We start from the raw sequence: 57,671 nt of genomic DNA, 5'->3' as shown, positions 1-57,671 counted from the left end.
CCAAACTTGTAAGCTGAGGTCAACTTCATCGAGATCCACGTCAGGAAGGGCATCATGTTCCATGAAAAATTGTTCAAACCCTGTGGTGATGCCTTTACCTGTCACATCTTTTTCTAGAACAATGTTGATATGATCCGCTTTTCTGTTTTCGATTAAAGTAGGAGATTCGTTAACAGGGTGAGACATGGGTTAAAGTAGGGTAGATCGGGTTCTTAGGTTATCTTAGCAAAAAAGAGCTATTGAGTAGAGATTGAAAATGTTTGATGATTTACAAAAGTCTTTTCCTCAATATTGGACGGGAATTTTTCTGAGATTTTTGTCTATTTATTTAGTTTATGGTGCCTTGGTACATTGTAGCAACATTTTAAGTAATGGTGATGTTTCTTGGTGGGAAACACCGCTTCATTGGCGAATAATGGATATTATTTTACTAATTTTTGATGTCATTATTGCCATTAGTCTTTGGTTTTACTCTTTTTCTGGAATCATTGCTTTTTTCGTTGGCATTATTCTTTTACAAATTATTCCTTATACCCTATTTCGTCAGTATTTTATCACTAAACCAGAGGACATAGAAACTTTAAATGGTTTAGTGGGTACTGAAATACTTTTGATGACAGTGTTAATTATTTTAATTGTGACTAGAAAATGAATATTACTGAAATTATTGATAGGTTACGTCAACTAACACAAGTTACTGTACAACATAACTGGTTAGGGACTTCTGAAGAAATAGACATTAATGATATTCGTTTTGATAACTTACAATCAATTACAGCTAATGAGAAAGGATATTTAACCTGGGAAGCAGGAAGTCAGGTTAAATGGTTAGTTCAAAAAATCGTTATTCCTGAACAATTAAACGGTTATCCTTTAGAAAAACTATCTTTAAGATTATCTCTGGTTTGGTGGGCAGAAATAGCACAAATTTTTGTCAATGGTAAGTTGGTACAAGAGGGAGACTTATTTGACTGTTTAGCTAGAGTTTTATTAACCTCTTCTGCTCAGATAGGACAAGAATTTTTAGTATGTTTACGGTTAGTCAGTCCTAGTCATGATATTGGGGCGTTAATGAAGTCACAGTTAATATATGAAAGTGATTATAATGCTATTGATCCTGGATTCATTGCTGATGAGCTTGCTGTTTTATTTAACTATTTATCGACATTTTACCCTGAAAATTTAGAGTTTCTAGAAGAAACAGTTAATAATCTTAATTGGAATTATGTGGATCTTGCTGACAAGTTTAATGAGGAACTAATACAACTCAGGAAACAGTTACAACCTTTCAGTTATCTCATCAAACAACGAAAATTTAATATTGTTGGTCACGCTCATTTAGACATGGCTTGGTTATGGAAAGTAGACGAAACTTGGGAAGTAGCAGAACGAACTTTTAGCTCAGTTATCAACTTACAACAGGAATTTAATTCCCTGACATTTTGCCATACAACCCCTGTTCTTTACGAATGGGTAGAAAAAAATCGTCCAGAGCTTTTTAAACAGATTCAAGACTCATATAAAGTAGGTACATGGGAAATTTTAGGAGGGATGTGGGTAGAACCAGAGGTTAATTTAGTATCAGGAGAATCTTTGGTTAGACAGCTTCTATATGGACAAAAATATATCCAAGAAAAATTTGGCACTATCACAGAAGTTGCTTGGCTACCTGACAGTTTTGGATTTTGTTTACAGTTACCGCAAATTTTCAAACAAAGTGGCATTAACTATTTTGTTACAGGTAAACTACACTGGAACAATACTGTAGAATTTCCCTATGGTGCCTTTTGGTGGCGATCTCTTGATGGCACAGAATTATTAACCGTAATGTCTCCCCCAAATGTAGAGGGTGTGATGACAACCCATCCTATTCCTATGACAAACTATAGTGTGAAATGGGAACAACAAACGGGGTTACAAGAAATATTATGGATACCAGGAGTTGGAGATCATGGTGGTGGTCCCACCCGTGACATGATAGAAGTTAGTCAACGGTGGAAACAGTCTCCTTTTTTCCCTCAAGTTAATTTTACAACTGCTAAAAATTATCTTGATAAGGTTAAACATACTGTTGAAAATGGGTTAAAAATTCCTGTATGGGATGATGAACTCTATTTAGATTTACATCGGGGATGTTATACTACCCACGCTGACCAAAAATATTATAATCGTCGTAGTGAAGACTTATTATATCAAGCAGAGTTATGGTCATGTTTAGCGGCCATGATTGAAAGTAAACCTATGGATGATGAAGTCAAAAGTAACATAGAGTTTGCTTGGAAAAAAGTCTTATTTAATCAATTTCATGACATCTTGCCTGGAACCTCTATTACCGATGTTTTTATACAAGCTAACCAAGACTGGGAAGAAGTGCAAATTATAGGAAATAATATCTTAAAATCTGCTTTTAAAAAAATAATGTCTTGGATTGTAATTCCTTCTATATCTAAACTTAAGGCGAAACCGATTATTATTTTTAACTCTCTTAACTGGGAGCGTTCGGAAATAGTAGAAATTGATTATATGGATAATAATTATGAAATTTATGACTTAGAAGAGAATAAGTTAGTTACTCAAGTGTCCCATGATAATAAGCTTCTATTTGTGGCTGAGAATATCCCTTCTATTGGTTATGGTGTTTTTTATCTAGTCCCTAATGATAAAGAAAGAGAGAAAGAAGAAATATTACAACAAAATGAAACTATTTTAGAGAATGAATATCTGAAAGTAATAATCAATGCTAAGACTGGAAATATTGATAGTATCTATGATAAAAATAATCAATTAGAGATTTTAAAAAGAGAAGGAAATAAATTACAAAGCTTTCAGGATAAAGGACAATATTGGGATGCGTGGAATATTGATCCAAATTATAATAGTTATCCCTTACCATGTCCTAAGTTAATATCTATAGAAACCTTAGAAGTGGGTCCTATACAATGGAAAGTGAGAGTTATCAGAAAAATGGGTGACTCCGAGTTTACTCAAGATTATGTATTGCAGAAAAAATCAGCAATTTTGCAAATAAAAACTAAAGTTGACTGGCAAGAAAAATATGTTTTAGTTAAAGCAGCATTTCCATTTAATTTAACAGCAGAATATAGTAGCTATGAAATTCCTTTTGGAACTATTCAACGGTCAAACTGTCCAAAAACACCATATCAAAAAGCTAAATGGGAAGTACCAGCATTACGATGGGCAGATTTAACCGATAATAGTAAAAACTATGGAGTTAGCTTATTAAATGACTGTAAATATGGCTATGATAGTCAAAGCGATCGCCTAAGACTTACCCTATTAAAAAGTCCCCGATGGCCTGATCCAACTTGTGACATTGGAAAACAGGAATTTACCTATGCTATCTATCCCCATCAAGGAAGTTGGCAAGAAGCAAAAACAGTACAAAAAGCCCGTGAGTTGAATATTCCCTTACAGGTAGTAATTACTGATAATAAAAAAAATAATAAAGGAACATTGCCCCCTGTATTTTCAGGGTTAAATATACCAGCAGAAAACTTAATTATCTCTGCATTGAAACCAGCAGAAGAAGAGGGAAAAGATAACTATATTCTACGCTGTTATGAATGTGAAGGAAAAGCAGCTACAATGGAAATAGAAAGTGATTTAAACCTAAAATTAGGTCAAGGAAGAAACTTATTAGAAGAAGCAACGAATGATGAGCAGAAAATTCAACCCTGGAAAATTGTAACTTTTGACCTAAAAAAAGAATAGCGATCGCTAGTAAAATAAAAACCAAATGAGTCCAACTTATGTTATAATAGTTAGTCTATTTTCCAGTTAATTTAACAAGGCCGATACCACCAAAATATAATCCTAAAACAGCCCCTGCTAATAAAGATTGAGTTAAGGGATCGGTAGAAGGAGTTAAAATTGCACCCAAAATAACCGAGCCTAAAACAATCACACGCCATCCCTTTAACATCTGATTTGAAGAGACAATACCCAACTGTCCTAAAATTAATTGAATCACAGGAATTTGGAAAGCAATACCCGTACTAAACATTAATAATAGAACAAACTCAAAATAGCGATCAATGGACCAAGATTGTTCAACAACATCGCCCCCGTAGGTGATAAAAAAGTTTAACGCAGCCGGAATTAAAGCCCAATAAGAAAAACCAATTCCCGCAAAAAATAAGACACTCGATCCTAAAATCACAGGGCCCAATAGAAGACGTTCCCCACGGGTTAACCCTGGTAAAACAAACTGAATAATCTGATAAAGAATAAAAGGACTCGCCACCAATAAACCGCTATAACCAGCCACTTTAATCGAGACAAAAAAGAACTCACCAGGGGCTAACTGTAAAAACTTGACTCCTTGAGCCGGAACTTCTAACCATCGGACCAAGGGTTTAACCACCAGGAAACAACCAACCATACCCACCGCCACTGCAATTAAAGAGTAAAAAATACGCATCCGCAGTTCTTCGAGATGGTCAAACAAAGACATTTCTACCTCATTGGGTATTTCGTTGAGATAGGCTTCCTTTTCAACATCGGTACGGGGTTGACTATTGGTTTGGGTCATAACTTGGCTAGGGTGGTTTGATCATTACCTATTGTAGAAAAAAATGGTCAGTTTCTGTAACCACTACGAGATTAAATCAAAAGAAATTACGAGATCGCGTCCTTCTTGTTTAGTTTTATATAAAGCTAAGTCAGCATTTTGTAATAATTGTTTAGGTTCTTCTCCATGTAATTATCTCATCAAAGAAAGGTAGTAATACTCAGAATAGTTGCTCTGTTTCTCTTAACTTATTCTTAACAAAAGAGTTAATTAATGGTATAATCTATTTGAATTGTTTTGTATTTATTGAAACCCATTATTAACTTAAACCCCTGTGATTAGCTACTTAAAAGGCATTCCTATCGAAGTTATCAAAAATACCAATAATCGGATAATATTGGTCTTAGAAGTGAATAAAATCGGCTATGAATTGCAAATACCCTCAAAATTAGCGCGAGATATTTCTCAATATGATTTAGAAAATATTCAGGTTTTTACTTATTTACAAATAAAAGAGGATCAGCAAATTTTATACGGGTTTTCTACTACTGCCGAACGGGAATTATTCCGTCAACTGATAAGTGTTAGTGGTATTGGCGCACAATCAGCCATTGCCTTAATAGATACTCTAGGGTTAGAAGAATTAGTACAAGCTATCGTCACTGGAAATATTAGAACATTATCTCAAACCCCAGGAGTGGGTAAAAAAACCGCAGAGAGAATTGCTTTAGAATTGAGAACAAAACTATCACAATGGCGAAAACTGGTAGGGGGAACCGTTGCTTCTTCTTCTGCCATGCCATCTTTGGATATTTTAGAAGATATTGAGATGACCTTGTTAGCTTTAGGGTATACTAATGAAGAGATAAACAAAGCTGTTTCTACCTTAAGTCAAGATAATCTGATGCTCAAAAATACCAGTACAGAAGAATGGATAAAAGAAGTGATCGCTTGGTTAAGTCAGTAAAAAACTATCGATTATAAACCATTATCAACCATGTCATTATCAAAAATACAACAACTAGAAAAGTACACAATTAAACATCCTCAAGAAGTATTATTAATAACAGTTGTTATTGAGGAAGAAAAGGATAAAGTAATGATTTTTAAAGGATTTTCTAGTTCTTTAATGGGTTCGACAGAATTCAATGCCGAGATTCCCCTGATTTCAGAAACAGCAGAAATTATTAGTATTGATCGCCTTCAAAGTCCTTATAACCCGCAAGAGCCTAAATATATTGAAAAAGGATTAACCTGGGAAAAAATGGAAAACTTATTCTAAGCTAACGACTTGGCATCCCCCAGAAATTTTGTGGTACAGAGGCTCTGATAAAAAATATTTACCCATTTTTCTAAGTTTGTGATATTTTGTAAAGAAGGACAAAACAAGTCTTTGCTAATCCCGGATTTCTCACAAATTAATTTGAAAGCCCAATCCAGAGATGAAAAATGATGATTTTTAGGACTAATAGAAATTTTGAATATAGATGAATAAAAAAATTGACTTTGATTATCCAAAAATTGAGTTTAAGAGGGAATAATTAGGGTTTGCTGAATAAAAGCAAAACCCTATTCTTTAAAAGGTTACACCCATATTCGCGATCGCAAAAAAGATCAGCTTTGTCGGCTACAAACCGCTATAATTGGTAGAAACACCTCCCAGTTGTTGGTCAAGAACAAATGTATCGAAAAGAGGAGCAACCTTTACCGCCCCCAGAAAAATTTGAATTACCTTTCGAGGGCAAATTGTCCCCCAATAATCGTTGGGTAATCATGGCAGAGTTGATACCTTGGGATGATTTTGAGGAAGAATATGCTAAACTTTTTCAGCAGAAAAAGGTGCGCCAGCCAAACTATTTAGAATGGCATTAGGGACATTAATTATTAAGGAAAAATTAGGAACAAGTGATAGAGAAACTATAGAACAGATTAGAGAAAATCCCTATCTACAATACTTTATAGGTTTAAATTGTTATCAACAAGAGCCACCACTGGAATCTTCAATGCTAGTTCATTTTAGGAAAAGAATTGATGGAGAATTGATAAACAAAATCAATAAAAAAATAGTAAAAAGAGAAATAGACAAGAGTGATAAAGAAGTAAAAAAAAAGGATTGTCTCCAAGAAAAAGGAGAAAAAATAAAAAATAAAGGTAAACTAATTTTAGATGCGACTTGTGCGCCAGCAGACATCAAATACCCAACGGATTTCGGCATATTAAATCAAGCCAGAATTGAGACAGAAAGAATAATAGATAATCTTTATAAACCATTAAGAGTAAAATTGAGAAAAAAGCCGAGAACTTCTAGAATAATTGCTAGAAAGGAATACTTAAAAGTAGCTAAAAAACGAAAAGTATCTTATCAAGAAAGAAGAAAAGCTATCGGGAAACAGTTAAAATACCTTAAGAAAAATTTAGGAAATATAGAAGACTTAATTCAAGCTGGGGCTTCCCTGGAAAATCTGAGTAAAAGACAGAAAAATTGTCTAGAGACTATCAAAAAAGTTTATGAACAACAACAGTCAATGTGGGAGAATAAGACCCAGAGTGTTCCTCAAAGAATTGTAAGTTTAACTCAACCGCATATTCGTCCAATAGTGAGGGGAAAAGCAGGAAAACCAATAGAGTTTGGAGCTAAACTCTCAGTAAGCTGTGTAGATAACTATGTGTTTCTAGACAAAATAAGTTGGGAAAACTTCAATGAATCTTGTCATTTTAAAGAACAAGTAGAAAAGTATAAAGAAACGTTTGGCTATTATCCCGAATCCGTCCATGTAGATAAAATTTATCGAACTAGGGAAAACAGAAATTGGTGTAAGGAAAGAGGGATAAGAATCAGTGGTCCGAAGTTAGGAAGACCTCCGAAAAATGTCAGTGAAGAAGAAAAGAAACAAGCCCACTCCGATGAATGCTTCCGTAATGCTATTGAGGGAAAGTTTGGACAAGCTAAACGAAGATTTAGCCTAAATCTCGTGATGACAAAACTCCCTGAAACCTCCATTACATCTATTGCTATTACATTTTTAGTTGTCAATCTTTCTAAACTTCTGAGGCAGTTTTTGTCGCTTTTTTTGTCCTTATTTACTAACAATAGAACAGGGGAACTCATCAAACCGCCTTTCATTAATTTTGATTATACTTTAAACAATTTTTATGTACTAAAACTTATTGATTTGTCAGAAAATTCTTGGTCAAAGGTGGCATAAATTTTGGAGAAACTTTTTCAGCAAACCCTAATTAGGCACCGAAAAGATAACAAAAGTGATCAAGGGTTTACTTTACTAGAATTATTAATTTCTGGCATCATTGTTGGCATTTTATCTACCCTTGCTATACCTGCTTATGTGGCAACTGTTGATAAATTTCACTATGCAGAAGCTAAAATACAGATGAGTTGTGTTAAGCGAGAATTAGAGGTTTTTAGAATGGAAAGAGGCTATTTTCCTGACGATGTTAATCCTAATAGAGTACCAGTGGGAATAGAATGTTTTATGAGAAGAGAGACCAACCTAACTCCTTATGATTCCCTGTACGACTATGAAAATTGGTCAACGAATGGAGCTTGTGTCATCAAAATCACTTTTTTTGGCAAAGATAAACGAAGAAACTCCAGTGTAAATGCCACAAGTCTCAGTTTTCACCAACAAGCAGGATTTTACAATGACAGAGAGAGAGATAGAGATAGTGATGATTTGTATTTAAGTTTAGGATTGCAACCCTCAGAGGTTTGTGAACAGTAAGAGTGGTTATAATCAAGTAAAAGATACCAGAACTAAAGACTAGAATGATTCGTTGGATTTTAAGTTTACTGATTATTTTATTAACCTGGACAAGTGTAACAGGCACGGGATTAGCGCAAACTCAAGATAATCCTCCTCTGACAGAAGAACAACTAGAAGAAGGTCAATCCATTGCCAAAAAAGCTATAGCAGCTACAGAAAATGGAAATTTTGCCCAAGCAGAGACTTATTGGACTCAGTTAGTTGAGACATTTCCCAGCAACCCGGCTGCTTGGAGTAACCGAGGCAATGCTCGTGTAAGTCAAAATAAATTAGAAGCCGCCATCGCTGATTTTAACCAAGCCATTGAACTTGCCCCAGAGGCCGCCGATCCTTATCTCAACCGAGGAACTGCCCTGGAAGCTCAAGGAAAATATGATGAGGCGATCGCTGATTATAATCGTGTCTTAGAACTTAACCCTGATGATGCTATGGCATATAATAATCGGGGTAATGCCAAAAGTGGAGAAGGTGAGTGGGAACAAGCTTTAACTGATTATCGCAAAGCCTCAGAAATAGCCCCCAATTTTGCCTTTGCCAGAGCTAATGCGGCCCTAGTTTATTATCAAATTGGAAAAACTGGCGAGGCTGTCAAAGAAATGCGTAATTTAGTGCGTAAATATCCTATGTTTCCCGATGTGAGGGCGGCTTTAACGGCGGTTTTATGGAATATTGGACAACAAGGAGAAGCCGAAAGCCATTGGGTGGCTGCTGTTGGCATGGATAACCGTTATCAGGATCTCGACTGGGTAAAAAATATCCGTCGTTGGCCACCGCAAATGGTTGCCGCTTTGGATAAGTTCCTTAATTTAAAATAAGACCAATTCAGCAATTAACAATTAACAATTATTGATTGTTAATTATTCGGTTATTAAGATAATAGGGTCTAAAACCTAGTTGCCTGAAGCGAACATTTTTTTGAGACTGAGCATAAATCTCCGTCTCAAAAATAACTTCTAACTCCTGACACTTTTTAAATACTTAAAAAATCATGGTTATCAATCGCTCTATCTTTCGCATTTCTCCTTTAATTCGTATCACCTTAGTTAGTTTATATATTTCCTTGACCGTTCCTTTACCGTTTTTAGCTGAGGTAACTAATGCTCCTGTTCCTTCTAATGTATTATGGATAGGGATATTTTTGGGTTTATTGGTTTTGGTGGGGGCGTTGAGCGAACGGGTTATTGTTAACGAAAGTCAAATTAAAGTAGTTTATCCTGTTTGGTTTTCTTCTTTTTTCCGCAAAGGATGGTCATTAAATTGGTCAGAGATTAAGGATTTAAAATTACGAACTACGGGACAAGGAGGTTTAGTTTATTATTTTGTTAGTGAAAATTCTCAGCAAGCTTATTTACTTCCTATGCGTATTGCGGGATTTTCCTATTTAGTCAATATTGTTACTGAAAAAACAGGGATTGATACCACTGATGTTCGCCCTCTTTCCCAACCTTGGATGTATTTAATTTTATTAGTCTGTACTCTATTTTTACTGTTAATGGATAGCTGGACAATTTGGACTGCAATGAATATCTAAACTCAGATTAGCAAGGTGGGCAATGCCCGCCCTACTGTAATTTAGCAAACAATTTTTATTTTTCAACTTTTACTCCCTTCCAAAAAGCCACATAATTTTTAATATTTTGGGCTTTTTCTTTAGGGGTTGGATAGTACCAAGCAGCATCCTTATTTTCTTGTCCATTGACTTCAATTGTGTAGTAAGTTGCTTCTCCTTTCCAGAAACAATTAGTACGGGTACTACTTTCCTTAAAATATTCTTTGTTAATGGAATCAGGAGGAAAATAGTAATTTCCTTCTACCATTTCGCATTGTTGACTGTCTGCTAAAATAACATCATTCCAGATTGCTTTTGCCATGTTTTATCTCTAATACTGTGCCATTATCTATTATGGAGGAAATGGGTTTTGTTGACAAGAATAAAAAATAGAATATTAATGCTACTCAAAAAAATTCCCACTCCATTTATAATTTGCAATAGTATTAGTATTCTGTTATTAATTTTGGTAATAATTTATGCTCAAAAATTTGCTCCACCTGTAGATGGTTTATTTATTCCTCCTGCAACACCTCGTTATCCAACGGCCGGTTTATTAACCCATACGTTTGAGGTATTGTGTTCTATCCCTCCTGTAATATGTGGGTTTACTTTTTTTATTATTAGACGGATCAATCCTAACAATAGTAATAACTTTTTCTTATTAGGTTCTACCATTTTAACCACGGGATTTTTTTTCAACGAAATTTATCGTACTCATATTATTCTACAATATTTTGATATTGCTAAATTAACCACCATTCGTGTTTACGGCGTTATTCTAATTGTTTATTTATCGTTGTTTTGGAAAACTTTGAGAGAGACACCATTAGGAATTATGATAACTGCATTTTCATTGATTATTATAGCAGTATTAATCGATTCTTTTTATTCCTATTTTCCTATGAAGTCTTTGTTAATTGAAGGTGTCCCTAAGCTATTGGGAATGATTAATTTTACTCTTTATTTTTGCCTAGTTTGTTATCAAACGATATTAAATACATGGAAAGAACTTGAATAGACCTGTCCCTTTAAAATTGAGTTTTAATATATAAATTCCAGATTCTAACTATTTTGACTTTTTAACCCGGCAGACTCAGACAGAGAATTATCAACGGGATCAGCTAGAGGAACTTCTTCTACTTCAGATAAGCGTTCTGCCGTTAATTCTTTAGAGGTTTTATTTCCTCCTGAGAGACGTTTGAGCAGTTTTGGACGAGGATCGTGTAAGAGGTAAGTAACTTCGTCTCCAGCTTGCCAAGTTTGAGCAGCTTGAACAACTTGTAAACTGCCTTGTCGCTTAATCAAAAGGGGTAATACCTCTCCTTCACGAATCAAAGCTTGAAAATGGGCTTGTTTAAAAGAGAATCCCTGTTCTTGAAAATTCGTGATACCTAACTTGAATTGATCTTCTGTTAGGTATTGATTCCACATTTTAATTAATTGTTGATCCACAAAGGCCGGACTAATATTAGTTTTATTAGTGTTCCCAGTTTTATTGGCGTTGTTGTCTTGAGGGGCATTACTAGGAAAGATAGCGAAGACTCTGGGGGGTTTAAATTCTTCTGTGGCCCTTTGAGCTAGCACTATGTTAACTTGGCCGTTGCTAGTCAAGGCCATGAAAGTTCCCATAGATTCTATGCCGGCTTCTTCCAGGACATCAGGATCAAGCGCACTACTTTGAAACACCGATAAACCTTGAGCTTCGGCCTGGGAGCAGGCTTCGGGATCTGTGTCGATTAATACCACCGATTCTCCCTGCTGCTCAAATAATCGTCCTAGTAATCGTCCCAGGGCATTACAGCCCACAATTACTGCTCCTGTCGCTTCCACTGCCGTAATTCTTAGTCCTTTGGCCACCCAACGGGCTGATAAACCCTGAATAAATACCGTCATCATAATAGTCAAGAAGACTAGGGCTTTAATAGAGTCACCGCCATTAATGCCTTTTTCAGTTAGTAAGATGGCGAATAGAGAAGCAACCGAAGCAGAAACAATTCCCCGTGGAGCAATCCAGCCTAAAAAAAACTTTTCTCGCCAATTGAGATCGCTATTGATGGTACACAAAGCAATACTAATGGGGCGTACCAGCCACATCAAAGCCAAAACCGCTAAAACGCTACCCCATCCCAAAGCAAAAATACTGTCAATAGAAAGATCCGCCGCCAAGAGAATAAATAGGACTGAGACACATAAAACTGTCAACTGTCCCTTAAAACGTCTTAATAACCGTTCATCGGGTATAGATGAAGCCCTCAGAACAATTCCTGCCACCACAGTAGCCATTAACCCCGATTCACTCAGGGTTAGTTGGGATAAACCAAACAATCCCCAAACCCCGGCCAATACCACTAAATTTCTCAATTCTTCTGAGAGGAAAAGAGTATTTTTCAGCAGAAAACCCAATAAAAATCCACTAATGCCCCCAATAATGGCACCAATGGTGAATCTTAGCAGTAAACCACTAAAAATTTCTACAGGTGTGGCATTACTATTAAGAATTGTATCGAGAACCACTACGGCTAAAATAGCCCCCACAGGGTCAATGAGAACCCCCTCGCTTTCCAAGAGGGTAGCCACTTTCCGTTCGACTTCTACTTGTTTGAGAAGGGGGCCAATAACCGTCGGTCCAGTAACTACTACCAAAGCCGCATAGAGAAAGGCGATGGACCAAGGAAATTCTGCTAACCAGTGGGCAGCCATACCACCACCCACCAGGGTAATTAAAGTTCCAAAAGTAACCAAATTACGAAGACTACCTGAGACTCGTCCTAAATCTTTTAATTCTAGGTTTAAGCCCCCTTCAAACAGAATAATGGCGACAGAAAGAGCCACTAATACCTCCAAACCTATTCCTAACTCCTGGGGGTTAAGAATATTTAGGCCATCGGCTCCGAGTATAATGCCGAATAGAAGCAAGAAGACAATGCTAGGAACCTTAAAAAATTCAGCAATGACTTGTGCGCTGATGCCTGCGAGAACAGCCATCACAATTTGCAGAGTAATTTCAAAGGATGCTTCCATAGGCTTATTGATGGCAAACAACTTTTGGGGTAATGGTTCTCAAAAACTTTTTTCCTTATAGTCTAAATAAAAACGGAGTCAAATATTCCACTTGACATATTATAGTTGATTTTCTGATTTTCCTGGAATCATCGATCTCAATTTCTACGTCTGCTACCATAACATCAATCGTCTAGAATGATGGGTGAGTGTGTCGGAGTGAAAAAAAGTGGTAAGTCAAGAGTCTTTAAGTGGGGTTATTGAGCGTAATCGCTATAGTTATCATCTTTCTGAGGTTATTCGCCAACGGGCTTGGGTAGAAATTGATTTATCGGCATTAAGTCATAATGTTGTTCAAATTAAGCAACTATTGTCTCCAAAAACCGCATTAATGGCTGTGGTAAAAGCAGATGCTTATGGTCATGGGGCGATCGCCGTTGCGCAAACTGTCCTTGAAGCAGGGGCTAATGCTTTGGCGGTGGCGACTTTAGGAGAAGGGATCGAGCTACGAGAGGCCGGTATAACTGCACCGATCTTGATTTTAGGGGCAATCAACACCCCTGAAGAAATTGCAGCGATCGCCCATTGGAATATAGAACCTACTCTCTGTGATCCTCAACAGGCCATAATTTTTTCTCAAACCTTATCCCAGTGGGAAAAACCTTTATCGGTTCATCTAAAATTAGATACGGGAATGTCTCGCTTGGGAATGCCTTGGCATCAGGGAACAGAATTTGCCAGTTTAGTTAAAAAGTTGCCCTACTTAAAGTTAAATAGTGTCTATTCCCATTTAGCTACCGCCGATGATCCCGATCGCACCAATATGTATCTACAACACAAACGGTTCAAAACGGCCATCTCCCAGTTAAAAGCCCAAGGAGTTAAACCCCCTCGTCTTCATTTTGCAAATTCTGCGGCCACTCTCATTGCTCCCCAGTTACACTACGATTTAGTTAGGGTGGGACTAGGTTTATATGGTCTCTATCCTGCTCCTCATTTGCGCTCTATTGTCTCTTTAAAGCCTGTTTTACAAGTTAAGGCCAAAATTACTCAAATCAAGACTATCCCTGCTAATACAGGGGTTAGTTATGGTTATCAATTCGTTAGCGATCGCCCGATGAAAATAGCAGTGGTTGGTATTGGTTATGCCGATGGAGTTCCTCGCCAATTATCTAATCGTTTACAAGTATTAATTAAAGGTCAGCGAGCTTGTCAAATCGGAGCAATTACAATGGATCAGTTAATGTTAGATGTAAGTCACCTTCGTCATCTTAAAGTGGGAGATACTGTGACTTTAATCGGTCAAGATGGAAACCAGGAAATTACCGCCAATCACTGGGCAACCATGCTAGGAACGATTTCTTGGGAGATTCTTTGTGGGTTCAAACATCGACTGCCAAGGATTAAGAAAAAGTCAGCCCAGCTGACATCAGAAGTTAAAATTTAGTGGGAGATTTTGACCTAACACTAATATAGGGTTTGCTGAATAAAAGCAAAACCCTATTCTTTAAAAGGTTACACCCATATTCGCGATCGCAAAAAAGATCAGCTTTGTCGGCTACAAACCGCTATAATTGGTAGAAACACCTCCCAGTTGTTGGTCAAGAACAAATGTATCGAAAAGAGGAGCAACCTTTACCGCCCCCAGAAAAATTTGAATTACCTTTCGAGGGCAAATTGTCCCCCAATAATCGTTGGGTAATCATGGCAGAGTTGATACCTTGGGATGATTTTGAGGAAGAATATGCTAAACTTTTTTCAGCAGAAAAAGGTGCGCCAGCCAAACTATTTAGAATGGCATTAGGGACATTAATTATTAAGGAAAAATTAGGAACAAGTGATAGAGAAACTATAGAACAGATTAGAGAAAATCCCTATCTACAATACTTTATAGGTTTAAATTGTTATCAACAAGAGCCACCACTGGAATCTTCAATGCTAGTTCATTTTAGGAAAAGAATTGATGGAGAATTGATAAACAAAATCAATAAAAAAATAGTAAAAAGAGAAATAGACAAGAGTGATAAAGAAGTAAAAAAAAAGGATTGTCTCCAAGAAAAAGGAGAAAAAATAAAAAATAAAGGTAAACTAATTTTAGATGCGACTTGTGCGCCAGCAGACATCAAATACCCAACGGATTTAGGCATATTAAATCAAGCCAGAATTGAGACAGAAAGAATAATAGATAATCTTTATAAACCATTAAGAGTAAAATTGAGAAAAAAGCCGAGAACTTCTAGAATAATTGCTAGAAAGGAATACTTAAAAGTAGCTAAAAAACGAAAAGTATCTTATCAAGAAAGAAGAAAAGCTATCGGGAAACAGTTAAAATACTTTAAGAAAAATTTAGGAAATATAGAAGACTTAATTCAAGCTGGGGCTTCCCTGGAAAATCTGAGTAAAAGACAGAAAAATTGTCTAGAGACTATCAAAAAAGTTTATGAACAACAACAGCCAATGTGGGAGAATAAGACCCAGAGTGTTCCTCAAAGAATTGTAAGTTTAACTCAACGGCATATTCGTCCAATAGTGAGGGGAAAAGCAGGAAAACCAATAGAGTTTGGAGCTAAACTCTCAGTAAGCTGTGTAGATAACTATGTGTTTCTATACAAAATAAGTTGGGAAAACTTCAATGAATCTTGTCATTTAAAAGAACAAGTAGAAAAGTATAAAGAAACGTTTGGCTATTATCCCGAATCCGTCCATGTAGATAAAATTTATCGAACTAGGGAAAACAGAAATTGGTGTAAGGAAAGAGCGATAAGAATCAGTGGTCCGAAGTTAGGAAGACCTCCGAAAAATGTCAGTAAAGAAGAAAAGAAACAAGCCCACTCCGATGAATGCTTCCGTAATGCTATTGAGGGAAAGTTTGGACAAGCTAAACGAAGATTTAGCCTAAATCTCGTGATAACAAAACTCCCTGAAACCTCCATTACATCTATTGCTATTACATTTTTAGTTGTCAATCTTTCTAAACTTCTGAGGCAGTTTTTGTCGCTTTTTTTGTCCTTATTTACTAATAATAGAACAGGGGAACTCATTGAACCGCCTTTCATTAATTTTGATTATACTTTAAACAATTTTTATGTACTAAAACTTATTGATTTGTCAGAAAATTCTTGGTCAAAAGTGGCATAAATTTTGGAGAAACTTTTTCAGCAAACCCTAAGTAGTTGCCAAGGGTGGCCACTAAAAGAGCAAAATAGGGAATTAGCGATTATTTTTAACCATGCTGATCCTTTAAGTGTTCAGATCGGTCAATATTATCGTCAAAAACGGAATATTCCTGCTAACCATGTAATAGAAGTTATTTTCGACCCCAGTGAAACCAGTTTGTCCCGTGAAGACTTTAAACGTATTAAACAAGAAGTAGATGCTCTAACCCCTCCTGATGTGCAAGGATATGCCTTAACTTGGACAAAACCCTACAGAGTTGATTGTATGTCCATTACCAGTGCTTTTGCTCTAGGATTTGATCCTCGTCACTGCGCCAAGGGATGTAAAGCGATCGCCCCTAACCCTTACTTTAATAGTAATCGTTCTCAACCTTTTATTGATTTCAGAATTCGTCCCACTATGGCCATTACTGGGAGCAGTTTTGAAGAGGCAAAAGCGTTAATTGATCGGGGTATTGCCTCCGATAATAGTCATCCTCAAGGAACTGCATATTTAATGAATACCAAAGACAAAGCCCGTAATGTGCGGTCTAATTTTTACGAAATTATTATTAAAAAATTATCAGATAAAATTCCTATTGAAGTGATTCAAGGTAACGTTTTAAAAGATAAAAACGATGTTTTATTTTACTTTACAGGGGTAACTAAAGTAAGAGAATTAGATACTAATCGGTTTATTCCAGGGGCGATGGCTGATCATTTGACATCTTTTGGCGGAAAACTTACCGATAGTGGACAAATGAGTAGTGTTGAGTGGTTAAAAGCTGGTGCCACGGGTAGTTATGGAACGGTGATTGAACCCTGTAACTTTCCCCAGAAATTTCCTCATCCTGGGGTAGCTATGTATTATTATTTGCAGGGAGATAACCTATTACACGCTTACTGGAAAAGTGTGGCTTGGGTTGGGCAAGGAATCTTTATCGGAGAACCCTTAGCCCGTCCTTTTGCAAAGGATGATCAGGTTGACTAATTTTTCGGGCCATGGCCAGGACAAGGAAGGGGGGAAATGGAACGATCTAACCATCCAGCGGCCTGATTAATGTGAGCTAACGCCTCATCGGGTTGATTGTTGAGTAAAAATACTAAAGCTGTGGCTAGTTGCTGTTGAGCTTGTGCTTGACGATTGCCTTTAAGACGGTGCCAATCACTGGGGGTAATACTTAACTGTTGTGCTAAAACTTGCGCTAATTCTAGGGAAGAAGCGGACTGTAGTGACTCGGCTGGAGAAACTTGGGACATAGGGGACATGGTTAAGTTTAAGATAGAAATAGAGCAACTTGAACACTGCTCTACCTTAAGTTTAGCGAATAACTGTAGCGAGAATGTCTTCTATTGAATCTAATCAGTCCCCAAACCCTGACGAAGAATTTGAAACCGCTTTGATGGAAGTAGAGCGATCGCTGCTCAAACTCAAAGAACGTCATAAACAGGTTCAACAGTCACAAAAGCAAAAATTAGACCTAGAAGACAGATTAAATACTATTGCTAAAGAAGACACCGCAGAAGTAGAGAAAATTAACGAAGAATTGCAACAGTTAACCCTTGAGCTAGAAACTAATTTATTAACCGATCAAGACCTCAATACTCTATTTTGGCAAGGAATTCGTCAAGGATTATTAGGGGAGGTATTTTGGCAAATTGTTCGCTTTGGTGGGTTAGGGGTTGTAATCGGATGGCTATTAAAAACATGGGCAGGTTGACATACTCCCCCGTTTATCTATTATTTTTCTAAGGCTAATTGTATTAATTTATCCACTAATTGTTCAAAACTGATGCCTGTTGCTTGCCACAGTTGAGGATACATACTAAATTTAGTAAACCCTGGTAAGGTATTAATTTCATTGAGATAAATTGCTTGGGTTTCTTCTACATAGAAAAAGTCCACTCTCGCTAAACCAGAAGCGTCGACTGTTTTGAAAGCTTGTATGGCCATTTCTTGAATTTGTTTGATGACTTTTTCTGGTAAACTAGCAGGAATATGTATCTGAGAACGACCTTCTGTATACTTAGTTTCGTAGTCATAAAAATCGCTATCAAAAGTAATTTCTCCTACCACAGAAGCTTTGGGGTTATCATTGCCTAACACAGCACATTCCAACTCTCTGGCCGTAACTCCTGCTTCGATAACAATACGTCGATCATAACTGGCCGCACTATCTAAAGCTGCTTCTAACTCAGAATGCGATCGCGCTTTAGCAATACCCACCGACGATCCCAGATTAGCTGGTTTGACAAAGCAAGGATAGCCTAACCCTGCTTCGATGTCGTCACAAAGTTTAGGAAAAATACAGGGGTTAGACCAGATTTGCGATCGCTCAACGGCCTTATACTTAACTTGGGGGAGTCCGGCTTGAGCAAAGGCCATTTTCATGGCAATTTTGTCCATGCCTACGGCCGATCCTAACACCCCACTGCCCACAAAAGGAACCTGCATTAAGGTTAATAACCCTTGAATGGTGCCATCTTCCCCATTGGGGCCATGTAACACGGGAAACCACACCTCTACCTCTTGAAGTTCTGGAGGAAACTGCCATAATTGATAAGGGTTTGTGTCTTCCGGAGAAAGAGGAGTTTTACTTTCTAGGACTTCATCGGCTGTTTCTCCTGCGATCCAAACGCCATTTTTTTGGATGTACACCGGAATAACATCGTATTTATGGTCATTTTCTCCTGTTTGCAAAGCTTGGGCAATGGCTTGTGCCGAATTAATAGAAACCTCGTGTTCTCCTGATCTTCCACCGAATAACAATCCTATCCGTATTTTAGCCATTGCCACTACTCCCGTGCTTTTGTTGTTAATTATCGTTATAATTGACCCTTGTTATTAGCTTGACGTTCCCTAAAATTAATCTACTCTTTAACTAGGGTAAAGTATTGTAAATTTTGAATCCTTAAAACTCTTATTATGCCATCACCTACAATAGCTCCCTTTGGTTCTTGGAAATCACCGATCACCTCTGATTTAATTGTTGCTCAAAGTATTGGATTAGGAGGTGTAGTTTTTGACAATAATGATATTTATTGGTTGGAAGGAAGACCCCAAGAAAAGGGACGAAGTGTCTTAGTTAAATATAGTCCTGATGGTCAAATAACAGAGATTACTCCTCAACCCTTTAATGTTCGTACTCGTGTTCATGAATATGGGGGAGGTTCTTTTTTAGTTAATGATGGGGTTGTTTATTTTGTTAATTTTCAAGATCAACGTCTTTATCAAAAGTTACCTAATGAAGATCCCAAAGCTTTAACCCCTGAGAATCAACTTCGTTACGCTGATTTTGTCTTGGATGTCGCTAATAATCGCCTAATTAGTGTGTGTGAAGATCATAGTCACGCTGATCAAGAATGTGAAAACAAAATTGTTGCTATTGATATCAATACAGGAGCAATCACACCTCTAATAGAAGGAGATGATTTTTATTCTTCTCCCCGTTTAAGTCCCGATGGAAAACAACTCGCTTGGATTAGTTGGAATCATCCTAATATGCCTTGGGATGGAACAAAATTATGGTTAGGTAATATCGAAAGTAATGGCTCATTAAAGGATATACAATGTATCGCAGGGTATATAGATGAGTCTATTAATGAACCGAAATGGTCACCAGGTGGCCAATTATATTACGTCAGTGATCAATCTGGTTGGGCTAATCTTTACTGTTACCAATCTAATGCTAATAACGCACCTATTTTTCCTCTGACTGCTGAATTCTCTTACCCTCATTGGGTGTTTGGATTATCCACTTATACCTTTACATCAGAGCAAGAAATTCTTTGTACTTATACTCAAGATGGACGTTGGTATTTAGGCACTTTAAATATACCTGATAAACAACTGAGTATTTTAGAACTTCCTTACAGTAATATAGCTTCTCTTCGTAGTCAAGATAAAAACGTTGTATTCCTTGGTTCATCGACAATAGAACCTACATCGGTTGTTTATTTAGATTTGAATTTAAGTCAAACTAAAGTATTAAAGACTTCTAGTAATATTGATGTTGATAGTGGCTATTTCTCAGAACCAGAGTTCATTGAATTTCCCACAGAGAAGGGATTAACAGCTTATGCTTGGTATTATGCTCCGAAGAATAAAGATTATAGTTTTTCTAATGGAGAGTTGCCCCCTTTATTAGTTAAAAGTCATGGGGGTCCCACCGCAGCAGCTACTCCTAGTTTTAGCTTAAAAATTCAATATTGGACCAGTCGAGGTTTTGGTTATCTTGATGTTAACTATGGGGGAAGTACAGGGTTTGGCAAAGCATACCGTCAACGGTTAGATAAAAATTGGGGTGTTGTTGATGTTAATGATTGTATTAATGGGGCAAAATATTTAGCGGCTCAAGGTAAAGTAGACGGAGATCGCTTAGCTATTTCTGGGGGAAGTGCGGGTGGTTATACTACTTTAGCTGCCTTAACTTTTGATGATACTTTTAAAGCAGGAGCCAGTTATTATGGTGTCAGTGACTTAGAATCATTGGCAAAAGATACCCATAAATTTGAATCCCGTTACTTAGATAGGTTAATTGGTAAATATCCCGAAGAAAAAGAAATTTATGAACAGCGATCGCCTATTAATTATACAGATAAATTAAGTTGTCCTGTTATATTTTTCCAAGGTTTAGAGGATAAAGTAGTCCCTCCCAACCAAGCAGAAATGATGCTTTATACTCTTAAAAACAAGGGAATTCCTGTTGCTTATGTTCCCTTTGAAGGGGAACAACATGGGTTTCGACAAGCTGATAACATCAAGTATGCTTTAGATGGCGAGTTCTATTTTTATTCTCGCATTTTCAACTTCACCCCTGCTGAAAGTTTACAACCTATTAGCATTTTAAATTATGATTCCTAGACAAAAAATATCCCTCTCTTTATCTAATTTATTAATCATTGGCAGTGCTGCCTTTTTGCTATTATTATTATGGCAACTTAAAGGATTAATTATTATTTTGATGATTGCCATTGTGATTGCATCTACTTTGAGTCCTTTAGTTAAAAGTGTTGAAAATATTGGAGTTCCTCGTTGGTTTTCTGTTATTTCTGTTTATTTGATGTTGATATTAGTATTAACAGGAATAGGTTTATTATTGGGACCAACTATAGTAGCACAGCTTCAACTTTTGTTAGAAAAACTCCCACTCTATATAGAAACTTTGAATAAACAGATTCAATTGTTTATGACAGAAAAGGGTTTTACAGAACCAGACATACTTGACTTTATTAATCAACAATTCAATTTACAATCAGTTATTTCTTGGACATTCAAATCAAGTCAAAAATTATTAATTGGGGTCAGTGATATAACAAGGGGTATTGTAGGAGGAGTTTTAAACGTCTTTTTGGCTATCCTATTATCGGGCTATATGTTATCAGGTTCCCAAAAATTAATTAATGGGATTGTTAGTTTATTTCCTGTTCGTTGGAATGATCAATTAAAAGCGCAAGTAATACCAGTTAGTCAAAGAATGGGAGGCTATATTCAAGGAAGATTATTAGTTTCTTTTATTCTCGGTTTAGCAGTTAGTTTAGGGTTAAAATTTTTAGGAATAGGTGAGTTTGCTTTAGGGTTAGGAACTATTGCCGGAATTACCAATTTAATCCCTTTCTTTGGTCCCGTCTTAGGTTCAATTCCTGCTTTAATTGTAGCCGTTGCTCAAGGAGGATGGTTATTTCTTTGGGTACTATTACTCTTTCTAATTATCCAAAACTTAGAAACTTATGTCCTTGATCCCTTGTTAGTGGGTTCTTCGGTTAATGTACCTCCCTTATATCAATTATTAGCAGTTTTAAGTGGGGTTCAGCTATTAGGAATTTTAGGTGCTTTAATTCTTCCTCCGTGGGTTGCAGGGGCAGGAGTATTATTACAAAATCTTTATTTAATACCTAAATTAGAAGCAGAAAAAGAAAATAGTTAAAATTTGAATGTTGTTGATCATAAGGGTAAATATTGAATACGATTAGGCAATTCTTCCCCAGATGCGGCTTTGGCAATAATTTCTAAATCTCGAATACAATCACCCATCCTTTAATACTTGATTTCAAATTAGACTTATTAACGTCTTACCCTAAAATTTCTGATAAAGTTTTCCATAATTTACCGGCTGTTTCCGTAAGGTGGGTAATGCCCAGTCTCCCAATCTCCCCATCTCCCAATCTCCCCATCTCCCAGTCTCCCCATCTCCCAGTCACCCAGTCTCCCAGTCACCCAGTCTCCCAGTCTCCCCACTCCCCTGGATGTTATTTTTTCGGAAATTGAGGGAACTCTATAACTGTAACAGTGTGATTACTCACCTTATTCAAGATGTAATGATGACAGCTGCCTATCCTCATCAAACCCCAATTTCCATACCAGAATTTACAGCCTCAAGACAAGCAGGGTTTTTTGATAGCCTCAAACAACCTAGATTTAGTGGTCAACTGGTTTTAACCAATAGTAGACAGGAAACATGGTTCTTTTATTTGTATTTAGGGCGAATTATGTATGCTACCGGGGGAACACATCCCGTGAGACGGTGGCGAAGACATATCGCCCGTTATTTGCCCGAAATAGCTAATCAATTATCCTCTTTACAACTAGACTTAGCCAGTCTAGGCAATCAAGACTTCCGTTTATGTTGGGAATATCAACTGCTGTGTTTGTGGGTGGAACAACAAAAGATTAGTCGAGAACAAGCCGCCAGAATGATTCGTTCGGTAATTAGGGTTTGCTGAATAAAAGCAAAACCCTATTCTTTAAAAGGTTACACCCATATTCGCGATCGCAAAAAAGATCAGCTTTGTCGGCTACAAACCGCTATAATTGGTAGAAACACCTCCCAGTTGTTGGTCAAGAACAAATGTATCGAAAAGAGGAGCAACCTTTACCGCCCCCAGAAAAATTTGAATTACCTTTCGAGGGCAAATTGTCCCCCAATAATCGTTGGGTAATCATGGCAGAGTTGATACCTTGGGATGATTTTGAGGAAGAATATGCTAAACTTTTTTCAGCAAACCCTAAATATTTAGGACGAGCCGGAAGTTCTGCTCATATTGATGCTGTAGAAAAACTCACTAGAAGAAATCTCATTGATGAATTAGAACGAGTCATTCAATCTCTAACTGAAAGCTACTTAGATATCTATATTGGAACCGAAACTGAATGAAGCTATTTAATATTTAAAATCCCCTAAAAAGATGGAAAGAGAGTTTTTAAAATCACCTTAATTCTCTATTTTAGCTCTGGAGATATGTTTAGCGTAAAATTTAAGCTAACAATTGTTTTTTATCCAAAGTCCAATTTTTAGGGGAAATCTCTATTGTGGGATTAACTCTCGATGAAGTGGAAACAAAAGTCGCTTATGAATTGGGACAACGTTTCCTGCAAGAACCCCCAGATCTCATTGCTGTTCTCTCGCAACCTCGCCCGGTACAGTTAACTATTTTGGGGGAAGTCACTCGTCCCGGTTATTACTTTTTTGGACCAGGAATTACCCTAAATAACGTTATTAGGGGGGTAGGAGGCAGCACCCCCCAAGCTGACTTACGCTCTATTATTATTCGTCGCCCCTTGGTGGATGGCACTGTACTCGAAGAAAGGGTTGATTTATATACTCCTTTAATCGAAGGAACTCACTTACCCCAACTGCGCTTACAGGGTGGAGATACGGTGATTGTTTCTAAGTTAGATCCCACACAAAAAGACTACGATCGCAACCTGATTGCTCAAACTAACCTAGCACAACCAACCATTACTGTGCGGGTTCTGATACCAACTGCCCCCATTGGTTTAGCTATTCGTAACTTAACACTGCCTAATGGTAGTGCAGCTTAGCAAAAATAATCCACCAGTCACTTATGATCTTTAAAGCCCTTAAATTTCCAAACGAACGGCTTAGCAAAATGTTGATTAAAGTAATCAATAAAATTGAGAATTTTTTGGGATAGTTCTTCAGTTGAACGGACAGTAATTCTTTTGAGTAAACGCCTGACTAAGATCGAAAACCAACACTCAATTTGATTAAGCCACGATGTATGTTTGGGAATATAAACAAAGCGAATTCGATGAGATTCATCTGATAAAAAATCTGCTCTGCTGTCCATAGATTGCAAAATCCCCTCCTTTCCTTTTCTCCCCAAATCAATAGTAATTTCACAGCTTTCTGCTACTAATTTGACTAAGCTTTCCGATTTATGAGTGTTGAGTTTATCTACAATAAAAATCCATTCTGCTTTTTCATCAATCTTAATCGTTCTCTGGATATGTTCAGAAAAATCTTGTTCTGTTCTTGTCGGTCCAATAGAGGGACTAACAACTTTTCCTCTTGCCACATCCCAGTTCGCAATCAAGCTTAAAGTTCCGTGTCTTTCATATTCAAATTCGATTTTTTCTACTTGTTTAGGCTTGATTCTTTTGTTCGGAAATAATCTCTCAAGAGCTTGAATCCCTGTCATTTCATCTGTACTAATTAAATGAATTCCTTGTTCTAACAAAGTTTTAGCTTCTTGATGAAGTTCACAGATATATTTGACTTGCTTTTTAAATTTTAAGGGATCATCAATTTTGGCATTTAACCAGTAACGAACGAGATGTGGTTGTAATGTCGCTTCTTTTTAAAAAACGCCCCACACTACGGGGGGAAATCTTTTCGACAATTCCTCTTTTTATGGCTTCATCCGCCAACTCTGAAGGTGTCCAATGGCTCACTGGTCTGTCTGATTTTTCACATTCTTCACAAGCGATCTCTACAATCTGGACTACTTGTTCGACCGTAAAGGATTTTGTTGTTCCAGGTCTTGGGCGATCGCTTAAAATTCCTTTGATCAAGACCATTAATGCTTTCTCCGTTACCTGTTGTTCTTCGGCGGCACTCAGTTTTTCTCTCTCCTCAAACCATCGCGATCGCCACTGACGCACTTGTACTCGGTCTAATTCTAATCTTCGACTAATCGAACTATTGCTCTCTCCTGATGCTGCGGCTAAGATTAGCTTGGCTCGTCTAACAAGGCGATAGGGGTTTGTTGTCCCTCTCACTATTTGTTGGAGTACTGTTTTCTGTAGGTTGGAGAGGTTAATTGGCAATGCTTTTATCATGGACATCAACTTCGAGATTCTTCCGTTAGTTTCATTGAAACACATTGTCGTGGCTAGTCACGAAACTTTCTGTAAAAATCTGGTGGATTACTTTCGCCAAGCTGCACTAGGATTTTCTTCTTGCTAGGTTTGATTAATGTTTTGAATCCTATTAGTCTTGATTTTTGTCCCTTATTTGGATTACCACCTGTTTTACCAGAATGATATTTGCCAACAGGGTATGACCGTATATTGAATCCAAGAAAATCGAATCCTGCTTTTTCCATCCTTCCATCAATTTCTACATCCTTTAAGGTGTGGCAAATTCTGGTTTTAGATGATTTGATTTCAAGTCCGATTTTTCTTAACCATTGTGCAATTAGATTTTTACATTGTAGAATAACCTCATAGTCTTCATGTAAGACTACGAAATCATCAGCGTAACGGATGATTTTAGGTTTATAACCTTGCTTTTGACTTCCATCTTCCCTTCTTTTTGTATTTGGGAAGTGGTTTTCTACGTCGTTTATCATTCCGTGTAGTGCAATATTAGCCAGCAAAGGACTTATTACACCACCTTGAGGTGTGCCTGTTTCGGTTTCCTCAAATATGCCATTATCCATAACGCCACATTCCAACCACTGTTTAATGGTTCTTTTAACGACCTGTGGACAATCTACTTTGGACAGTAGGTAATCATGGTTAATCTTGTCAAAGCATTTGGCGATATCGGCATCTAGAACATATTTGGCTTTTCTAATAATGACCGTGTATATTCTACCGATTGCGTCGTGTGCGCTTCTGCCTGGACGAAAACCATAACTGGTTCCTTCAAATTGAGCTTCCCAGTATGGCTCTAAGGCTGATTTAACCAAGGCTTGCATTGCTCTATCTTTTATGGTGGGTATTCCCAGACCACGTTTTTCGTCTCTTCCCGGTTTGGGTATCCAAACTCGTCTGAGTGCCTTTGCTTTGTAACCCTCTAATCTTAGTTCGTCAACTAGCTTTAATCTTTGGTTAGGGCGTAATGCCTTTTTCCCATCAACGCCAGCAGTTTTCTTACCTTGATTGTCTTGGGTCACTTTTCGTGTGGCTAAGAGCTTTGCGTAATGTGACTTTAACAGTAACTTTTGAAGCTTTTTAGCTTTGACTTTATTACCTGACCGTACAGCTTGAAATATTCTTTTTTGGAGCTTGAACACTTTTCTCTGGACTTTTGCCCAATTGATAGTGTTCCATTCTGGCGTAGTCTTGGTTATACTCGCATTCGACATTTAACTACCTCTAGTAGAGACTATTTCTTCTAATTAACCAGCAATACGTCAGCTTATCCGTACTCATTACAAGTAGGCATTAGCAACTTAATTGCTTCTCACATCCATGACCCTTGCGGTTAAGTTTGTCCCTGCTTATCTACCGACCAGTGATAAGAGCAATCATGGACTTAATTCGTTCCGTTGATTTGGGTGTATTGGTTTTAGGTTTCATCTCTCCCCCAGGTTACTTTTAGGAATCTGTGTGGATGTGCAGAATAAAACTCCACTTTTCACCTTGTTCTTTTTGAACGCAGCCTATCAAACAGTTTTGGCTACTTGCAAATTTTGAGGGTTCAAGTCAATGATTCAACGTAATGTTTAACCATGACCAATTGACTTGGGGAACGCCTTATTATGCTGTTTCATAACGATTTCCCCTTTTAACCCTGCTCCCATCCTGGGTTTACTAAGTCCAAAACGGAGGGTTATGTCGTCACTCTTGGGATTTCTCCTTTGATTCCGAGTTTGGCTCCTTTTAGCCAACAAACCAACAGTTATTCAAGAACCTCTTTGGAGGTTCTTGAACGGGCTACACGCTAAATCCTTGTCTGAGACTGGATATTAGCTTTCTAGCTCAACGAATCGCACCTTCTGGTTTAACATAACAGAAGCTAAGATGGATAAGATTCCGTTTCCAAGGATGTGCTTGTATTTCCTTGATCACCGCCTGACCATTCCAAGATAGATCAGGAATATTAAGATCGATCACCGTTTCATTCACTGTTACCCCTCTAAGCATTAAAGCGACTTCCTTTGTATTAACCGCTAATTGCAGAGATTCTGTGCCATCATGGCCATATAAAGTAGCAGGAACTAACCCTTCACGACGTAAAGCGTTAGGTTTGATGTTTTCGGGGCGTTTTTGACATTCAATAGATAAAGACATAACAATTACTCACTTTTTTCGTGTTAATAAGGTTTATTGCTTGTTGCTAAGAGGATCACCATTCTCATCAAGTAGGGCCCGTTTTGGCCCATGAATAGGATCTTCAACAATAATAGTTTGATCCCGACTAGCTCCCAAAGAAACGATCGCAATAGGTACTTCCATCAATTCTGCTAAGAATTTCAGATAATCTCGGGCTTCCTGGGGTAAATCTTCCAAACTGCGGCAGTCTTTTGTGGATTTTTGCCATCCTGGTAAGGTTTCGTAGATGGGAGTACAACGGGCGAACTCACTGGCGTTACCGGGGAAATTATCACAGGTGTGGCCGTCCAACTCGTAAGCGACACAGATTTTAATCTCAGATAACTCATCGAGTACATCCAATTTAGTGATAGCCAAACAGTCCAACCCATTGACTCGTACCGCATAGCGGCCAATCACCCCATCAAACCAACCACAGCGACGACGGCGGCCAGTGGTAGTACCAAATTCTGCCCCGCGATCGCATAACTGTTCTCCGATTTCCCCGTGTAATTCAGTGGGAAATGGGCCCTCTCCCACACGGGTAGTATAAGCTTTGGCCACACCTATCACTCTATCAACCACTGTCGGACCAATGCCCGAGCCTACACAGGCCCCTCCGGCAATGGGATTTGAAGAGGTAACATAAGGATAAGTCCCGTGATCCAAGTCTAATAAAGTTCCTTGGGCCCCTTCAAACAAAATGTTCTTTTTTTGTTTGATAGCTTCATAAATTTTTAGGGAACTATCCACCACATAGGGTTTGAGTTGTTCTGCATAACCTATATATTCTTCAATAACAACTTTTGGATCGAGGGGAGCGAGGTTATATAGCTTTTCTAAAATAACGTTTTTATAGTTAATCGTCCATTCTAATTTTTCTTGGAGTTCTTTGGGGTTGATTAAATCAACCACTCGGATGCCTGTTCTTTCTGATTTATCGGCGTAGGTTGGACCTATGCCACGGCCAGTTGTGCCAATTTTCTTTTCTCCTCGTCGTTGTTCTGAAGCTTGATCCAACAGACGATGATAGGGCATGGTGACATGAGCGGTTTGGGAGATAAACAGGTTATCCGTGGAGACATTGAGGCTGTGAAGTTGTCCTAATTCTTCGAGTAACACCTTGGGATCGATTACTGTTCCCGAACCGATCACACATTCCGTCTCGGGGTATAGGATACCCGAAGGTATCAGGTGTAGTTTAAAAGTTTGTCCTTGCACAACGATTGTGTGACCAGCATTAACCCCCCCTTGGGGTCTTACCACTACATCCGCCGAACGACTCAATAAGTCTGTGATTTTCCCTTTTCCTTCGTCGCCCCATTGAGCGCCGATTACAATTACATTAGCCAAAATTCTAAAAAGTAGCTAGAGTTCACACAAACCGCTATTATATGCAATTAATAGCGGTGTTGTCAATAACGGTAAACAATCCCTGGCCTGAGAATGGCAGGGATTATCAACGGTAATTACTGATTAGCGACACCATCTTGACGAGCAGCTAATTCTACAGCACTGGCCACAGCATGAGAGACACGCTCATCAAACACCGAAGGGACAATATGTTCTGCATTTAACTGATTGGAATGAACCAAAGAAGCGATGGCCTTAGCTGCTTCTAGATACATACGCTCGGTGATATTTTTGGCACGACAGTCTAAGGCCCCTCGGAACACCCCAGGAAAGGCCAAAACGTTGTTAATTTGGTTAGGATAGTCGCTCCGTCCCGTGGCCATGACTGCTACATCATTAGTAACTAACTCTGGTTGAATTTCAGGAATAGGGTTAGCCATAGCAAAAACAATGGGATCTTTATTCATCGATCGCACCATTTCCGGCGTTACCACCCCCGGCGCACTCACTCCTAAAAAGACATCGGCTCCTTGCATAGCATCCGCTAGGGTACCACTGGCACTGACAGCATAAGCTTTTTTTTGGGGGTTGAGATCCTCTCTATTGTGGGAAATTAAACCCTTGGAGTCGCATAACCAAATAGTGGTAGCTCCGGCAGCCCGCAATAGGGAGGCGATCGCAACACCAGCAGCCCCGGCCCCATTTATAACGATTCGTACCCCTTCTAAGGTCTTATGGACTAATTTCAGAGCATTAAATAAGGCTGCTAGGGTGACGATGGCTGTCCCGTGTTGATCGTCGTGAAACACAGGAATATCCAATTCTTGACGCAATCGTTTTTCAATTTCAAAGCAACGGGGGGCAGCAATATCTTCTAAATTAATGCCTCCAAACACCGGGGCGATGCGTTTAACGGTTTCGATAATTTCTTCTGTGTCTTGGGTGGCTAAACAGATGGGAAAGGCATCTACTTTGGCAAATTCCTTAAATAACATGGCTTTTCCCTCCATCACGGGTAAAGCGGCCTCAGGACCGAGGTTTCCTAAGCCTAACACCGCACTACCATCGGTGACCACTGCCACTGTGTTATTTTTGATGGTGAGGTTATACACTTCAGAGGGATCAGTGGCGATCGCCTTACAGATGCGACCAACCCCTGGGGTATAGGCCATAGCCAAGTCTCCTTGGGAATGAAGAGGTAGGCGACTTTCTATGGTAATTTTACCCTTACGATGTAGTTCAAAGGTGCGATCGGAAACTTTTAATATTTTAACGTTGGGAATTTCTCTGACAGCAGAAACTATTTGTTCGGCGTGTTCCTCGCTTGATGCTTCTACTGTAATTTCTCGTTGCGTGATTTTTAGGTTATGCTCAATTAAGGAAATCTGTCCAAAACTCCCTTGGGCCCCTGCAATAGCCTGGGTAACGTTGGCGAGGGTTCCTGCAATATTGGGTAATTCGATGGTCAATGCAAGGCTATAACTTGCGGTTGGGTTGAGGTTTGCCATGTAACTCCTTAAATCATATCAAGAGAGATTGACACTTTCTCCCTTCATGTTGATGTTTATCCTGACACAGATAGTCATTGGTCTAAAATTGATGCGATCGCTTGACTAGGATTTCTCTTGTGTCCCTTTCAGTTTATCCCCTAAATTCGGTTATCCTAATTCTTTGAATAATAGTTTAATTTCTTGCTTGGGTTGGGTATCAGCTATAATATCAAGGGATGTTTTTTAATCTTATAGGTAGTGTTCCAAAAAAAGAACCGTTTCCTATCACTTACCAGAAAATTAATTTTTCAATAAAAAACCTCAGATAGACTGAGGTATTTCTAGAAGAATCATGAGTAAAGTGACATAAAGAAGAGACAGAGTAAGAAAATAAATATTAAATTAAAGGGGTGTTTAAACAGCAAGTCTTTATTTAAACAGTGACTTGTTTTTATCTATACCTAGTCTGCCCAAAAATGAACCGTTTCCTATCACTTACCAGAAAATTAATTTTTTCAATAAAAAAACCTCAGATAGACTGAGGTATTTCTAGAAGAATCATGAGTAAAGTGACACAAAGAAGAGACAGAGTAAGACAATAAATATTAAATTAAAGGGTTTTCAAAACAGCAAATCTTTATTTAAGAGTGACTTGTTTTTATCTATACCTAGTCTGCCCAAAAATGAAACGTTTCCTATCACTTCCTGGAAAATTAATTTTTCAAGTCACGATAAGCGCAACTCCTCTCGTAACTCCGTCAAAATACGGGTAAATTCAGAAGCAGGTAAGGAAGTATTGAGTTTTTCTTCTTTCCCTGTATCGTAAACCACCTGTTGCCATTAATTGCTCGTAAGTGAGAGAATTTTGTTGAAATTTCGCCCTCAATGCTTGTTTAATTAACTCATAGTGTTTGGGCGATCGCCATTTAATTTCTTGTCCCTACCTTAGCAGTTAGCACTGTAAAACAATTCTAAAATCTCAATTATGATTCTTCAGTGACTCAAAACACCGTCGCTATAATAAAGTCCTTAACAGATGAGGATAACAATCATTATGACGACAACCCTCCAAGGAAGAGATATCTTAGGAATTGGTGATCTCAGTGCAGAGGAAATGACCGCAGTGTTAGATTTGGGTGCGAAGCTCAAAAGTGGTCAGCCATCGCCCCGTTGTCAAAAAATATTAGGACTTTTGTTCGATAAAGCGTCTACCCGTACCCGTGTCTCCTTTAGTGCTGCTATTTATCAACTGGGGGGACAGGTATTGGATCTCAACCCTAGTGTAACTCAGGTGGGCAGGGGAGAACCAGCCAAAGATACGGCAAGGGTGTTGGATCGTTATCTGGATATTTTAGCTATACGTACCTTTGAACAATCTAAATTAGAAACCTTTGCAAAATATGCCCAAATTCCTGTTATTAACGCTCTCACAGATTTAGAACATCCTTGTCAAATTATAGCAGATTTTATGACTATTAAAGAATGTTTTGGTAAATTGAAAGGCAGTACAGTAACTTATTTAGGAGATGGTAATAATGTAGCCCACTCTCTGATTTTAGGGGGGGCATTAATGGGTATGAAAATTAGAGTAGCAACCCCAAAAGATTATCAACCTTTACCGATGATTATTGAGCAAGCTCACAAGTTAGCTAAACCTGGTTTTGAGATTATTATAACTGATGATCCAGTTGCTGCTGTTAAAGATTCTAATGTACTTTATACCGATGTTTGGGCAAGTATGGGGCAAGAAGATTTAGCTCAATCAAGAATTCCTATTTTTCAAGATTATCAGATTAACGATGAACTATTAAGTAAAGCCGAGCAAGATGCAATTGTTTTACACTGTTTACCGGCTCATCGTGGAGAAGAAATAACCAATAGTGTGATAGAAGGAAAACAGTCCAAAGTTTGGGACCAAGCTGAAAATAGAATGCACGCTCAAAAAGCTTTAATGGTTAGCTTATTAGGAATTGAAAATTGAGTAAGAATAATATTTGTAACTAAATTTTACAAATAAGTCGCAAAAAAAATAACCTCTGGAAAACCTGATACAATGAAAGTGTAAGTTTAATGGCAAAAATACCTTTAAAAAGGAATAAAAGCCATCATAACAGTTGAAAAATACTGTTAAACAAGCTGCATAAAACTAAACTTAAATGATTAATTAGGAGTCAGGGATGGATTTAACAACTACCTATCTGGGAATGACCTTAAAATCTCCATTAGTCGTAGGTTCTTGCGCCCCATTAACAGAAGACATAGATAACATTAAACGGATGGAAGATGCTGGGGCTGCGGCAGTGGTTTTACACTCGTTTTTTGAAGAACAATTACGACGAGAACAACTGGAATTACACCATCATTTAACCTATGGAACAGAAAGCTTTGCTGAAGCTTTAAGTTATTTCCCAGAACCAGAAATTTTTCACATTGGTTCTGAAGAATATTTAGAGCATATTCGTATCAGCAAAGAAGAGTTAGATATTCCCGTTATTGCCAGTCTTAATGGCTCAACTTTGGGGGGATGGTTAGATTATTCCCAACAAATAGAACAAGCAGGGGCCGATGCTCTAGAACTGAATATTTATTACGTTCCTACAGATTTAGACATTCCTGGGGGAGAAATTGAACAGAATTATTTAGATATTTTGAAAGCGGTTAAATCAGAAATTAATATCCCTGTAGCCATCAAATTAAGTCCCTATTTCAGTAACATAGCAAACATGACCAAACGGTTAGGAGAAGCCGGGGCTGATGGCTTAGTTTTGTTTAATCGTTTCTATCAGCCTGATATCGATTTAAACAACTTAGAAGTATATCCTAACGTCCTGTTGAGTACCCCTCAGTCCCTGCGCCTTCCAATGCGTTGGATTGCTATTTTGTACGGAAAAATTGAGGCTGATCTCGCTTCTACCAGTGGTATTCATCATGCTTCTGATGTGATTAAGATGGTCATGGCTGGAGCAAAAATTACCCAGGTAGTTAGTGCTTTGTTGCGTCATGGTATCCATTATTTAGCCACTCTAGAAGAAGCGATACAAAAATGGATGGAAGAAAACGAGTACGAGTCCATTCAACAAATGCAAGGCAGTCTTTCTCAACTTAATTGTCCCGATCCCACGGCCTTTGAGCGATCGCAGTATATGAAAGCTTTACAAACCTACGCACCTATTTGGCGATCTCGAAAAGAAGCTAGTGCTACATCTCGTAAATGATGGAGAGTGTGGGGTGACTGGGATGAGGAAATAACTGATAACTGATAACTCATAGGAGAGGGGAATATGAGTGGTAAACGTATTGGTATCCTGACGAGTGGGGGAGACTGTCCGGGGTTAAATGCTGTAATTCGTGCAGTGGTTAAAGCTTCGGAACTCAATAACTGGGTGGTTTATGGGCTTCCCTACGGAACCGACGGTTTTCGGGATATTGCTGAGGAAAAATGTTGTCCCGAGGATTTGTTGTTAACAGGAAAATGTTATCAACTGCCCGGAAGAATTAGAGGGTTAGATGTTTTACAGTTTTTCAGTGGCAGTGTCTTAGGATCTATTAGATGCTTTAATCGTTGTTGGCGGAGATGGGAGTCTAGATATTATCTATAATCTTGCTCAAGAAGGTCATTGGAAGATCATTGCTATTCCCAAAACTATCGATAATGATGTTCCCTTTACAGAGTTTTCTGTAGGTTTTTCTACAGCAGTTGAAATTGTTACCCAAGCTTTATACGATCTAACTTTTACTGCAGCTAGTCATAACAGGATTATGATCGTGCAAGTTATGGGGCGAGATGCAGGGCATTTAGCCTTACGAGGAGGGATCGCCGGAGGGGCTGATGTAATCCTTATTCCTGAATTGACACCCTATCTAAGTTTAGATGTGTTGGACGGTTGCTGTCATCAACTATTAAGGTTACAAAAGTTAGGCCGTCATTTTGGTTTGTTGGTTATTGCAGAAGGGGTTAAAACTCAAAACAAAGAAAAAGATCCCCATATTGCTGATTATCTCCTCAGACAGATTAAAGAATACAGTCAAATTCTTTGTCATGAGAAACACGAAGATTTTTGTCTGTTAAAAGATATCGATATGCGTACAACAGTTTTAGGACATCTGCAACGTAGTCATCCCCCGGTTGCTTGGGATCGCCTATTATCGACTGCTTTCGGCATTAAAGCGGTTGAACTGATTCAGGCAGAAAACTACGATCATTTAGTGGTGTGGCAAAAAGGCCAGGTGAGTAGTGAACCTTTATCAACCGTCACTGCTACCATTAAGGAGCGTCATCAGCAAAAAATATGTACCTCTCCTGTGGAAAAATACGATTGTATGGTTAAGACAGCGCGATCGCTAGGAATTTATTTGGGCGATGGTTAAAAAAGTTTATCGATGGTGTATAATGACTAATTGTGACCCCAAAAAGGAGAGGTGGCCGAGTGGTTGAAGGCGCAGCACTGGAAATGCTGTTTAGGCGTAAGTCTAACGAGGGTTCGAATCCCTCCCTCTCCGTTCCCAGAAATCAATCTACCCAAGAGGGAAGTTAAGAAGTTACTGGATGCTTTGCCAACCATAGATGGTTGCAAGCAAGATTATAAAGTTTTCTATCCCAATCATTGGGGGTAAGTGAACTACCCCAACTAACCTATCGGTATAGTTGGGGCTTCTGAATTCACAGGAGAATGCCTCAAGACAGACTTGCGCCCACCTTTTGGTCTGACTTCTCCTCCTTCAGCAGCAGTCCTGGTTCCCAAGACCGATAATTGCCTGATCCCCTCTGCTCTAATGTTCTTGCTGGCGTTCTCATCCCTATCATGGTGTGTACCGCAACTGGGGCAAGTCCATTCTCTAACATCTAATGGCATTTCTGACATTGGATGTAGGCAATTAGAACAAGTTTTACTACTAGGAAACCATCTATCAATCTCAACTAATAAACCACCTTTTTGCTCTAGTTTATAAGCGAGGAAATTGACAAACATTCCCCATCCGACATCAGAGATAGCCTTAGCTAAGTTATGATTACGAACCATACCCTTGACGTTCAAATTCTCAACGACTACTACCTGATTATCATCAACAATTTTTCTTGATAACTTGTGTAGAAAGTCTTGACGGGCATTGCTAATACGTTCGTGAACTCTAGCTAATAGCTTTCGTGCTTTTTCTCTTGATTTACTTCCGCCGACCGACCTGCCGTTGAACGGCAGGTCGGAAGCGGCGGTGCATTCCGCACCCTTCTTCTTACGGGCTAATTTGGCTTGTTTTCTAGCTAAGTTTTTTTCATGTTTTTTTAGATGTCTAGGGTTAGCATACTTAGATGTTTTTACGCCATCATGGGTAATACAGAAGTCTTTAAGTCCTAAATCAACTCCTGTAACTTTGACCCTTGGAACTACTTCAGGAGTCTCTTGTTCAGTGTCAAACAACAATGAAGCATAATATTTCTGAGTTGGTGTTTTAGTAATAGTTACAGTTTTTAATTGGCCGTCAAACAACCTATGAATAGAGGCTTTAATCACACCAATTTGAGGCACTTTAACTCCCTTATCTACCACCTCACAGTTTTGAGGATATTGACAGGATGGCTTGCCATGATAAGACTTGAATCTAGGGTATTGAGCTACTTTGTCAAAAAAATTCTTGAAAGCTTTAGTTAAGTTGAGGGTAGTTGACTGCAAGACCTGGGAATAACATTCCTTTAGCCATTGCAATAGGCATATATTCCTAGCTTTTCTTGAAAAGTAACGTATATTCTGTTGGGAAGGGAATTGGCTATGTTTAGAAACTTTACAAAAATTAACATAATGATGTATTATTATTAAGGAACTAACTAAAGAGCTAAGGAATCATACCTAGACAAAGATGTATTCTCAAATGACTTCCCTGTTGAAAAGACAAAGCTATGATCTTCTAACAAAAATCTAAAGAAACAGCAACCACTATCAAAATTTTGTTATTATAAGCTTTTCCTTTTATATATCACTATTACTTACTCTTCATTATCCGAAACTAAACTACCAGATAAAAAATTTCTTATGAAGCTAACTAAAAGTAATCCTGACCCAGTTCGGGCTTATCTCAAAGAAATTGGTCGTGTTCCCTTGCTAAGCCATGAAGAGGAGATTCTTTATGCCAAGCGAGTTCAACGATTGATCAATTTAGAGAAGCTACGAGAGGAGATAATTCAAGAAACGGGAAAAGAACCCACTAACAGTCAGTGGGCTAAGGCAGCTAAACTCTCAAGAAAAGAATTCTGTTCTGTGGTAGAGGCCGGAGAGGCGGCCAAGCGAAAAATGGTAGAGGCCAACCTTCGCCTAGTGGTATCTGTGGCTAAAAAGTATCTCAAGCGAAACTTGGATCTCTTGGATCTGATCCAAGAAGGAACCATTGGGATGCAGCGGGGAGTAGAAAAATTTGACCCCACCAAAGGTTATCGTTTCTCAACCTACGCTTATTGGTGGATACGTCAGGCTATTACACGGGCGATCGCCGAAAAAAGCCGAACCATTCGCCTTCCCATTCACATCACTGAAAAACTCAATAAAATCAAGAAAGCACAACGGGAACTCTCTCAACAGAAAGGCAGGGCAGCCACCATCAGCGAACTGGCCGAAGAACTAGACTTAACCCCCAAACAAGTCAGAGATTATCTAGAAAGATCTCGTCAGCCCCTTTCCTTAGATTTACGGGTGGGGGATAATCAAGATACAGAATTAGGGGATCTTCTCGAGGATGAGGGACAGTCCCCCGAAGACTTTGCCACCCATTCCTCCTTGCAGTTTGACTTAGAAAAGTTGATGGAAGACTTAACCATTCAACAAAAACAAGTCATTGCCTTGCGTTTTGGACTCATGGATGGACAACCCTTAACCCTAGCTAAGATCGGTTCTCGTCTTAATATTAGTCGGGAGAGGGTTAGACAAATTGAAAGAGAGGCTTTATCTAAACTGAGAAAACGCAAAGCTAATATTCAAGAATATCTAGCTAGTTAAATTCGAGTAGTATTGCTATGGAGTCGGAAGATCGGAATTTGCGGTTCTGTTCTACCGACTCCTATCTTAAGTATGGATAATGGATAATTGTCAATTATCCATTGATAAAAAATGTCCTAACTATAGCACTACAAAAATTGGTTAGGGCATTACTGTAAGCCACCCTACGGTGTTTTGTGATTTTCTCCATGTCCTCATCATAATGGGTAGTGCTAGAGGTGGTATTCGTTACAGATTCATTATGATTAGCTGTTAATTCGTCTTCTTCATTAGATTAGGAGCAGTTATCTTCTATACTGAGCTATACTGAGAATATGAAAGAATAGTCCATAAAAAAACCAATAAACCTGAATAATGAATCATGAACAAATCATCCAGTGATCCTAAACAACGATTCAAATACTACGGTACACCAGGAAAAGACTTTGCGCGATTTGATGTTAATAGTGACTTACCCGAAGAAGTTCAACCAACCCCCAGATATGAAGCTCATCTTGGTTTGCAGGTTTTCCCCACCTTGCCTTTAATTCCCCCCTTAAATTGGGGATTATTTTCAGGGTTAGCCAAACGATTTGGCTTCCGCAGCATGGCGGGGCCAAACTTACAAACGTGGATGCCAGCCAACTTAAGTCGGCTGCACCGCGATAAATTCAGCGATGAATATTTTGTGGAACGGCGTTTGAATGGATTTAATCCAGGAAAATTGAACCGGGTGAAAGATCAAGAATGGCAATATGCCGTTAATTACCAGACTGGACGTTATAAAGCCGAACCAGGGGGTTTGCTCCCGGAGTATAGCGAAGCTCGCTTTGTCCTGGAAGGTAGTACTCTAAAGGTTCATTCCATCAAATATAGCCTGAAAAATCAAACGATTATCTGTTCTTTAAAGACATTTTCGCTGAAACCATGCGACGGGCCCCGGACTCTTTTGGTCAAATGTATTATTACTCTAAGTTGGTCAACTATTTTAAAGCTAAAGATGGGAAACTTAGGTATGTTAAATACCGTTTGATTCCTGAAGATCGGGGGGTAGATTCTGGGTTAGTATCAGGGGAAGATTGGGAAAAACCTTGGCAACAAAAGCGTCGTCCCGAGGAAACAAGACCTATAGATTATCTGTGCCAGGAATATATTGAAAGACTTTCCCAAAAACCCGTTATTTATCATCTTCAATTGCGCTTGCACCAGGATATGGAAGGGGATAAAACCGAGATTTTTACCCAGGAACGAGAGTAGAACAAAGAAACGTCTCCTTGGCTGGATTTAGCAACAGTTACCATTGATCGTGCGCTCTCTTTTGAAGAAACCGAAAAACTGTCTTTTAATATTGGTCGGCAACCGGACTCTTTGGGGGCGGTGGAAGGATATTCTACCCAAGATCCCAATTCGATCAATGCTGCTCGCATTCGCATTTATGGGTTATCTTTAGCAGTCAGAAGTTTTATTTATAAAAAAACTAAATCATGATATTAAGGGGTTCAATAATGGACAATAGAAAATGGATAATGGATAATTGTGAATTATCCATTGATAAAAAATTTCCTAACCAAAATTAAGAAAACTCCAAAAACTCTTAGAAACAATCGGTTCATTTTCTACCACTTCCAACTCCTTAAGTTCAAAACCGTCTACCTCCAATTGATGCGGTTGTACATTGCGGTTAATAACTGCTTTTAAAGCAGGCCAAATATATTCAAAATTGTAAGCATTAGGTCCATCTTTATCCCCTCCAAAGTTCTCCATAAAACCATCTCCATAATAGGTTGTATTCGTCACAGATTGATTATGATCAGCTGTTAGCTTCTCTTCTTTATTAGATAAAGAAAAATATATTTTCTTGTCCGTTGAAATAATATTAAAAAACGCGCCTTTTTCCTGAGAAAAAGGTGGTTTAACCCATTCAGTTGGCTTGACAATTTTATCACTATTTCCATGTAAAATTGCCACTGGAACATTGAGAGATTTTCCTGTCTCTTCAATTTTCAGAGGTTGAGTTGCAAAGGGAAAGCGAAAAATCCCTAAAACCCAGACAGCGATAGTAGGAATTCCCATAATTGTATTAGGAGCAGGATCAGCCGTCATAATCTGTTTGGGATAAAATTTCTCTAGTTTTGGATCTTTATTTTGTTGTAAATAGTAAGGCCAACTTAAGGCTAAAAGTCCTCCTAAAGAATGTCCAAAAACATAGAAATCAACTTCTTTTTTAGATAAGTTTAAATCATCTTTGTCAACTTGCTTACTATATTCGCATAACTTTTCCCATCCTATTTCTGTAGTTTCTACTGACTGTTTAAGCCATTCTATGGGCGCACTTCTTAAACTAGCAATAACAGTGGTAATCATACTAATCAAGTTCTTCCCGTACTCACGATTAAACAAGAAAACAATATTAATAACTACCACAAAAAATAAGGTACCAAGTATAAACCTTAAGGCGACTAATATTCCATCTTCAATTAATTTTTTCAACTCCTTGGTATTAATTTTTTGTCGCAAGATTAATGTAATTAATAAGACACCAACATCAAATAACCAATAGCGAAAGGTTGCCCGAAGAGTTCTATTATCTGAATAAGTTTCTGTATCTTTTGGAAAGTTTGGATAATCACTTTTTTGGTAGTCAGGGAAAAAGATATAATATCCTTGTTTTGCCAATTCTTCTAAATGTCTTTCGTAAAATTTAGGCATACAAAGGGCAAAACCATGCAAGTATGTAATTACTTTAACCTTGCCATTTTCTTCATAGGGTTTTTCAGGAACATAGATTCTCACAAAGTCCCCTTTTTGATGAGTTCCTGTCTGATAAATTGTGTATTCTTCTTCCTCTTTTACGAAGATTTGGTAACCTGAATAATTGGTTTCTTCCCATCCTTCAGGAGCAGTTATAGAGGCAAAAGAACCAGTAAGGTCTTGTAATTGTTCTTCTTTTTCAAATCCTTCAACGTCTTCAAAGTTGTATTGAGTTAATAATAAACTTAAGGCTAAAACAGCTTCAGATGCGCTTCCAGGAAGAGTGCCAAATTGAGAAGAAGGTAAGGCATTACCAATTAAAGCAACTACAGATCCTATAAATAACCATCGCCAATTCTTGGTTATCACCCAAATACCAATACCAACCGCTAACACAAATAAATTAACAATAATTGTCATGATTGGTATTTGAGGTTCTACAGAAACGTAGCGTAAAACATTAGCAAATATTTCAGGTTTTAAAGTTAAACCAATAAAATTCCTGATAACATCAAATGCACTTAATCCAAAAGCTAGTAACCAAGAAAATACTCTAACCCATTTTGTCGCCCACTTTGCCTGGGAACGATAAGCTAACTCAATAGCAACAACAATAAATAAGGGGATCACTAAATAGTGAAGTAAATAACGAACTTGTGATTGGACTTTGGACAAAAAAAGTTTGTTGGCGTATATTTTACGCTAAACTAAAATCCCAAAATATCGGCTCTGTATCAGTCAATAAAATTGGCTGACAAATAGGGCTAATCTATAGATTCTGAGGAAAACTAAGGAGCTTTTAAGTTTTTAGTTGATTTTTTGCTCCCTTTCTTGATAACATCATGACGAGTTCGTGGGGCTTTTTTGTAACCTTTAATACGTCCGGAAGAAAAACCTCGACGTTTGGGAAATTTGGCGAAAGTCCCCAAGGTCGTAATTATTCTTGAAAAGTCTCTTTGAACTAGACTAGTGCAGCTTGGCGAAAGTAATCCACCAGATTTTTACAGAAACTTTCGTGACTAGCCACGACAATGTGTTTCAATGAAACTAACGGAAGAATCTCGAAGTTGATGTCCATGATAAAAGCATTGCCAATTAACCTCTCCAACCTACAGAAAACAGTACTCCAACAAATAGTGAGAGGGACAACAAACCCCTATCGCCTTGTTAGACGAGCCAAGCTAATCTTAGCCGCAGCATCAGGAGAGAGCAATAGTTCGATTAGTCGAAGATTAGAATTAGACCGAGTACAAGTGCGTCAGTGGCGATCGCGATGGTTTGAGGAGAGAGAAAAACTGAGTGCCGCCGAAGAACAACAGGTAACGGAGAAAGCATTAATGGTCTTGATCAAAGGAATTTTAAGCGATCGCCCAAGACCTGGAACAACAAAATCCTTTACGGTCGAACAAGTAGTCCAGATTGTAGCGATCTCTTGTGAAGAATGTGAAAAATCAGACAGACCAGTGAGCCATTGGACACCTTCAGAGTTGGCGGATGAAGCCATAAAAAGAGGAATTGTCGAAAAGATTTCCCCCCGTAGTGTGGGGCGTTTTTTAAAAAGAAGCGACATTACAACCACATCTCGTTCGTTACTGGTTAAATGCCAAAATTGATGATCCCTTAAAATTTAAAAAGCAAGTCAAATATATCTGTGAACTTCATCAAGAAGCTAAAACTTTGTTAGAACAAGGAATTCATTTAATTAGTACAGATGAAATGACAGGGATTCAAGCTCTTGAGAGATTATTTCCGAACAAAAGAATCAAGCCTAAACAAGTAGAAAAAATCGAATTTGAATATGAAAGACACGGAACTTTAAGCTTGATTGCGAACTGGGATGTGGCAAGAGGAAAAGTCGTTAGTCCCTCTATTGGACCGACAAGAACAGAACAAGATTTTTCTGAACATATCCAGAGAACGATTAAGATTGATGAAAAAGCAGAATGGATTTTTATTGTAGATCAACTCAACACTCATAAATCGGAAAGCTTAGTCAAATTAGTAGCAGAAAGCTGTAGAATTACTATTGATTTGGGGAGAAAAGGAAAGGAGGGGATTTTGCAATCTATGGACAGCAGAGCAGATTTTTTATCAGATGAATCTCATCGAATTCGCTTTGTTTATATTCCCAAACATACATCGTGGCTTAATCAAATTGAGTGTTGGTTTTCGATCTTAGTCAGGCGTTTACTCAAAAGAATTACTGTCCGTTCAACTGAAGAACTATCCCAAAAAATTCTCAATTTTATTGATTACTTTAATCAACATTTTGCTAAGCCGTTCGTTTGGAAATTTAAGGGCTTTAAAGATCATAAGTGACTGGTGGATTATTTTTGCTAAGCTGCACTAGGGGTGATTTTGATGGATTTATTAGTCTTCAAATACTGTTCCCAATCACGGGGTAAAACCACAGCTAATTTTCTGGCAGCCCACAAATTTACAGAAGAAAGAAGTGTTAGTTTAAACCAATTTTCTTCATGATGTACATCGGGAGTTAAATAAGATGTCATCAATAATCTTTGTTTACCAAATCGAAAAAGATGTTCCATGTCATAACGTTGTCGATAACACTGATAACAATCAACTAAACTTAACTCATCGCGCCGAGAACCAATAACAATAAGCCACATAGGTTTCCAAATACTATTTCTTTCTTGATCTCTGACAACAATCTGGAGTAAAGTAAAGGGGTGATTGTTCATTTTATAGTTTTTAGTTCCTCTCATTAACATCTGTTTCCATCCCGAAATAGTCACTGTTAATTGACGACCTTTTTTCGTTGTAAAGGGAACATGATGAACTTCATCAGGTTCAGTCCAAGTTTGGTCATCTTTAAGGTCAAATTTATCCCCATACCAACGGGGATGTCCCGAAGTTTTGGCTTGATTTGGGTCCCGAATAAATTGACGATAAAAAACTCGGTCACTTCTAACTATTGTAATAGTAACTACGTCTTCATGCTTAACTTGTTCCCCAATAAAATCCTTTTGGCTGTAGTCACTATCAGCCACTAAGACAGATAATTTATCAGAAAATAAAGAACTTTGCCAGATTTTTTTTAGTTGTTGATTGCCTTGATTTACTCCTTTATGTTTAGAGGGGACTCGCTCTCCTGATAAGGGGACAGCCCAAGGGACTTTTCTGTGTCTATTTGGTCAGGTAAAGCGCAGACAACGGAATAACAATGTCCAATATTAATGGGTTTATTTCCCTTAATTGGATTGGGGTAATGAATAAAGGTTTTATCCGCTAACGTTTCGGCAAACGGTCGTGGACAGGGAGTTGTGTCAATACCAAATAAGTTATAATGTTTTGAAGTGGGAGGAATTGTTCTCGATACCGCTGAAAATAAAGTCTCAATTCTCTGTTCATAATTAGGGTCAGTTTGAGTGGGTAAAAACTCTTGAATTCCTCTATATAAACTGTTATAATCTCTTCTAAATAAAGGATTGAGAGACAATTCAACGACTGAGTGAGCTTGTTGGTTACTGGAGAGGGCATCGAGTAATTCTATAATAGTTTCTTTTCTAGCTTTTAGTCCTTGGAAGAGGTTAGACCTCCACACCAGGAATTCCTCGACAGAAGTAGCCGTTTCATTTTTGGTCATTTTTAAAATTTATTACCTTATAAATTAGCGGAATATATACGCTAACATCAAAAGAGGTTGTTTGTTACAGTTAAGGCTAATGTCATCACATTCCGAACTTAAGACCAGTCAAGATGTCCACCTGAGAGCCAAACAAATTAAGAGTCTAATTCGCTCTCTTAAACAGAAAATAAAGAAAATTGAACGGGAAGGGGAAGTAGCACCAGCTAATTGTCATATTATTCGTTATCAGGTTAATGGAAAGGGAACAATCTACTGGTATTATAAACTACAGGCTGCTGAATCAATTTTTCCTATGGCCACTAATAATGAGAAAAAAACCAAATATAAATATTTAGGACGAGCCGGAAGTTCTGCTCATATTGATGCTGTAGAAAAACTCACTAGAAGAAATCTCATTGATGAATTAGAACGAGTCATTCAATCTCTAACGGAAAGCTACTTAGATATCTATATTGGAACCGAAACTGAATGAAGCTATTTAATATTTAAAATCCCCTAAAAAGATGGAAAGAGAGTTTTTAAAATCACCTTAATTCTCTATTTTAGCTCTGGAGATATGTTTAGCGTAAAATTTACGCTAACAATTGTTTTTTATCCAAAGTCCAAATACTGTATCAGCAACATCCTCAAAGTGTAGCTGTTGCCATCGTCTCAAACGGAGTTCTCCTTTAAGGTGCATGGCTGTAATATCCTCATCTGGGGGGATTTCTGGACTGTCCCATCCTGGATGAAGAATCTCCCCATGTTTTCTGGGGCGACCTGGCCCTGGTTGGGATGGACGTGGAGGTGGAGCACAGCGCAGTTTACTATTTATGCGTAAGCGTCCTAACAAAGCATCTTTGTCCTCACGGGGTGACAAGCCCGTTAAAACCCTTATTGAAAGAGGGTTTCAGCCGTGGCGATCGCTCTATAAATTGTCAAAAACTAGAGGGCTTATTGAGAATAAACAATAATGATAATTAGGGTTTGCTGAATAAAAGCAAAACCCTATTCTTTAAAAGGTTACACCCATATTCGCGATCGAAAAAAAGATCAGCTTTGTCGGCTACAAACTGCTATAATTGGTAGAAACACCTCCCAGTTGTTGGTCAAGAACAAATGTATCGAAAAGAGGAGCAACCTTTACCGCCCCCAGAAAAATTTGAATTACCTTTCGAGGGCAAATTGTCCCCCAATAATCGTTGGGTAATCATGGCAGAGTTGATACCTTGGGATGATTTTGAGGAAGAATATGCTAAACTTTTTTCAGCAGAAAAAGGTGCGCCAGCCAAACTATTTAGAATGGCATTAGGGACATTAATTATTAAGGAAAAATTAGGAACAAGTGATAGAGAAACTATAGAACAGATTAGAGAAAATCCCTATCTACAATACTTTATAGGTTTAAATTGTTATCAACAAGAGCCACCACTGGAATCTTCAATGCTAGTTCATTTTAGGAAAAGAATTGATGGAGAATTGATAAACAAAATCAATAAAAAAATAGTAAAAAGAGAAATAGACAAGAGTGATAAAGAAGTAAAAAAAAAGGATTGTCTCCAAGAAAAAGGAGAAAAAATAAAAAATAAAGGTAAACTAATTTTAGATGCGACTTGTGCGCCAGCAGACATCAAATACCCAACGGATTTAGGCATATTAAATCAAGCCAGAATTGAGACAGAAAGAATAATAGATAATCTTTATAAACCATTAAGAGTAAAATTGAGAAAAAAGCCGAGAACTTCTAGAAAAATTGCTAGAAAGGAATACTTAAAAGTAGCTAAAAAACGAAAAGTATCTTATCAAGAAAGAAGAAAAGCTATCGGGAAACAGTTAAAATACCTTAAGAAAAATTTAGGAAATATAGAAGACTTAATTCAAGCTGGGGCTTCCCTGGAAAATCTGAGTAAAAGACAGAAAAATTGTCTAGAGACTATCAAAAAAGTTTATGAACAACAACAGTCAATGTGGGAGAATAAGACCCAGAGTGTTCCTCAAAGAATTGTAAGTTTAACTCAACCGCATATTCGTCCAATAGTGAGGGGAAAAGCAGGAAAACCAATAGAGTTTGGAGCTAAACTCTCAGTAAGCTGTGTAGATAACTATGTGTTTCTAGAAAAAATAAGTTGGGAAAACTTCAATGAATCTTGTCATTTAAAAGAACAAGTAGAAAAGTATAAAGAAACGTTTGGCTATTATCCCGAATCCGTCCATGTAGATAAAATTTATCGAACTAGGGAAAACAGAAATTGGTGTAAGGAAAGAGGGATAAGAATCAGTGGTCCGAAGTTAGGAAGACCTCCGAAAAATGTCAGTGAAGAAGAAAAGAAACAAGCCCACTCCGATGAATGCTTCCGTAATGCTATTGAGGGAAAGTTTGGACAAGCTAAACGAAGATTTAGCCTAAATCTCGTGATGACAAAACTCCCTGAAACCTCCATTACATCTATTGCTATTACATTTTTAGTTGTCAATCTTTCTAAACTTCTGAGGCAGTTTTTGTCGCTTTTTTTGTCCTTATTTACTAATAATAGAACAGGGGAACTCATCAAACCGCTTTTCATTAATTTTGATTATACTTTAAACAATTTTTATGTACTAAAACTTATTGATTTGTCAGAAAATTCTTGGTCAAAAGTGGCATAAATTTTGGAGAAACTTTTTCAGCAAACCCTAATTATTAATTGTTAAATCCGGTTTAGGGATCAACGGCCGTTGACCCCTACATTAACGAACTCAGAAGTTCCTCACTCCCTTAACTAAAGTCATTATTGCGACGACGCAAACTACCAAAGACGAATAATCCAGCTATGGCCATTAAACCAACAGTGGTAGATGATTCGGGAACGGACTCAACAGTGATGGTGACACGGGCAATACCATTGGGATAGAGAGTCTGGTTGTTAAAATTTAGATTAGCAAAATCAGTATCAAAATCTGTTGGTCTGTTTTGGAAATTGGCAAAAGAATCGGTAACACTGGTGATGACTCCGTTTTCATCAGCCCCTTGATTGGGTCCTGTTTGTCCACCTGGTAATCCTGGGAATAAACCGTTACCAGCAGAAGTGTTAAAGTCATTGACTTCGGTTCCTGCATCCCTAAAACTTCCTGGGAGTCCAATTTCAAAAGAAATGGACGTATCTGCACCTGAAAATAAAGTGCTTAAACTATGAGCCAAGGGATCGCCATTGGCAAGAAAGTAATCATTGGAGGGAAGAATCATCGATGTGTAGGAGAAGTAAAGATTAGAAACATCGGGGGTTACTTCAAATGTACTCATAGCCATAGTTCCTGCTGTGATGGGGGCCCCACCAACAGCACCATCAACACGGGTTCCCATTTGGCTTGAGGCGAAAACCCCACTCACACCACCTTGAACATAGGTTCGATTGGCGAGAAAGTCTGCGGAAATCACCATAGGATTGCCATCTTCGGCGATTCGCTCTAACCCCTCTGGAGAAGCCTGTCCCCCGTTATAGACATCAAAGCTACCGTCATGAAATCCCACCCAAACAGGGGTCAAGGCCACACCACCATCGGGGGCCAGACTTTCTACTTCTACTTTTAGGGTTAATGCTTGGGCAGTAGATGCTGTGGTTACAACAGAAGCGACGGTTGCAACCGTTAATAAAGCTTTACTATTTTTCAATAAGTTGATCATGGCAGAATTCACAATTTAGTCGATAATCTTTTGATTACGTTAATAAGACTATCTGAGAATTACCTGAGAAAATCATAAAGTTTTTCTCAGAAAATTTTTATGAACTTTTAATATTTTTTAACCAATTTTTTAAGGTTTCTACGAGGTTTGTCACTTCAATTTCTTGGGACTCTTTTGTTTGTCGAGTAACCACTTCAACTTTACCTGCTTTTAACGATCGCCCTGTCACCACACGGTAAGGAATACCGATTAAGTCAGCATCTTTAAACTTAACCCCTGCTCTTTCATCACGATCATCTAATAGGGTTTCTACCCCGATCTTATTCAATTGATTATATAGATTTTGCGCCACTTCCATTTGATTTTTATCTTTAATATTCGGCACAATAATAATCGCATGATAAGGGGTGATCGCTACTGGCCAAATAATGCCATCTTTATCATAGGATTGTTCTACGGAAGCTTGCGCCAAACGTGAAACTCCCACCCCATAACACCCCATTACAATCGGCTTTTCTGCGCCATTTTCATCGGTAAAGGTTGCCCCCATTGCCTGGGAATATTTCGTTCCTAACTGGAAAATATGTCCTACTTCAATACCTCTCGCACTGGCTAATATTTGACTAGGATCATGAACGGAGCGATCGCCTACCATAGCTGTTCTAATATCAGACACTAATTTAGGTAATTGAAACTCTTGACCCCAGTTAGCTCCTATTACATGATAATTAGTTTCATTGGCTCCTGTAACAAAGTTTTCTAAGTCAACAGCCGTTTGATCCACTATTCTTAAAAACTGACCTTCTATAGATTCTCCAGAAGCAATATAATCATCTTCTAGACTAGGGGAAATATAACCGAGAGGTAAAGGTTTATTAGCCCATTTTTTCTGAGCATTTTCATCGGGAACGCTCAAAGCTAATAGGGTACTTGCTTGATATTGGGGTGCTAGTTTAACTAATTCGTTGTTTAATTTAACTTCATTAACTTCTTGATCCCCTCGAATACTAACTAAAATCAAAACGGTTTTACCATTATCATAAACTGCTTCGTAAAGCACGTTTTTAACAATATTAGTAGGAGAACATTGCAAAGATTGGCACACTTTTTCGATAGTATTAGAATCGGGTGTCTCTTTTTTCTCGTAGGCCGTAAAGGGTGATATTTCTAGATCTTTAGGCAAAGAAACTGCCTTTTCTATATTGGCTGCATACTTACCATCTTCTGTGTATAAAACTTCATCTTCCCCTGCTTCTGCGAGGATCATAAATTCTTGAGAAGCTGAGCCACCAATTGCTCCAGAATCTGCTTCTACGGCTCTATATGCTAACCCACAACGGCTAATAATATTACGGTAAGCTCGATCCATTGCCTCGTAACTTTTTTGTAAACTGGCCTCATCTTCGTTGAAAGAATAAGCATCTTTCATAATAAATTCTCTTCCTCGCATTAAGCCAAAACGAGGGCGGATTTCATCCCTAAATTTTGTTTGAATCTGATACAAATTAACGGGTAATTGTCGATAGGAACGGATCATATCTTTGGCAACAGTTGTAATTACCTCTTCGTGGGTGGGGCCTAACCCTAACTCCCTCTCTTGTCTATCAATTAAGGAAAACATGATCCCTTCTGCTTTGGTATAAGTTTCCCATCTTCCCGACTCTTTCCACAACTCCGAGGGTTGCAACTGGGGTAAAAGACATTCTTGGGCCCCCGCTGCGTTCATTTCTTCTCGTACTATTTGCGAAACCTTTTGTAATACACGCCACATTAGAGGCAAATAAGCATAAATACCGCTACCAATCCGACGGATATAACCCGCTCTCAAAAGCAGTTTATGACTAGGAATTTCTGCTTCGGCGGGATCTTCGCGTAGGGTGACAAAAAGCATCTGAGAGAGTCGCATTCAGGGTTTCCTCGCAATTATCAGATAGTCATTATCGCATTTTTTGGGGGTTTCTACCAACTTGTTAAGAATTATCTCCTATTCGTGGCTAATTATTCAGTAAAAACTCTTATCTTTTATAAATATTTGATGAAGCTGGTTCCTTTTTTTATAAAATATAAATAAAGTTAATTATCTTTAAAAATGTTCGACAATCTTGATAATTTTGCGTATAATTATGGAAAGTGCAGAATCACAAAAAAGCCAGAATCGGTATTTTCTCGCTTTCTTCAAGAGTGCTAAATTTATTATCAGTCTAGTTTTCCATTTAGAAAGATAGCTGGTAGTTCAATATATTTTGTTTTGAGGATTAATGTATGAACTATTCTATAGATAGTGGAGCTAAGGTCCATGTAAACATCATGGAATTATTAGTCCAGAATGAAATTGATAAACAACTGAGACTTTATCCCAAAAAAATCAGAGATTATATCAATAAAGTTGAAGTTGCCACTTATGCCCTGAATCGCTTACCTCCCCTTTATGCCTCTAGTTTAATAGGGAAAGAACATCAAAAACGGACAGGAATGCAAAAATATAAATCACAAATAACTTTAGCTGTTCGTCGATCTTTAGCTGCTATTGAAAGAGATCCAATCAAAAAAACAGTTCCTATCCGTCCAGAGAGTTATGTTGAGCATGACTTGGCAAAAGAATCATTAGACAAATTAGAAACTCTTTTCAAAAGACAGGGGATTCTGGGTGATTATCAGAAGCTTTCTTGGGATAATTTGTATAGGGTTATCTATCCCTTAATTGCTAAATTAAAATATGAAACTATCAAGAGAAATGAGTTAGAATTTGCAGCATTAACCGATGTTTCTAAGCAACTAAGTGAGGAACTATCCCAAAGCTATAACCTAACTCAAAGAGAAAGATAAAAAGATATTAAAACCCTCAATCGTTACCACTGGTAAGGTTAAGAAAAATGAATTTCAATAAGAATCTTATCCTTACCAGAAAACGGTGTAATAAAAACTCTCAAGATTTTCTTAAGCTAATTCTCTATCAAAAAATGTTATTATTTTAGGTGAGAAAAATTAAATAATTTCAATTGTTAATGTTAATAACCTGCTTCATAGATAGGATACAACCTTTAATGGTTCCCCTCTGTTTGATAACAGCCTGGGTATTTATATTAATGTTAGGTAGTAGTGTGATAGCAATGATAGTGGATGTTATTAAGCAAGCAAAAAAAATGCACAATATTCCCTGTAGTGATTGTCAATATTTTACTAATGATTACCGTTTAAAGTGTCCTGTTAATCCGTTTAAAGCTACTACAGAAGCAGCCATTGATTGTAGAGATTATCATATAGGAAAAAATTAAGCATGAAAGTTGGAATCATTGGTTTAGGATTAATTGGCGGTTCATTAGGATTAGATTTGCGTAACTGTGGACATATTATTTATGGTGTTTCTCGTAAAGAAAGCACCTGTAATAGAGCATTAAAGAAAGAAGTTGTAGACTATGCAGATATTAATTTAAAGTCCCTATCAACAGTTGACATTATTTTTATTTGTACACCTATTGGCTTAATTTCTCAAACTTTAAAACAATTAATTCCTCATTTAAGCAAAGAGGTGATTATTACTGATGTGGGATCGGTTAAAACTTGCATCGTTAAAGAATGTGAATCATTGTGGACTAATTTTGTTGGGGGTCATCCTATGGCTGGAACGGCTGAACAAGGAATCGAAGCGGCACAGAAAAACTTATTTAAAAATGCCCCTTACGTCATCACTCCAACAGAAAAGACTCCAGAGAATAGCATGAAAATTTTAGAAGAATTAGCCCAATCTTTAGGATCGCTTGTTTACACTTGTTCTCCCGAAATACACGATCAATCCGTTGCCTGGATTTCCCATTTACCTGTAATGATTAGTGCCAGTTTAATCGCTGCTTGTTCAGAAGAAAAAGATAAAAGTATTTTAAAATTAGCTCAACAATTAGCTAGTTCCGGTTTCAGAGATACCAGTCGCGTTGGAGGAGGAAACCCCGAGTTAGGGGTGATGATGGCTCAATATAATAAAACTGCTTTGTTACACACTTTACAGGGTTATAGTCAGCAACTGGATGAGATTACGGAATACATCAAGACCGAACAATGGGACTCCCTTCAAAAATTACTGATGATCACACAACAGGAGCGATCGCCATTTATAGGAATAGAAAAAAATTCGTAATTTTTCCGCACAAATACTTAATTGCGTATATAATCGTAGAAATCATACATAAACTTTGTACAAGGTTTTAAGGTCAATGGTTACAAATAACACTATTCATCCGTTTCAGAAAGTTTTTCTCAACTTTAGCTTGATTTTTCTAGGAATTGCTGCTAATACAATGTTTTTCAACCTCATGGTAACATTTCTGCTAGGAACCGTAGTTTTAGGATCTTTAAATAGTCAAAATAAAAATTTGCCTTGAAGACCAAATCAATCAACAAAGAGGAAGAAATAGAAAAATTACCCATTCCTTGAGCTTTTTCTAAAAGACAAAAAATCCGAAAATGAGTGTTTTCCTTGGCCTTATTTCTTCTAACCACGGATCAAGTCTAAGTAATAATATTGTTCCCTGCGATACAATACCCATAGGGTTGCGTTGTAGATCATAACCCTATATGTAGTGTATCAATCCCTGTAAAATGACAGATCATCCCCTCGGTGCAGTTGTTCAAGGTTCCCTTTCACAAGGGTTAGAAGTTCGTTTACATTCTGATGTTTCCGTCGAACAAATGCGAGTGGGAAAATTTTTGGTGGTGCAGGGGGTGCGATCGCGGTTTTTCTGTTTGTTGACCGATGTTTCTCTAGGAACCGCTAACCCCCGTATTTTAGCCAACCCTCCCAATTTTCAAGATACGTTTATGAGGGATGTCTTAGCCGGTAGTGCTACTTATGGCAATGTAGAATTAGCACCCATGTTAATGTTTACCCCCACAGAAGGGGAGAAAAATAATAATTCTCAAACGGAAGATACTTCTTTAGGATCGTTTCAAGCGCAAACCAATGCTGATTTAGAATTGCTTCCGGTGAAAACTATTCCCACCCATTTTAGTCAAGTTTATGAAGCTTCTGAGCAAGATTTTAGGGCTGTTTTTGGTTGGGAAGATGACCACACACGGCGAAATTTTGCCATAGGGAAACCCTTAGATATGGAGGTGCCAATCTGTATTGATTTAGATCGTTTTGTTGAGCGTAGTAATGGGGTTTTTGGTAAGTCTGGAACAGGGAAATCTTTTTTAACTCGCCTATTAATTTCTGGGATTATTCGTAAACAAGCTGCGGTTAATTTAATGTTTGATATGCACTCAGAATACGGTTGGGAAGCGATGAAAGAAGGGAAAGAAGTTTCCACTGTGAAAGGGTTACGTCAACTGTTTCCTGGACAAGTAGAAATTTATACTTTAGATCCTGAGTCTACTAAAAGAAGAGGGGTTAATGATGCTCAAGAATTGTATTTAAGTTACGATCAAATTGATATCGAAGATATCCGTTTAGTGGGACATGAATTAGGTATTTCGGAAGCTAGTTTGGATAATGCCAACATTTTAGAAGCAGAATATGGTAAGACATGGATCATGCAGTTAATAAACATGACTAATGAAGATATAAAAATGTTTTGTCAGGAAAAACAAGGTCATGCAGGGTCAATTATGTCCCTACAACGTAAGTTAATGAGATTAGATAATTTAAAATATTTACGCCCCGCTTGTCCCCATAATTATATTAATCAGGTATTAGAATCTTTGGACGCTGGAAAGCACGTTGTTATTGAATTTGGTTCTCAGTCTAATATGCTTTCTTATATGTTAGCAACTAATATGATTACTCGACGGATTCACGGTAGTTATGTCAAGAAAGCTGAGCGATTTCTCCAAACCAAAAGTCCGAGCGATCGCCCCCGACAATTAGTGATTACCATCGAAGAAGCACACCGTTTTTTAGACTCGAAAATTGTCCATCAAACCATCTTTGGAACCATTGCTAGGGAGATGAGAAAATATTTTGTTACACTCTTAGTAGTGGACCAAAGACCATCGGGAATTGATAATGAAGTGATGTCACAAGTTGGTACAAGAATTACTTGTTTACTAAACGATGAAAAGGATATTGAGGCTATTTTTACTGGAGTTTCTGGGGGACAAAATTTAAGGTCGGTGTTAGCAAAGTTAGATTCTAAACAACAAGCTTTAATCTTAGGTCACGCTGTGCCGATGCCAGTTGTTATCAGAACTCGTGCTTATGATCAAGAATTCTATGCAGAAATCGGGGAAACAGACTGGTCACAGTTATCTGATGAAGAGTTATTTGCAGCAGCAGAAAATGCTAGGGCAGAACTAGGTTTTTAAAGTTACTAAACTCATTATTGAGCATCTAGTAAAAAACTAACTTTCACAAATAAATTTTCTCTAAGCTCAGTGTTGGTAATTCACTTATAATCTCTTCAACAGAATAACCTTGTAGATAATATTTTCTGAAAACCCTAGCCTTATTTTAGTTGTTAACATGAATGAACACTCAAGAAGAATTATTGGTTTGACAGGAGGTATCAGCACCGGAAAAACAACAGTTTCCCGTTATTTAACAACTGTTTGTCATATTCGAGTGTTGGATGCTGATATTTATGCTAGGGAAGCAGTTGAGGGAAACTCACCTATTTTACAAACGATTAAACAACGATATGGAACAGAAATTTGCTTAAACAATGGGGAATTAGATCGGAAAAAATTAGGTAATATTATTTTTAATAATTCGAGAGAAAAAACATGGTTAGAAAGCCAAATTCATCCCTACGTAAGACAGAGATTTAAAGAAGATATATTCAAATATGAAGAGACAATTATAGTATTAGATATTCCCTTACTTTTTGAATCAAAATTAACCCATTTAGTCACAGAAATTTGGGTAGTTTATTGTTCTTATGAACAACAACTAGAACGACTAATGAGTAGAAATAATCTAACCAAACAAGAAGCGATCGCCCGTATAAAAAGTCAACTACCCCTTGAAGAGAAAATACAAAAAGCCGACCTTGTTCTAGATAATTCTTCTACAATAGAAGCTTTACATCAGCAAATTGAAAAAGCATTAAACATTCCTGAATATGGCACTACCCTTTATGATTAAGAAGTTCAAGAGATTCCTGCTAATCTCGCTATGACAATTAGCCATTATCAATTATCCATGAATTTACCTAATTCGATCACAATTTCCCGTTTAATAGGACTTCCTTTTCTTTTCTATTTCCTCACTACTCCTACCCCTTCTCATCGTTGGCTCAGCCTCGTTATTTTCCTCCTTGCTGCCTCAACAGACTGGGTAGATGGTTATTTAGCTAGAAAGTTAAATCAAGTGACTGAATTAGGCAAATTTCTCGACCCTTTAGTTGATAAATTATTGGTACTTGCACCCCTCTTAAGTTTGATTTCTCTGCAACAAGTTCCGGCCTGGGGAGTGTTCTTAATATTAGGCCGAGAAATAGCGATCGCCGGATGGCGTATTAACCCAAACTTAACCGGAAACACCACCATTCAAGGAGCAAATATTTGGGGAAAATTAAAAACAGTCAGCCAAATCACGGCGATCGCACTACTGATCGCCCCTTTGCCTCAACCTTGGGAAACTATCTCTATAACAGTTTTTTGGCTATCAGTCTTCTTAACTATACTTTCTGGAGTGATCTACCTACTGCCTAATTTTAGTAGTAACTGATAACTGATAAACTAGAAATGTTAAGAAATTGTAATCAAACATGACTAGGACAGGAACGGCGATCGCAAAACAAGACTACGATGTTATCGTTATCGGTTCGGGAATGGGGGGGTTAGTGACAGCTACCCAACTCGCAGCCAAAGGAGCGAAAGTATTGGTCTTAGAAAAGTATTTAATTCCTGGGGGAAGTGCCGCTTATTTTGAACGGGAAGGTTATCGCTTTGATGTAGGTGCATCGATGATTTTTGGTTTTGGCACAGAAGGAACCACTAACCTTTTAACCCGTGCTTTAGAGGGGGTTAATATGAGTATGGAAACCATCCCCGACCCTGTACAAATACATTACCATTTACCTAACAATTTAGAGCTAAAAGTACACAAAAATTATGGTAAATTTATCGAAGAATTAACGGCTAAGTTTCCTCATGAAAAGATAGGTATTCGTCGCTTTTATGACGAATGCTGGCAAGTTTTTAACTGCCTAAATGCCATGGAATTACTTTCCTTAGAAGAACCTAGATACCTGATGAGAGTATTTTTTCAGCACCCTTTTGCTTGTTTAGGGTTGGTGAAATACTTACCCCAAAATGCAGGAGATATTGCTCGTCGTTATATCAGTGATCCCGAACTACTAAAGTTCATTGATATGGAGTGTTATTGTTGGTCAGTGGTTCCGGCAGGAAAAACACCTATGATCAATGCAGGAATGGTGTTTTCAGATCGACATTATGGGGGTATAAATTATCCGAAAGGGGGTGTGGGAACTATTTCCGAAAAATTAGTCGAAGGTTTAGAAAAATTTGGTGGTGAAATTCAATATAAAGCCCGTGTTACTAATATTTTAATGGAACAGGGTAAAGCAGTGGGAGTTAGATTAGCCGATGGCAAAGAATATAGGGCAAAACGTATTGTTTCTAATGCCACTCGTTGGGATACATTTGAAAAATTATTGACCAACAATCCACTCCCTAAAAAGGAAGAAAAATGGCAACAACGTTATGAAAAATCCCCTAGTTTCTTAAGCTTACATTTAGGGGTTAAATCTGAAGTTTTACCCATAGGAACAGAATGCCATCATGTTCTTTTGGAAGAATGGGAGACTATGGAAGATGAACAAGGAACCATTTTTGTCTCAATTCCCACCCTACTCGATCCTAGTTTAGCCCCTCCTGGTCATCACATTATCCATACATTTACTCCCAGTTATATTAACGAATGGGAAGGACTATCTAAACAAGAATATTCTCAGAAAAAAGAAGCAGCAGCTAGTCATTTAATTAAACGCTTAGAAAAGATATTTCCTGGATTAGTTGATGGTTTAGACTATCAAGAAGTGGGAACACCACGCACTCATCGACGCTTTTTAGGGCGAAATGATGGTACTTATGGGCCTATTCCCAGTCGTAAGTTACCAGGGTTGCTAGGAATGCCTTTTAACCGCACCGTTATTCCTGGATTATACTGTGTAGGAGATAGTACCTTTCCAGGTCAAGGACTCAATGCTGTGGCCTTTTCTGGGTTTGCTTGTAGCCATCGCATCGCCGTTGATCTAGGAATATAAGTCTTAACACTTAATTGTTTATATTTCTTTGCACTTGTTTCCGTATATCCACCGTTGAAGAATACGGCGTTATTACTGATGATAAGTATATGTCGGTAACTTATCATCTTAGAATTAGATTGCGCTTTTTCTAAGTTAAAATGTAGATTGAACCCAAGGAGGAAAATACTGTTTTTTCTTGGAAGTTAGATAAAGGGATTGTAAATTTACATGAAACGATTAAATCATCTATATATCGGATGCTATGAGTACGATGTCAAATTCTTCTACAGATAATAACACAGAAAAATCTTTGATTAAGGCAATTGTTGCTCCCTCGGATTATGGTAGAACTTTAGACAAGATAACCCAGATACTTAGTAAAGAATTATTAGTTGATTTTTGTGCTATTATTATTATTTCTAATCATTCAAAATACTTTTATACCTTGATAAATTCCAAGGGAAAATATGCAACTATTCATGAAAGTAAACTATCAAAAATAATACAAACTCCTTGGGTACAAGAGATAAAAAATAATTCAAAGTTAAAATCAATTAGTGATTTAAGCAACAAAAAATACCAAAAGTTATCACTTTTCTTTGAGGATATTAAAGTTCAGTCCCTGTTGGGAGCAAGAACTGATTTTAAAGGAGAGACAAATGGGATTATTCTCTTAGGCAAATCAAATTCTTATCAGTGGAGTAGCCAAGATAAAACAAAGTTAAAAGAAGTTGTAAATATTGTTGGTATGGCTTGTCATCTAAGTCAAGTAGATGAAATTTTTGATGAAAAAAGTGTTAATAAAGATTCTTCTTTTTCTCTTAGTGATATTCCTCAACTTTTAGAAGAAAATCCAATCCTCAAACTGTGGTGGACAAGTACAAGAAAGCAATTAGAAAAACAGTTAGAATGGAATAGAAAAGTTATTTACAATATGATTACGATTATGAGCGATCAAACTCGTAATCCCTTGGCTATACTTAAGATGGGAATCACTGTTTTACTAACTAGAGAATTATCTCCAGAAGAGTTGGCTAAAAGAATAGCCATGTTAGAAGATGCTTGGCATAAGCTTAACAATATTAATGAAAAAATATTACAACTGAAATATTTAAAATCTCAAGACCTTTGCTATAACTTAGTTCCTCTTAATTTAACTAAACTGCTGATAGATATTACTGACTCTTACCGAGAGAAATGGCAAGAAAATTGTAAAAATAATCTAACATTAAAGACAAACTTTAATATTGAACCTGAGGAACCACTGAGTACAGATGTTCAGCACTTGACCAATATTCTTGAAGAATTATTAACAAATGCCAGTAAATTTTCGATTCCCAACTCTACTGTTACCCTAG

At 37.7% G+C, this 57,671-nt stretch carries 49 protein-coding genes, 1 tRNA gene and 7 pseudogenes (2 of these 57 cut by a window edge); 37 read left to right on the top strand and 20 right to left on the bottom strand.

The window, feature by feature from the left end; genetic code table 11:
* Positions 1 to 186: the 5' end (the start) of a type 2 isopentenyl-diphosphate Delta-isomerase gene (fni, locus tag CWATDRAFT_RS11280; RefSeq protein ID WP_007305129.1), read on the bottom strand. Its footprint begins 885 nt before the window's first position; 186 of the gene's 1,071 nt are visible here — the first part of the coding sequence; it begins with the start codon at positions 184 to 186; its stop codon lies off the left edge, out of view.
* A 70-nt stretch (positions 187 to 256) separates the two neighbouring features.
* Here fni and CWATDRAFT_RS11275 point away from each other — a divergent pair, with 70 nt between their 5' ends.
* Complete coding sequence (locus CWATDRAFT_RS11275) at positions 257 to 652, top strand: hypothetical protein (RefSeq protein WP_007305128.1); 396 nt, start codon at positions 257 to 259, stop codon at positions 650 to 652.
* Positions 649 to 3,732, top strand: coding sequence for an alpha-mannosidase (locus CWATDRAFT_RS11270; RefSeq protein WP_007305127.1), 3,084 nt, complete (start codon positions 649 to 651; stop codon positions 3,730 to 3,732). Before CWATDRAFT_RS11275 ends, CWATDRAFT_RS11270 begins: the two co-directional genes overlap by 4 nt.
* Positions 3,733 to 3,787: 55 nt before the next feature.
* Here the strand turns inward: CWATDRAFT_RS11270 and tatC are convergent, their stop codons facing one another.
* Positions 3,788 to 4,552 (bottom strand): twin-arginine translocase subunit TatC, encoded by a 765-nt coding sequence (gene tatC, locus CWATDRAFT_RS11265; protein ID WP_007305126.1) that lies wholly within the window; start codon positions 4,550 to 4,552, stop codon positions 3,788 to 3,790.
* A 313-nt stretch (positions 4,553 to 4,865) separates the two neighbouring features.
* Between tatC and ruvA the strand changes: the two genes are divergently transcribed.
* The 6 genes from ruvA to CWATDRAFT_RS11225 all read left to right on the top strand — a co-directional run bounded on the left by ruvA (position 4,866) and on the right by CWATDRAFT_RS11225 (position 9,844).
* Entirely contained in the window at positions 4,866 to 5,498 is a 633-nt protein-coding gene (ruvA, locus tag CWATDRAFT_RS11260) for a Holliday junction branch migration protein RuvA (RefSeq protein WP_007305125.1), read from the top strand.
* 30 nt (positions 5,499 to 5,528) lie between these two features.
* Positions 5,529 to 5,813, top strand: a complete 285-nt coding sequence (locus tag CWATDRAFT_RS11255; protein WP_007305124.1) for a DUF7734 family protein — start codon at positions 5,529 to 5,531, stop codon at positions 5,811 to 5,813.
* 398 nt (positions 5,814 to 6,211) lie between these two features.
* Positions 6,212 to 7,737 (top strand): IS5-like element ISCwa2 family transposase gene (locus tag CWATDRAFT_RS33445; RefSeq protein ID WP_085961748.1). Its coding sequence is split into 2 segments (ribosomal slippage): positions 6,212 to 6,353 and positions 6,353 to 7,737, totalling 1,527 coding nucleotides; the frame shifts between segments, so codons are not numbered across the junction.
* A 3-nt stretch (positions 7,738 to 7,740) separates the two neighbouring features.
* Entirely contained in the window at positions 7,741 to 8,271 is a 531-nt protein-coding gene (locus CWATDRAFT_RS11235) for a type II secretion system protein (RefSeq protein ID WP_007305122.1), read from the top strand.
* Positions 8,272 to 8,315: 44 nt separating this feature from the next.
* A complete protein-coding gene (locus tag CWATDRAFT_RS11230; protein ID WP_007305121.1) occupies positions 8,316 to 9,128 on the top strand; it encodes a tetratricopeptide repeat protein in 813 nt (270 codons plus the stop codon).
* A gap of 173 nt (positions 9,129 to 9,301) precedes the next feature.
* Positions 9,302 to 9,844 carry a hypothetical protein gene (locus CWATDRAFT_RS11225; protein WP_007305120.1) on the top strand — a complete coding sequence of 181 codons (543 nt, stop codon included), beginning with the start codon at positions 9,302 to 9,304 and terminating at the stop codon, positions 9,842 to 9,844.
* Positions 9,845 to 9,899: 55 nt separating this feature from the next.
* Here the strand turns inward: CWATDRAFT_RS11225 and CWATDRAFT_RS11220 are convergent, their stop codons facing one another.
* The gene (locus tag CWATDRAFT_RS11220) at positions 9,900 to 10,184 is read right to left on the bottom strand and encodes a DUF427 domain-containing protein (protein WP_007305119.1); all 285 of its coding nucleotides are present in this window, start codon (positions 10,182 to 10,184) and stop codon (positions 9,900 to 9,902) included.
* A gap of 78 nt (positions 10,185 to 10,262) precedes the next feature.
* On the opposite strand from CWATDRAFT_RS11220, the gene CWATDRAFT_RS11215 reads away from it, so the two are divergent.
* Positions 10,263 to 10,883, top strand: a complete 621-nt coding sequence (locus CWATDRAFT_RS11215; RefSeq protein WP_007305118.1) for a hypothetical protein — start codon at positions 10,263 to 10,265, stop codon at positions 10,881 to 10,883.
* Positions 10,884 to 10,927: 44 nt separating this feature from the next.
* On the opposite strand, the gene CWATDRAFT_RS11210 is transcribed toward CWATDRAFT_RS11215, so the two are convergent.
* A complete protein-coding gene (locus CWATDRAFT_RS11210) occupies positions 10,928 to 12,886 on the bottom strand; it encodes a cation:proton antiporter (protein WP_007305117.1) in 1,959 nt (652 codons plus the stop codon).
* 208 nt (positions 12,887 to 13,094) lie between these two features.
* Here CWATDRAFT_RS11210 and alr point away from each other — a divergent pair, with 208 nt between their 5' ends.
* The 3 genes from alr (at position 13,095) to CWATDRAFT_RS11195 (ending at position 17,011) form a co-directional block, all read left to right on the top strand.
* Entirely contained in the window at positions 13,095 to 14,312 is a 1,218-nt protein-coding gene (alr, locus tag CWATDRAFT_RS11205) for an alanine racemase (RefSeq protein ID WP_007305116.1), read from the top strand.
* Between the two features lie 164 nt (positions 14,313 to 14,476).
* Positions 14,477 to 16,003 carry an IS5-like element ISCwa2 family transposase gene (locus tag CWATDRAFT_RS11200; RefSeq protein ID WP_007305115.1) on the top strand — a complete coding sequence of 509 codons (1,527 nt, stop codon included), beginning with the start codon at positions 14,477 to 14,479 and terminating at the stop codon, positions 16,001 to 16,003.
* Positions 16,004 to 16,006: 3 nt separating this feature from the next.
* Positions 16,007 to 17,011, top strand: coding sequence for a TIGR03790 family protein (locus CWATDRAFT_RS11195; RefSeq protein WP_007305114.1), 1,005 nt, complete (start codon positions 16,007 to 16,009; stop codon positions 17,009 to 17,011).
* Here CWATDRAFT_RS11195 and CWATDRAFT_RS11190 read toward each other — a convergent pair.
* Positions 17,008 to 17,289 carry a DUF6439 family protein gene (locus tag CWATDRAFT_RS11190; RefSeq protein WP_007305113.1) on the bottom strand — a complete coding sequence of 94 codons (282 nt, stop codon included), beginning with the start codon at positions 17,287 to 17,289 and terminating at the stop codon, positions 17,008 to 17,010. The genes CWATDRAFT_RS11195 and CWATDRAFT_RS11190 overlap by 4 nt on opposite strands.
* 74 nt (positions 17,290 to 17,363) lie before the next feature.
* Here CWATDRAFT_RS11190 and CWATDRAFT_RS11185 point away from each other — a divergent pair, with 74 nt between their 5' ends.
* Positions 17,364 to 17,741: a sll0565 family protein gene (locus tag CWATDRAFT_RS11185; RefSeq protein ID WP_007305112.1), complete on the top strand. Its 378-nt coding sequence runs from the start codon at positions 17,364 to 17,366 to the stop codon at positions 17,739 to 17,741.
* A 20-nt stretch (positions 17,742 to 17,761) separates the two neighbouring features.
* On the opposite strand, the gene CWATDRAFT_RS11180 is transcribed toward CWATDRAFT_RS11185, so the two are convergent.
* Entirely contained in the window at positions 17,762 to 18,811 is a 1,050-nt protein-coding gene (locus tag CWATDRAFT_RS11180) for a D-alanine--D-alanine ligase family protein (protein WP_007305111.1), read from the bottom strand.
* Between the two features lie 135 nt (positions 18,812 to 18,946).
* Between CWATDRAFT_RS11180 and CWATDRAFT_RS11175 the strand changes: the two genes are divergently transcribed.
* Both CWATDRAFT_RS11175 and CWATDRAFT_RS11170 read left to right on the top strand, forming a co-directional pair.
* Positions 18,947 to 20,884, top strand: a complete 1,938-nt coding sequence (locus tag CWATDRAFT_RS11175) for a S9 family peptidase (protein WP_007305110.1) — start codon at positions 18,947 to 18,949, stop codon at positions 20,882 to 20,884.
* Complete coding sequence (locus CWATDRAFT_RS11170; RefSeq protein WP_007305109.1) at positions 20,874 to 21,947, top strand: AI-2E family transporter; 1,074 nt, start codon at positions 20,874 to 20,876, stop codon at positions 21,945 to 21,947. The genes CWATDRAFT_RS11175 and CWATDRAFT_RS11170 overlap by 11 nt, the downstream gene beginning before the upstream one ends.
* 145 nt (positions 21,948 to 22,092) lie before the next feature.
* Here CWATDRAFT_RS11170 and CWATDRAFT_RS41005 read toward each other — a convergent pair whose 3' ends face one another.
* On the bottom strand, positions 22,093 to 22,221 hold the full coding sequence (locus tag CWATDRAFT_RS41005) for a hypothetical protein (protein ID WP_021833423.1): 129 nt from the start codon (positions 22,219 to 22,221) through the stop codon (positions 22,093 to 22,095).
* Between the two features lie 117 nt (positions 22,222 to 22,338).
* On the opposite strand from CWATDRAFT_RS41005, the pseudogene CWATDRAFT_RS11165 reads away from it, so the two are divergent.
* From CWATDRAFT_RS11165 to CWATDRAFT_RS11155, 3 pseudogenes are all read left to right on the top strand, one after another.
* Positions 22,339 to 22,731 (top strand): annotated as a pseudogene (locus CWATDRAFT_RS11165) (DUF4388 domain-containing protein); the annotation flags it as partial.
* 137 nt (positions 22,732 to 22,868) lie between these two features.
* Positions 22,869 to 23,019 (top strand): annotated as a pseudogene (locus CWATDRAFT_RS41740) (IS5/IS1182 family transposase); the annotation flags it as partial.
* Positions 23,020 to 23,299: 280 nt separating this feature from the next.
* A pseudogene (locus CWATDRAFT_RS11155) lies at positions 23,300 to 23,833 on the top strand (polysaccharide biosynthesis/export family protein); the annotation flags it as partial.
* A 26-nt stretch (positions 23,834 to 23,859) separates the two neighbouring features.
* Here CWATDRAFT_RS11155 and CWATDRAFT_RS11150 read toward each other — a convergent pair.
* From CWATDRAFT_RS11150 to CWATDRAFT_RS11125, 6 genes and pseudogenes are all read right to left on the bottom strand, one after another.
* On the bottom strand, positions 23,860 to 24,501 hold the full coding sequence (locus CWATDRAFT_RS11150) for a transposase (RefSeq protein WP_007304203.1): 642 nt from the start codon (positions 24,499 to 24,501) through the stop codon (positions 23,860 to 23,862).
* Between the two features lie 64 nt (positions 24,502 to 24,565).
* Positions 24,566 to 25,147 carry a helix-turn-helix domain-containing protein gene (locus CWATDRAFT_RS11145; protein ID WP_007303067.1) on the bottom strand — a complete coding sequence of 194 codons (582 nt, stop codon included), beginning with the start codon at positions 25,145 to 25,147 and terminating at the stop codon, positions 24,566 to 24,568.
* A gap of 62 nt (positions 25,148 to 25,209) precedes the next feature.
* Positions 25,210 to 26,355 (bottom strand): annotated as a pseudogene (locus tag CWATDRAFT_RS11140) (reverse transcriptase domain-containing protein); the annotation flags it as partial.
* Between the two features lie 616 nt (positions 26,356 to 26,971).
* The gene (gene rplY / locus CWATDRAFT_RS11135; protein ID WP_007305104.1) at positions 26,972 to 27,283 is read right to left on the bottom strand and encodes a 50S ribosomal protein L25; all 312 of its coding nucleotides are present in this window, start codon (positions 27,281 to 27,283) and stop codon (positions 26,972 to 26,974) included.
* Positions 27,284 to 27,316: 33 nt separating this feature from the next.
* Positions 27,317 to 28,657 carry an adenylosuccinate synthase gene (locus CWATDRAFT_RS11130; protein ID WP_007305103.1) on the bottom strand — a complete coding sequence of 447 codons (1,341 nt, stop codon included), beginning with the start codon at positions 28,655 to 28,657 and terminating at the stop codon, positions 27,317 to 27,319.
* Between the two features lie 116 nt (positions 28,658 to 28,773).
* Complete coding sequence (locus CWATDRAFT_RS11125; RefSeq protein ID WP_007305102.1) at positions 28,774 to 30,165, bottom strand: malic enzyme-like NAD(P)-binding protein; 1,392 nt, start codon at positions 30,163 to 30,165, stop codon at positions 28,774 to 28,776.
* 1,036 nt (positions 30,166 to 31,201) lie between these two features.
* On the opposite strand from CWATDRAFT_RS11125, the gene argF reads away from it, so the two are divergent.
* The 4 genes and pseudogenes from argF to CWATDRAFT_RS11100 all read left to right on the top strand — a co-directional run bounded on the left by argF (position 31,202) and on the right by CWATDRAFT_RS11100 (position 34,647).
* Positions 31,202 to 32,128, top strand: a complete 927-nt coding sequence (gene argF, locus CWATDRAFT_RS11120) for an ornithine carbamoyltransferase (RefSeq protein ID WP_007305101.1) — start codon at positions 31,202 to 31,204, stop codon at positions 32,126 to 32,128.
* A gap of 196 nt (positions 32,129 to 32,324) precedes the next feature.
* Positions 32,325 to 33,362, top strand: a complete 1,038-nt coding sequence (locus tag CWATDRAFT_RS11115; RefSeq protein WP_007305100.1) for a dihydroorotate dehydrogenase-like protein — start codon at positions 32,325 to 32,327, stop codon at positions 33,360 to 33,362.
* 66 nt (positions 33,363 to 33,428) lie between these two features.
* Positions 33,429 to 34,515, top strand: a pseudogene (locus CWATDRAFT_RS33430) (ATP-dependent 6-phosphofructokinase).
* 45 nt (positions 34,516 to 34,560) lie between these two features.
* Positions 34,561 to 34,647, top strand: a tRNA-Ser gene (locus CWATDRAFT_RS11100).
* Positions 34,648 to 34,775: 128 nt separating this feature from the next.
* Here CWATDRAFT_RS11100 and CWATDRAFT_RS11095 read toward each other — a convergent pair.
* Positions 34,776 to 35,888, bottom strand: coding sequence for an RNA-guided endonuclease InsQ/TnpB family protein (locus CWATDRAFT_RS11095; protein ID WP_232287076.1), 1,113 nt, complete (start codon positions 35,886 to 35,888; stop codon positions 34,776 to 34,778).
* Between the two features lie 285 nt (positions 35,889 to 36,173).
* Between CWATDRAFT_RS11095 and CWATDRAFT_RS11090 the strand changes: the two genes are divergently transcribed.
* The 3 genes from CWATDRAFT_RS11090 to CWATDRAFT_RS11080 all read left to right on the top strand — a co-directional run bounded on the left by CWATDRAFT_RS11090 (position 36,174) and on the right by CWATDRAFT_RS11080 (position 38,366).
* Positions 36,174 to 37,130 carry an RNA polymerase sigma factor, RpoD/SigA family gene (locus tag CWATDRAFT_RS11090; protein ID WP_007305096.1) on the top strand — a complete coding sequence of 319 codons (957 nt, stop codon included), beginning with the start codon at positions 36,174 to 36,176 and terminating at the stop codon, positions 37,128 to 37,130.
* 361 nt (positions 37,131 to 37,491) lie between these two features.
* Positions 37,492 to 38,142, top strand: a complete 651-nt coding sequence (locus tag CWATDRAFT_RS11085) for a hypothetical protein (RefSeq protein ID WP_007305095.1) — start codon at positions 37,492 to 37,494, stop codon at positions 38,140 to 38,142.
* Positions 38,139 to 38,366: a catalase family protein gene (locus tag CWATDRAFT_RS11080; protein ID WP_042711430.1), complete on the top strand. Its 228-nt coding sequence runs from the start codon at positions 38,139 to 38,141 to the stop codon at positions 38,364 to 38,366. Before CWATDRAFT_RS11085 ends, CWATDRAFT_RS11080 begins: the two co-directional genes overlap by 4 nt.
* Before the next feature lie 306 nt (positions 38,367 to 38,672).
* Here the strand turns inward: CWATDRAFT_RS11080 and CWATDRAFT_RS11075 are convergent, their stop codons facing one another.
* On the bottom strand, positions 38,673 to 40,535 hold the full coding sequence (locus CWATDRAFT_RS11075) for an alpha/beta fold hydrolase (RefSeq protein ID WP_007305094.1): 1,863 nt from the start codon (positions 40,533 to 40,535) through the stop codon (positions 38,673 to 38,675).
* 113 nt (positions 40,536 to 40,648) lie between these two features.
* Positions 40,649 to 40,828 (bottom strand): annotated as a pseudogene (locus CWATDRAFT_RS11070) (NF041680 family putative transposase); the annotation flags it as partial.
* A gap of 63 nt (positions 40,829 to 40,891) precedes the next feature.
* Between CWATDRAFT_RS11070 and CWATDRAFT_RS11065 the strand changes: the two are divergent.
* Both CWATDRAFT_RS11065 and CWATDRAFT_RS11060 read left to right on the top strand, forming a co-directional pair.
* Positions 40,892 to 41,473 carry a helix-turn-helix domain-containing protein gene (locus CWATDRAFT_RS11065; protein ID WP_007303370.1) on the top strand — a complete coding sequence of 194 codons (582 nt, stop codon included), beginning with the start codon at positions 40,892 to 40,894 and terminating at the stop codon, positions 41,471 to 41,473.
* 64 nt (positions 41,474 to 41,537) lie between these two features.
* Positions 41,538 to 42,179, top strand: a complete 642-nt coding sequence (locus tag CWATDRAFT_RS11060) for a transposase (protein ID WP_007305093.1) — start codon at positions 41,538 to 41,540, stop codon at positions 42,177 to 42,179.
* Between the two features lie 26 nt (positions 42,180 to 42,205).
* On the opposite strand, the pseudogene CWATDRAFT_RS39715 reads toward CWATDRAFT_RS11060, so the two are convergent.
* Positions 42,206 to 43,467: pseudogene (locus CWATDRAFT_RS39715) on the bottom strand (NF041680 family putative transposase); the annotation flags it as partial.
* Positions 43,468 to 43,546: 79 nt separating this feature from the next.
* Here CWATDRAFT_RS39715 and CWATDRAFT_RS11045 point away from each other — a divergent pair.
* On the top strand, positions 43,547 to 43,942 hold the full coding sequence (locus tag CWATDRAFT_RS11045; protein ID WP_007303072.1) for a hypothetical protein: 396 nt from the start codon (positions 43,547 to 43,549) through the stop codon (positions 43,940 to 43,942).
* A 105-nt stretch (positions 43,943 to 44,047) separates the two neighbouring features.
* Here the strand turns inward: CWATDRAFT_RS11045 and CWATDRAFT_RS11040 are convergent, their stop codons facing one another.
* Positions 44,048 to 44,329: a hypothetical protein gene (locus tag CWATDRAFT_RS11040; protein WP_042711429.1), complete on the bottom strand. Its 282-nt coding sequence runs from the start codon at positions 44,327 to 44,329 to the stop codon at positions 44,048 to 44,050.
* Positions 44,330 to 44,568: 239 nt separating this feature from the next.
* On the opposite strand from CWATDRAFT_RS11040, the gene CWATDRAFT_RS11035 reads away from it, so the two are divergent.
* The gene (locus tag CWATDRAFT_RS11035; RefSeq protein WP_007305091.1) at positions 44,569 to 46,095 is read left to right on the top strand and encodes an IS5-like element ISCwa2 family transposase; all 1,527 of its coding nucleotides are present in this window, start codon (positions 44,569 to 44,571) and stop codon (positions 46,093 to 46,095) included.
* A 109-nt stretch (positions 46,096 to 46,204) separates the two neighbouring features.
* On the opposite strand, the gene CWATDRAFT_RS11030 is transcribed toward CWATDRAFT_RS11035, so the two are convergent.
* Positions 46,205 to 47,110, bottom strand: a complete 906-nt coding sequence (locus tag CWATDRAFT_RS11030; RefSeq protein WP_007305090.1) for a spondin domain-containing protein — start codon at positions 47,108 to 47,110, stop codon at positions 46,205 to 46,207.
* Positions 47,111 to 47,207: 97 nt separating this feature from the next.
* Positions 47,208 to 49,016, bottom strand: a complete 1,809-nt coding sequence (gene proS, locus CWATDRAFT_RS11025; RefSeq protein WP_007305089.1) for a proline--tRNA ligase — start codon at positions 49,014 to 49,016, stop codon at positions 47,208 to 47,210.
* Between the two features lie 401 nt (positions 49,017 to 49,417).
* Here proS and CWATDRAFT_RS11020 point away from each other — a divergent pair, with 401 nt between their 5' ends.
* The 8 genes from CWATDRAFT_RS11020 to CWATDRAFT_RS10980 all read left to right on the top strand — a co-directional run.
* Positions 49,418 to 49,936 (top strand): late competence development ComFB family protein, encoded by a 519-nt coding sequence (locus CWATDRAFT_RS11020; RefSeq protein WP_198138972.1) that lies wholly within the window; start codon positions 49,418 to 49,420, stop codon positions 49,934 to 49,936.
* 218 nt (positions 49,937 to 50,154) lie between these two features.
* On the top strand, positions 50,155 to 50,385 hold the full coding sequence (locus CWATDRAFT_RS11015; protein ID WP_085961374.1) for a hypothetical protein: 231 nt from the start codon (positions 50,155 to 50,157) through the stop codon (positions 50,383 to 50,385).
* 2 nt (positions 50,386 to 50,387) lie between these two features.
* Positions 50,388 to 51,242, top strand: coding sequence for a prephenate/arogenate dehydrogenase (locus CWATDRAFT_RS11010; RefSeq protein ID WP_007305087.1), 855 nt, complete (start codon positions 50,388 to 50,390; stop codon positions 51,240 to 51,242).
* 461 nt (positions 51,243 to 51,703) lie between these two features.
* Positions 51,704 to 53,407 carry a helicase HerA domain-containing protein gene (locus CWATDRAFT_RS11000; RefSeq protein WP_007305086.1) on the top strand — a complete coding sequence of 568 codons (1,704 nt, stop codon included), beginning with the start codon at positions 51,704 to 51,706 and terminating at the stop codon, positions 53,405 to 53,407.
* A 157-nt stretch (positions 53,408 to 53,564) separates the two neighbouring features.
* Positions 53,565 to 54,185: a dephospho-CoA kinase gene (gene coaE, locus CWATDRAFT_RS10995; protein ID WP_007305085.1), complete on the top strand. Its 621-nt coding sequence runs from the start codon at positions 53,565 to 53,567 to the stop codon at positions 54,183 to 54,185.
* Positions 54,186 to 54,242: 57 nt separating this feature from the next.
* Positions 54,243 to 54,770, top strand: a complete 528-nt coding sequence (gene pgsA, locus CWATDRAFT_RS10990; protein WP_190273836.1) for a CDP-diacylglycerol--glycerol-3-phosphate 3-phosphatidyltransferase — start codon at positions 54,243 to 54,245, stop codon at positions 54,768 to 54,770.
* 40 nt (positions 54,771 to 54,810) lie between these two features.
* A complete protein-coding gene (gene crtH / locus CWATDRAFT_RS10985; protein WP_007305083.1) occupies positions 54,811 to 56,331 on the top strand; it encodes a carotenoid isomerase in 1,521 nt (506 codons plus the stop codon).
* A 253-nt stretch (positions 56,332 to 56,584) separates the two neighbouring features.
* Positions 56,585 to 57,671: the 5' portion of a sensor histidine kinase gene (locus tag CWATDRAFT_RS10980; protein WP_042711428.1), read on the top strand. The gene runs 290 nt beyond the window's last position; the window shows 1,087 of its 1,377 coding nt (coding positions 1-1,087); the start codon lies at positions 56,585 to 56,587; its stop codon lies beyond the right edge, outside the window.

Source organism: Crocosphaera watsonii WH 8501 (assembly GCF_000167195.1).
Taxonomy (GTDB): Bacteria; Cyanobacteriota; Cyanobacteriia; order Cyanobacteriales; family Microcystaceae; genus Crocosphaera; species Crocosphaera watsonii.
The sequence above is the reverse complement of the archived record's forward strand: the minus strand, read 5'-3'. Positions and strand labels throughout refer to the sequence as shown.

Coding starts and splice junctions, on each gene's coding strand:
- CWATDRAFT_RS11085 (WP_007305095.1), top strand. CDS start 37,492: ATGAACAAATCATCCAGTGATCCTAAACAACGATTCAAATACTACGGT.
- CWATDRAFT_RS11035 (WP_007305091.1), top strand. CDS start 44,569: ATGTATCGAAAAGAGGAGCAACCTTTACCGCCCCCAGAAAAATTTGAA.
- CWATDRAFT_RS11145 (WP_007303067.1), bottom strand. CDS start 25,147: ATGTGTTTCAATGAAACTAACGGAAGAATCTCGAAGTTGATGTCCATG.
- argF (WP_007305101.1), top strand. CDS start 31,202: ATGACGACAACCCTCCAAGGAAGAGATATCTTAGGAATTGGTGATCTC.
- CWATDRAFT_RS11030 (WP_007305090.1), bottom strand. CDS start 47,110: ATGATCAACTTATTGAAAAATAGTAAAGCTTTATTAACGGTTGCAACC.
- CWATDRAFT_RS11255 (WP_007305124.1), top strand. CDS start 5,529: ATGTCATTATCAAAAATACAACAACTAGAAAAGTACACAATTAAACAT.
- CWATDRAFT_RS11000 (WP_007305086.1), top strand. CDS start 51,704: ATGACAGATCATCCCCTCGGTGCAGTTGTTCAAGGTTCCCTTTCACAA.
- CWATDRAFT_RS11190 (WP_007305113.1), bottom strand. CDS start 17,289: ATGTCCCCTATGTCCCAAGTTTCTCCAGCCGAGTCACTACAGTCCGCT.
- CWATDRAFT_RS11200 (WP_007305115.1), top strand. CDS start 14,477: ATGTATCGAAAAGAGGAGCAACCTTTACCGCCCCCAGAAAAATTTGAA.
- CWATDRAFT_RS11270 (WP_007305127.1), top strand. CDS start 649: ATGAATATTACTGAAATTATTGATAGGTTACGTCAACTAACACAAGTT.
- coaE (WP_007305085.1), top strand. CDS start 53,565: ATGAATGAACACTCAAGAAGAATTATTGGTTTGACAGGAGGTATCAGC.
- crtH (WP_007305083.1), top strand. CDS start 54,811: ATGACTAGGACAGGAACGGCGATCGCAAAACAAGACTACGATGTTATC.
- rplY (WP_007305104.1), bottom strand. CDS start 27,283: ATGTCTTTATCTATTGAATGTCAAAAACGCCCCGAAAACATCAAACCT.
- pgsA (WP_190273836.1), top strand. CDS start 54,243: ATGAATTTACCTAATTCGATCACAATTTCCCGTTTAATAGGACTTCCT.
- proS (WP_007305089.1), bottom strand. CDS start 49,016: ATGCGACTCTCTCAGATGCTTTTTGTCACCCTACGCGAAGATCCCGCC.
- CWATDRAFT_RS11220 (WP_007305119.1), bottom strand. CDS start 10,184: ATGGCAAAAGCAATCTGGAATGATGTTATTTTAGCAGACAGTCAACAA.
- CWATDRAFT_RS11115 (WP_007305100.1), top strand. CDS start 32,325: ATGGATTTAACAACTACCTATCTGGGAATGACCTTAAAATCTCCATTA.
- CWATDRAFT_RS11020 (WP_198138972.1), top strand. CDS start 49,418: ATGGAATTATTAGTCCAGAATGAAATTGATAAACAACTGAGACTTTAT.
- tatC (WP_007305126.1), bottom strand. CDS start 4,552: ATGACCCAAACCAATAGTCAACCCCGTACCGATGTTGAAAAGGAAGCC.
- CWATDRAFT_RS11275 (WP_007305128.1), top strand. CDS start 257: ATGTTTGATGATTTACAAAAGTCTTTTCCTCAATATTGGACGGGAATT.
- CWATDRAFT_RS11180 (WP_007305111.1), bottom strand. CDS start 18,811: ATGGCTAAAATACGGATAGGATTGTTATTCGGTGGAAGATCAGGAGAA.
- CWATDRAFT_RS11230 (WP_007305121.1), top strand. CDS start 8,316: ATGATTCGTTGGATTTTAAGTTTACTGATTATTTTATTAACCTGGACA.
- CWATDRAFT_RS11225 (WP_007305120.1), top strand. CDS start 9,302: ATGGTTATCAATCGCTCTATCTTTCGCATTTCTCCTTTAATTCGTATC.
- CWATDRAFT_RS11125 (WP_007305102.1), bottom strand. CDS start 30,165: ATGGCAAACCTCAACCCAACCGCAAGTTATAGCCTTGCATTGACCATC.
- CWATDRAFT_RS11175 (WP_007305110.1), top strand. CDS start 18,947: ATGCCATCACCTACAATAGCTCCCTTTGGTTCTTGGAAATCACCGATC.
- CWATDRAFT_RS11015 (WP_085961374.1), top strand. CDS start 50,155: ATGGTTCCCCTCTGTTTGATAACAGCCTGGGTATTTATATTAATGTTA.
- CWATDRAFT_RS11090 (WP_007305096.1), top strand. CDS start 36,174: ATGAAGCTAACTAAAAGTAATCCTGACCCAGTTCGGGCTTATCTCAAA.
- CWATDRAFT_RS11185 (WP_007305112.1), top strand. CDS start 17,364: ATGTCTTCTATTGAATCTAATCAGTCCCCAAACCCTGACGAAGAATTT.
- CWATDRAFT_RS11210 (WP_007305117.1), bottom strand. CDS start 12,886: ATGGAAGCATCCTTTGAAATTACTCTGCAAATTGTGATGGCTGTTCTC.
- CWATDRAFT_RS11010 (WP_007305087.1), top strand. CDS start 50,388: ATGAAAGTTGGAATCATTGGTTTAGGATTAATTGGCGGTTCATTAGGA.
- CWATDRAFT_RS11215 (WP_007305118.1), top strand. CDS start 10,263: ATGCTACTCAAAAAAATTCCCACTCCATTTATAATTTGCAATAGTATT.
- CWATDRAFT_RS11065 (WP_007303370.1), top strand. CDS start 40,892: ATGTGTTTCAATGAAACTAACGGAAGAATCTCGAAGTTGATGTCCATG.
- CWATDRAFT_RS11170 (WP_007305109.1), top strand. CDS start 20,874: ATGATTCCTAGACAAAAAATATCCCTCTCTTTATCTAATTTATTAATC.
- CWATDRAFT_RS11045 (WP_007303072.1), top strand. CDS start 43,547: ATGTCATCACATTCCGAACTTAAGACCAGTCAAGATGTCCACCTGAGA.